Raw genomic sequence first — 57,671 nt, 5'->3', positions numbered from 1 at the left:
CACGGCTCCCCGGGCGGCTCGGGGGGCGGCCCCCGCACCGCCGACGACGTGCACCGCCAGATCAAGGGGTTCACCTCCACCGGGGCCGTCACCCCCGGCGAGGCGATCGACTTCCACATCACGGTCGACCCGCCCCAGCAGTTCTCGGTCGACGTCTACCGCATCGGCCACTACGGCGGCGACGGCGCCTCCAAGATCACCACGAGCCCCCGGCTGTCCGGCATCGTCCAGCCGCCCCCGCTCACCGCCGACCGGACGGTCTCCTGCCACCACTGGTGGCAGTCCTGGCGGCTCCAGGTGCCCTCGTACTGGTCCGTCGGCGCCTACGTGGCCGTCCTCACCACCGCCGACGGCTACCGCTCGCACATCCCCTTCACGGTGCGCGACGAGCACCCCGCCGACCTGCTGCTCCTGCTCCCCGACGTCACCTGGCAGGCCTACAACCTCTATCCCGAGGACGGCCGCACCGGCGCCAGCCTCTACCACGCGTGGGACGCGGAGGGCCGCCTCCTCGGCGAACGGGACGCCGCCATCACCGTCTCCTTCGACCGCCCCTACGCGGGCGCCGGCCTGCCGCTGCACGTCGGCCACGCCTACGACTTCATCCGCTGGGCCGAGCGCTACGGCTACGACCTCGCCTACGCCGACACCCGCGACCTCCACGCCGGCCGCGTCGACCCGACCCGCTACCGGGGCCTGGTCTTCCCCGGCCACGACGAGTACTGGTCGGTCCCGATGCGCCGCACCGTCGAGCGGGCCCGCGACCACGGCACCTCGCTCGTCTTCCTCTCCGCCAACACCATGTACTGGCAGGTCGAACTGGCCCCCTCCCCCTCCGGGGTCCCCGACCGCCTCCTCACCTGCCGAAAACGCCGCGGCCCCGGCCGCCCCACCCTGTGGCGCGAGATCGACCGCCCCGAGCAGCAGTTGCTCGGCATCCAGTACGCGGGGCGCGTTCCCGAGCCGGCCCCGCTGGTCGTGCGCAACGCCACGCACTGGCTGTGGGAGTCCACCGGCGCCGCCGAGAACGACGAGCTGGACGGCCTCGTCGCCGGCGAGGCCGACCGCTACTTCCCGCGCACCCAGCTGCCGCCGCACCAGGACCGGATCCTGCTCGCGCACTCCCCGTACCTCGACGGCGAGGGGGTCAGGCGCCACCAGGAGACCTCCCTCTACCGCGCCCCCAGCGGCGCCCTCGTCTTCGCCTCCGGCACCTTCGCCTGGTCGCCGGCCCTCGACCGCCCCGGGCACGTGGACGAACGCGTCCGGCGGGCCACCGCGAACCTCCTCGACCGGATCTGCAAGCGGGACTGAGCCCCGCCCCGCCCGGACACCCCCACGGGTCGGGCACGGCACCCGGTGGGGGAGAATGGGCGTGCGCTCGTACAGAACCACAGGGAGACCCCGTGCCCGGATTCGTCGAAAAGCCCGAGCCGGTCCAGGTGCCCGGCCTCGTCCACCTCCACACCGGCAAGGTCCGCGACCTCTACCGCGACGAGGACGGCCGGCTCGTCATGGTCGCCAGCGACCGCATCTCCGCCGCCGACTGGGTGCTGCCCACCGAGATCCCGGACAAGGGCCGCATCCTCACCCAGCTCTCCCTGTGGTGGTTCGACCAGCTCGCGGACCTGGTCCCCCACCACGTCCTGTCCACGGAACTGCCCGCCGGCGCCCCCGCCGACTGGGCCGGGCGCACGCTCGTGTGCAAGGCCCTCGACATGGTCCCGGTCGAGTGCGTCGCGCGCGGCTACCTGACCGGCTCCGGCCTCGCCGAGTACCGCAAGACCCGTACGGTCTGCGGCCTCGCCCTGCCGGAGGGGCTGGTCGACGGCTCCGAACTGCCCGCGCCGATCTTCACCCCGGCCGCGAAGGCGGAGGTCGGGGACCACGACGAGAACGTCTCCTACGAGGAGGTCGCGCGCACCACCGGCGCCGAGACGGCGGCGCTCCTGCGCCAGACCACCCTCGCCGTGTACTCCCGGGCCCGTGACATCGCCCGTGAGCGCGGCATCATCCTGGCGGACACCAAGTTCGAGTTCGGCTTCGACGCCGACGGCGCCCTGGTCGCCGCCGACGAGGTCCTCACCCCGGACTCCTCCCGCTTCTGGCCGGCCGACCTGTGGGAGCCGGGCCATGCGCAGCCCTCCTTCGACAAGCAGTACGTCCGCGACTGGCTGGCCTCCCCGGCCTCCGGCTGGGACTCGAAGGGCGAACTCCCGCCGCCCCCGCTGCCGCGGGACGTCGTCGAGCGGACCCGTGCCAAGTACGTGGAGGCCTACGAGCGCCTCACCGGCCAGAGCTGGAGCTGAACCGCCCCACCGCCGGCCGGGACCACCTCCCGGCCGGCGGCGGCGCCCCGCGAGGGGAACCGGTCGCGGAAACGAAGAAGCCCCCCGGTCCAGGACCGGGGGGCTTCTCTCGCTGAGCGGACAACGCGACTCGAACGCGCGACATCCACCTTGGCAAGGTGGTGCTCTACCAACTGAGCTATGTCCGCAGGTGCGCCGTAGCGCGAGAACCACTATACCCAACCTCGGGACCGTGCGAGACGCACTGCCGTGTGCCGGTTCTCGGCGCCCAGTTTCGTCGCCGCCGAGGACAGGTAGTTGCGCACCGTCCCCTGCGAGAGCGAGGCCCGTTCCGCGATCTCCGCGATGGGCGCCCCGTCCGCCGCGAGCTCCAGCACCTCGGCCTCCCGCGCGGTGAGCGGGGAGTCCCCCGCGCTGATGGCGTCGGCCGCCAACTCCGGGTCCACGTACCGCCCTCCGGCGTGCACGGTCCGGATCAGCTCGGCGAGCCGCTGCGCCGAGACCGTCTTCGGCGCGAAGGCCCGTACGCCGGCCGCGAGGGCCCGCTTCAGGTGGCCGGGGCGACCGTGACTGGTCACGATCATGGCCTTGCAGTCGGGGAGTTCGGCCCGCAGCGACGTGGCGACGCTCACACCGTCCGCCCCCGGCATCTGGAGGTCCAGCACCGCCACGTCGGGGCGGTGGGCCCGCGCCATGGCCAGGGCCTCGGGACCCGAGGCCGCCTCGGCGACGACGACCAGGTCGTCCTCCAGCGCCAGCAGCGCGGCCAGCGCCCCCCGGATCAGGTGTTCGTCGTCCGCCAGCAGTACTCGTACGGGGTTCACGCCCCCACCTCCATCGTGCGCACGCGCTGTCCCGTCACTTCGGCCCGCAGCCGGAACCGGCCGCCCCCGGCCGGCCCCGCCGTCAGGGTTCCCTCCACCGCCGCGAGGCGTTCCCGCAGCCCCGCGAGCCCGGACCCGGGGGGTCCGGCCGGGGTGTCGGGCACCCCGTCGTTCTCGACCAGCAGGGTCACGGAGCCCCTGGGTTCGCCGGCCGTCACCCGGATCAGGCAGCTCCGGGCGTCCCCGTGCCGCAGTACGTTCGTGGTGGCCTCGCGCACCACCCAGCCGAGCGCCGACTGCACCTCGGACGGCAGCGTCCGCACCGCGTCCGTACGGAACTCCACCCGGCAGTCCATCCCGGCGGCGCTCAGCACGCCGCGCGCGCCCTCCAACTCCACCGCGAGGTCGGCCTCCCGGTAGCCGCGGACCACGTCGCGCACCTCCCGCTGGGACTCCCGGGCGATCCGCTGCACCTCGATCATCTGGTCCACCGCCTCCGGGCGTTCGCGTCGGGCCAGTTGGACCGCCAGCTCGCTCTTGAGGGCGATCACCGCGAGGTTGCGGCCCATGACGTCGTGCAGGTCCCGCCCGAAGCGCAGCCGTTCCTCGGCGACGGCCAGCCGGGCCTGGAGCTCCCGGGCGTGGTCGAGTTCGTAGACCGTCCTCAGCAGCCACCCGGAGAACCCGCAGGTGAAGGCGAGGAAGGCGGTCGTGATCAGGATGGAGACGAAGTAGCCGATGATCTCGGTCACCGGCAGGCCCAGCACGGCCGCGGCCCCCGCGACGCCGATCGCCGCGGCCACGGGCACGACCCGCATGTGGCGCACGCGTTCCAGCGCGAGGACGAGGGCCCCGCAGCCGAAGGAGACCACCCCGGTCACCAGGGCGGGCGCCGCGGACTCGTCGAGCCGGTCGAGGCGGCGCAGCACCAGGAAGGTCGCGGCGGTCACGACGGTGACGAGGGTGACGACCACCGCGAGCCGCCCGGGCCGCGTACGGCGGCCGGAGACCCAGCCCAGTGCCTTCGAGGAGAGGACCCCGAAGAGCAGGCCGTGCACGAGGACCATCAGGAAGACGGCGCTCGCCACGGGCAGCGAGGTGTCGTTCTCGGGGGGCGCGAAGGCCATCAGCCCGAAGGAGCCGATCTCTATGAGCACGAAGAAGTGGAAGGACCAGCGCGTGTACAGCTCGACCTTCCCCGCGCTGCTGCGGTTCTTCCACCACCCGGTCAGCTTCGACACGGTTCCACGTCCCCCCGGTTGTTCCTCTTGCCCAAGCTCCGACGCGTCGAACGCGGCGGCCTAGCGGCGCGGTTCCCAGCGGAACCACTTCCGGACAGCAAACACGGTGACCATGATCCAGGCCAGTGTGGTGAGCGCGGCGACCGTGAGGTCCGCGCCGGCCGCGTCCCCGGACCAGCCGGCCCGTACGAAGGCCATCACACCGCTGAGCGGCAGCAGTTCGCAGGCCGAGGCGAGGGCGTCGGGCATCTTGTCGACCGGTACGAACATCCCCGAGCCCATGGCCGTGAGCAGGAACAGCGGCAGCGTGGTGAGCCCCGCACTCTCCACGTTGCGGGTGAAGGCGCTGGTCACGGCGGCCAGTCCGGCGAGCATCGGCACGGCGGCGACCACGGCCAGGGCCACCACGAGCGGGTTCGCGGGCATCGGGGCGCCCAGTACGGCCGCGCCGCCCACGGCGAGCACGAGGATCTGCGCGGCGGCGATGAACGCGGCCGGCAGCGCGGTTCCGGTGAGGATCTCCAGGTCGCGGGCCTCGCCGGTGCGCAGCCGCTTGAGGACCAGCTCCTCGCGGCGGGCGACGTAGGCGGAGACCAGGTTCATGTAGACGACGAGGATCAGGATCATGCCGATCCCGCCGGTCAGGGTGGCCTCGGCGAGCGCGGCGGCGCTGTCCCCGGGGACGGAGGAGCGCAGGACGACCACCATCGCCGCGGGCATCATCAGGGCGACGCCGAGGGTGGCGCGGTTGCGGACGAGGAGCGTCAGCTCGCTGCGGCCGAGGGCGGCCAGCCGGCCGGGGTTGAGGGTCGGTGCGTTCATCGGGTCCCCACCGTGGTGTCGTCGTGGGCGCGACGGCCCTGGGCGATGTCGAGGAAGGCCTCTTCGAGGGAGGCGGAGCGGGCGTCGAGGCCGGACAGTTCCACGCCGGCGTCGTGGGCCCAGCGCAGCAGGCGTCCGAGGTCGTCCTGGAGGCGTTCGGTACGGATCTCCACGCGCGGGCCGTCGGCGGCGGCGCGCAGCTCCAGCGGGAGCCGGCTCGCGGGCACCGCGGCGGGCAGGACGAAGCGGATCCGGGCCGGGTGGGTGGCGGTGACCTCGGCGGGGGTGCCCGTCAGGACGATCTCCCCCTCGTGCAGGATCGCCAGCCGGTCCGCGAGGGCCTCGGCCTCCTCCAGGTAGTGCGTGGTCAGCAGGACGGTGGTGCCCCGATCCCGCAGTTCCCGTACGAGGTCCCAGGTGTCGCGGCGGCCCTCGGGGTCCATGCCGGTGGTGGGCTCGTCCAGGAACAGCACCTCGGGCCGCCCGAGCAGGGCCAGGGCCAGGTCCAGGCGCCGCCGTTCGCCGCCGGACAGCTGCTTGACGCGTACGCCGGCCCGCGCGGCCAGCCCGACGAGCTCCAGCGCCTCGGCCGCCGGGCGGGCGCCGGTGGTGAGCCCGCCCCACATGCGGACGGTTTCGGCGACCGACAGGTCCGAGGGGAACCCGCCCTCCTGGAGCATGACCCCGGTGCGCGGCCGGACGCTGTCGCGTCGGGCGTGGGGGTCGAGGCCGAAGACGCGGACCCGCCCGCCGGTCGGCGCGGCCAGGCCCTCCAGCAGCTCGACCGTCGAGGTCTTGCCGGCGCCGTTGGTGCCGAGCAGGGCGAAGACCTCGCCGCGGCGCACGGAGAAGGAGACGCCGCGGACGGCTTCGAAGCCACCGCTGTAGGCGCGGCGCAGCCCTTCGGCCCGGATCACGGTGTCGGTCGCGACGTCGGTCGCGGTGTCGGTCGTGGTCGACGTCTCGGTCCCGGCGTCGGCGCCGGTCGTGGCGGGGGTCTCGGTGTCGGTCATGGCACAAGCCTCGCGGCGGCCGGAGGGCCGGAGCAGTGCGCGCTGTCATGACCCCCCATGACATTTGTCATCGCGTGTGACGTGCACCACAAAAGCCGCGCGTCGCGAAAAGGGAGGAAGGGAGGGGAGGAAGGGAGGGGGGAACGAGAGGAACGGAGGAAAGACGAAGGCCCCGATCGGATTCCGATCGGGGCCTTCGTTCTCTGAGCGGACGACGCGACTCGAACGCGCGACATCCACCTTGGCAAGGTGGTGCTCTACCAACTGAGCTACGTCCGCATGCTGCTCGGACACGAATGTCCTCGCGATGCGAGCATCACTCTACCTGATCCACAACCGTGATCGGTAAAGCGTGCAGAGCGGGTGACAGGGATTGCACACTGCGCCTCCCCCCTGGAAGGGGGGTGTTCTGCTACTGAACTACACCCGCACGACTCGTGGGCTTCGACCTTTCGGCTTGTCCCCTCGGCGTGATCCACACACTAGCCGATCCCTGGGGGTGGATGGCAAATCCGTCCCCGGTCCGCCCCCGGGCAGCCCCCGGCTCGCCCTCGGTCCGCTCTCAGTGGGCTTCGTCGTAGGCCTCGTAGACCCGCTTCGGGATGCGGCCGCGCGGGGGCACGTCCTGCTGGTTCGCCCGCGCCCAGGCCCGGACCACCGCCGGGTCCGGGGCCACCGCGGTGTGCTTGAAGGCCTTGCCCGAACGGGACTGCCGGCGGCCGGCGGCCACGAAGGGCGCGAGGCCCTTCCGCAGTTTCTTTGCGTTGGCCGCATTGAGGTCGATCTCGTACGACTTACCGTCGAGGGCGAACGTGACCGTTTCCGCCGCTTCTCCGCCATCGATGTCGTCGGAGATCGTGACTACTACGCGCTGCGCCACGGATATCGGTCCCTTCGTGCGCCGTCGCCGCCCGCTGACGTGCGGTGATGTCGCCTGTGTGGATGTTTCGGGGGAATCCGTCAAACCGTCGGAATCCCGGCTGATTCCTTTGTACCGCGATTCTCATTGAATTGCGAAGCCCAGTTAATTATCCCCGCGTGTCCCGCCGCAATCCCGGGCGCGCGGTTTTCCGGCGGATTTTGCGAAGCGTTGGTGAAGCCGAAACCGCCGCTCTCTCGGGGCCGTCCGATATCTACCCGCGTAGAAATTTTGGCCGGGTACGCTGAGGGAACCGCCTTCGCACCAACCACCTCATCGGGAGTGCCAGTGGCACGCGTCGTAGTCGACGTCATGCTCAAGCCGGAGATCCTCGACCCCCAGGGCCAGGCGGTGCAGCGTGCACTGCCGCGCCTGGGCTTCGAAGGGATCGCCGACGTCCGCCAGGGGAAGCGTTTCGAACTGGAGGTGGAGGGACCGGTCGACCAGGCCGCCCTCGACCGCATCCACAAGATGGCCGAAACGTTCCTCGCCAACACCGTCATCGAAGACTTCACCGTGAAGGTCGAGGCCTGACGGTGACCACACGCATCGGAGTCGTCACGTTCCCCGGAACGCTCGACGACCGTGACTCGCTGCGCGCCGTCCGCCTCGCGGGGGCCGAGCCGGTCTCGCTCTGGCACCGCGACAAGGACCTGCACCAGGTCGACGCGGTCGTCCTCGCGGGCGGCTTCTCCTACGGGGACTACCTGCGCGCCGGGGCCATCTCCCGCTTCTCGCCGGTGATGGAGACCATCATCGAGCAGGCCAGGGCCGGCATGCCCGTCCTCGGCATCTGCAACGGCTTCCAGGTCCTCACCGAGGCCCACCTGCTGCCGGGGGCGATGCTCCGCAACAACCACCTCCACTTCATCTGCCGCGACCAGAAGCTGCGGGTGGAGAACGCGGAGACCGCGTGGACCGGCGACTACACCGCCGGCCAGGAGATCTCCGTACCGCTCAAGAACATGGACGGCCGCTACGTCGCCGACGAGCGCACGCTCGACGAACTGGAGGCCGAGGGTCGCGTGGCCTTCCGGTACCTCGACGTCAACCCGAACGGTTCGCTGCGCGACATCGCCGGCATCACCAACGCCGCGGGCAACGTCGTCGGCCTCATGCCGCACCCCGAGCACGCGGTCGAGCCGCTGATCGGGACGGGCCGCACCGACGGCCTCCCGTTCTTCACGTCGGTCCTGAAGAAGCTGGTCTCCGCATGAGCCTCGACACGGTCAAGAACGCCACCGAAACCCCGGACGCCTCCCAGCCCTGGAAGGAACTCGGCCTCAAGGAGGACGAGTACGCCCGGATCCGCGAGATCCTCGGCCGCCGCCCGACCGGCGCCGAGCTCGCCATGTACTCGGTCATGTGGTCCGAGCACTGCTCCTACAAGAGCAGCAAGGTCCACCTGCGCCAGTTCGGCGAGAAGGTCCCGCAGAACGACGCCATGCTCGTCGGGATCGGCGAGAACGCCGGCGTCGTCGACGTCGGCCAGGGCTACGCGGTCACCTTCAAGGTGGAGTCGCACAACCACCCCAGCTACATCGAGCCCTACCAGGGCGCGGCCACCGGCATCGGCGGCATCGTCCGCGACATCCTCGCGATGGGCGCCCGCCCGGTCGCCGTCGTCGACCCGCTGCGCTTCGGCGCGGCCGACCACCCCGACACCAAGCGCGTCCTGCCGGGCGTCGTCGCGGGCATCGGCGGCTACGGCAACTGCCTGGGCCTGGCCAACATCGGCGGCGAGGTCGTCTTCGACGAGTGCTACCAGGGCAACCCCCTGGTCAACGCCGGCTGCATCGGCGTCATGAAGCACGAGGACATCCACCTCGCCAAGGCCTCCGGCCCCGGCAACAAGGTCATCCTCTACGGCGCCCGCACCGGCGGCGACGGCATCGGCGGCGTCTCGGTCCTCGCGTCCGAGACCTTCGACGACACCAAGCCCACCAAGCGCCCCGCCGTCCAGGTCGGCGACCCCTTCCAGGAGAAGCTCCTCATCGAGTGCACCCTGGAGATCTTCAAGGAGAAGCTGGTCGCGGGCATCCAGGACCTCGGCGGCGCCGGGCTCTCCTGCGCCACCTCCGAGCTGGCCTCCGCCGGCTCCGGCGGCATGCGCGTCGAGCTCGACACCGTGCCGCTGCGCGACGCGACGCTCTCGCCCGAGGAGATCCTCATGAGCGAGTCGCAGGAGCGCATGTGCGCGATCGTCGAGCCGCAGTACGTCGAGCGGTTCATGGAGATCTGCGAGAAGTGGGACGTCATCGCCACCGTCATCGGTGAGGTGACCGACGGCGAGCGCCTGGAGATCTTCTGGCACGGCGAGCAGATCGTGGACGTGCCCCCGGGCACCGTGGCCCACGAGGGCCCGGTCTACGAGCGTCCCTACGCCCGTCCCTCCTGGCAGGACGCCCTCCAGGCCGACGACGCCGGCGCGCTGGCCCGCCCGCAGAGCGCCGAGGAGCTGCGCGCGCAGGTCCTGGCCCTGGTCTCCTCCCCGAACCAGGCCTCCAAGTCCTGGGTCACCGACCAGTACGACCGCTTCGTGCAGGGCAACACCGTGCTGTCGCAGCCCGAGGACGCGGGCATGGTCCGCATCGACGAGGAGTCCAACCTCGGCGTGGCCATGGCCACCGACGGCAACGGCCGCTACGCCAAGCTCGACCCGTACGCGGGCGCCCAGCTGGCCCTGGCGGAGTCCTACCGCAACGTCGCCGCGACCGGCGCGAAGCCCCTGGCGATCTCCAACTGCCTGAACTTCGGCTCCCCCGAGGACCCGGACGTCATGTGGCAGTTCGCCGAGGCCACCCGCGGTCTCGCGGACGGCTGCCTGGAGCTGGGCACCCCGGTCACCGGCGGCAACGTCTCGCTGTACAACCAGACCGGCGACGTGGCGATCCACCCGACCCCGGTCGTGGCCGTGCTCGGCGTGATCGACGACGTCAACCGCCGCACGCCGATGGCGTTCGCGGAGGCCGGCCAGCTGCTGTACCTGCTCGGCGACACCGCCGAGGAGTTCGGCGGCTCCGCCTGGTCGCAGGTCGTCCACAACCACCTCGGCGGCCTGCCGCCCAAGGTGGACCTGGGCCGCGAGAAGCTCCTCGGCGAGATCCTGATCTCCGCCTCGCGCGACGGCATGATCGACGCCGCGCACGACCTGTCCGACGGCGGCCTGATCCAGGCGCTCACCGAGTCCTGCCTCAAGGGCGGCAACGGTGCGCGGGTCGTGGTCCCCGAGGGCCTGGACGCCTTCACCTTCCTGTTCTCCGAGTCCGCGGGCCGCGCCGTCGTGGCCGTCCCGCGCAGCGAGGAGCTCCGCTTCACCGACATGTGCGGCGCCCGCGGCCTGCCCGTGGCCCGCATCGGTGTGGTGGACGGCGAGGAGATCGAGGTCCAGGGCGAGTTCACCATCCCGCTGGCCGAGCTCCGCGAGGCCCACGAGGCGACGATCCCGGCCCTGCTGGTCTGATCGCCGACCGTACGGGGAGGCCGCACGGGGAGGTCGTACACCTTCCTCGTACGCCTTCCCGTACGCCCTCCTCGTACGCCCTTCCCGTACGCGCCCGAACCCCCGGCCCGGAGCCTTCCGGCCGGGGGTTCGGCCGTACCGCCGCCGGCGGCCCGAGCGCGAGTAGGGTCGGGGCATGCCGCCTGCCAAGAAGAAGCCGCGCAGCTACGACCCGGCGAAGATCCGCGCGGCCGTCACCGCGCAGTTCGGGCACGTCGCCGACGCGGTGCGCGACCTGACCCCCGAGCAGCTCGCGCGGCCCTCGGGCCTCGGGGAGTGGAGCGTCGCCGAACTCGCCGCGCACCTCGCGTGGATCGCCGATTCCCTGGCCCGCGGCCTGGACAGGCCCCCCGCCGCCGTGCCCGAGCTGGCCGCCGTCGAGTGGCCCTTCGCCACCGCCTCCCTCGCCGGGAGGATCAGCGAGGCGGCCCGCGAGACCCTGACGGGCGCCCCGCTGCCCGAGCTCTACGAGCGGGCCTCGGCCGCCCTGGCCGAGGGGTTGGCGACGAACCCGGGCAGCCGGGTGCTGGACCTGTGGATCGGCGACATGACCCTCGCCGACTTCCTGGTCACCCGGACCGTCGAACTGATCGTCCACACCGACGACCTGAACCGGGCCGTGCCCGGACTGGACGTCCCGCTCGACCGGCAGGCCCTGGCCGCCTGCACCCGACTCCTCGCCGACGCCCTCGCCGTCAAGGCACCCGGCGGTTCGGTCGAGGTCCGCGTCCCGCCCTTCGCGGTGGTCCAGTGCGTGGAGGGCCCCCGCCACACCCGCGGCACCCCGCCGAACGTGGTGGAGACCGATCCGCTGACCTGGATCCGCCTCGCCACGGGTCGGACCGACTGGGCCACCGCCCTCGACGGGGCCCTCGTACGGGCGAGCGGCGAACGGGCCGATCTGTCCGCACTGCTGCCGCTGATGGGCTGACGACGACCCGGGCGCGGGGAACCGTCCGGGCGTCCGCCCCGTCCCAGGGGCATGCGTACCCTCAGGCACCTGTCGACCGGATGGGCTTCGGCCCTCGTCCTCGCTCTCGCCCTCACCGGCTGCGGCCGGTCCGAGGACGGCGGGGGCGCCCCCCTTCCCGACCCCCAGGGCCACTGGTCCGTCGAGTCCCTGACCACCGGGGACCGCACCCTGCACGCGCCGCCCGCCGCCCGCGTCGACATCGGGGCGACCGAGGCCAAGGGCAACTACGGCTGCAACGGCTTCACGGCCGAGGTGGCCTTCACGGGCACCTCCGCCGTGACGGTCACGCCCGGCGCGAGCACCACCATGGCCTGTGAGAACACGGACTTCGAGACCGCGTTCGCCCGGCTGTTCAAGGGCCGGCTCACCATCGACCGCGGCCCCGACCGGCTCACCCTGAAGAGCGCCGACGGGAGCACGATCGCCCTGACCGCGCGCCCCCGGGACCCCGACGCCCCGCTCACCGCCACCCAGTGGGTCGTCGACTCCCTGGTCAGCGGCGGGACGGCCGCCTCCGTACCCGCCGAGGCGGCGGCGAAGGCCCGCTTCGCCCTCGCCGCCGACGGCGGGGCGAGCGGCAACCTCGGCTGCAACCGGTTCACCGCCCCGGTCACCCTCTCCGACCCCGCGGCCCCCGCCGGCTCCACCGTCACCTTCGGGCCGGTCACCTCGACCCGGATGGCCTGCGAGGGGCCGACGGGCGAGGTCGAACGCACGCTGACGAAGCTGTTCGCCGCCGGCCCGCTCACCGTGCGGATCCAGGGCGGGACCCTCGCGCTCACCGCCCGGGACGGTACGGGCCTCACGGCGAAGGCGACCTCGGCGGTCGAGTAGCGGCGACCCGCCCCGGCCGCGGACCCGTCAGCCCGGGTAGGGCAGCAGGCCGCGGTCGGTCTTCTCCCAGGACGCCCGCAGCTCGGCCAGTCGGGTCGGGTCCACCGCCGCCTTGTCGGCCTGCTCCCGCTGGTCCTTCGCCAGGTTGAACAGCTGGTCACGGCCCGACTTGCCGCGGTAGTACTTCCAGTCGCCCCGGCGCAGCGCCCGCTCCCCGCGCACCCGCCAGAACAGGTCCCGCTCGGCGGGCCGCTCGCCCCGCAGCAGGTACCCGGCCAGGCTCGTGCCGTCCAGCGGGTACGCGCGGTGCGGGCGGGTACCGGCCAGCTCCAGCAGCGTCGCCGTCCAGTCGGGGCTGAACACCGGCACCCGGCTGACCTGGCCGCCGTCGACCCGCGCCGGCCAGCGCAGGATGTTCGGGACGCGGATGCCGCCCTCTTGGAGGGAGGCCTTGTTGCCCGACAGCGGCCAGTTGTACGAGAACCGCTCGCCGCCGTTGTCGCTGGAGAACACCACGATCGTGTCGTCCTCCTGGCCGGAGCGCTTCAGGGCCTTCAGGACCTCGCCGACCGACCGGTCCAGGTCCTCGACCATCTGCTTGTACTTCTCCACCGAGCCGCCGTCCTGGTGCCACAGCGCCCGTCCGTCGCCCGCCTTGATCCGCCGGACGATCTCGGCGCTCTCCGCGGTGTCGCCCTCGGCGATCCACGGCCAGTGCGGGGTGGTGAAGTTGAGGTTCAGCAGCCACGGCTTGCCGCGGTGGTCCCGGGAGACGTACTCGCTCGCCCGCTCCGTGATGATCCGCGTGTAGTAGCGCAGGTCCTTGTACTCCGCGTCGCCCTCGTAGAGGTCGTACTCGCCGCCGAGGCCCAGCTTGGAGTAGTACTCCAGGGCCCCGCCGAAGTTCCCGAAGAACTCCTCCCAACCCGACCTGGTCGGGCTGTAGTCGGGCAGGTAGCCCGCGTGCCACTTGCCGATGAGCGCGGTGGAGTACCCGGCGTCCTTCAGCAGCGAGGCCAGCGTCGGGTGGGTCGGCTCCAGACCCACCGACTTGTCGGCTATCGGCTCCGCGAGACCGCCTTTGGTGCGGGCCGGGTAGCGCCCGGTGTAGAGGCTGAAGCGGGTCGGGGAGCAGGTCGCGGAGCCCGAGTAGGCGTCGGTGAAGCGGACCCCCTGGCGGGCCAGCCGGTCCAGGTTCGGGGTCTTGATGTGCGGGGACCCGTACGAGGAGAGGTCGGCCCAGCCGAGGTCGTCGCCGAGGATGAACAGGATGTTCGGACGGCGCGACGAGCGCCCCCGCGCGGCCCGGAACTCGCGCTCCTCGGGGGCCGCCGGGGAGGTGTTCTCCCGGGCGTCGGCGGCATGGGCCGGGGCCGCTCCCAGGCCCGCCGCGGCGACGGCCGCGGTGGCTCCCACGGCACCCCCGAAGGCGCGACGGGACAGCTTGCTCTCGTGTGAAGACACAGGTACTCCAAGGCACGGCTCGCCGCCCGCTCCGGGCGGGGCGCACGGAGGCGCGCGGCACGGCGGAGCGGGGCACGGCGGAGCGGAAATGTGAAAAGGGGAAGAAGAGTTGCGCTTAAGCGGGGCAGCGACGACAGATGGCGCTCGCGACACGGACCAGGTCCACGTGTCGGCGCTCGACGAGGGTGACGGCTCGGTCACCGAGGGGCTGCATGAGCCGGAAGCCTGTACGAACCCACAGGTCCCTGTCAACCGGTGCATTCCGGATGCCGAGACGGCCTTTCCGGTAACCCTCCGCACGGGTAGCCGGACTGTCCGCACTGTGACTTTTCCCGGCCGTCCCCAATTCGGACCAGTGGTCGATCTCGCCTACACTCGGTGGCGTGCCTCGTGGTGATGGACGACTCAACCACGACCTGCTCCCCGGCGAGAAGGGCCCCCAGGACGCTTGCGGCGTCTTCGGTGTCTGGGCTCCGGGTGAAGAGGTCGCCAAGCTCACCTACTTCGGACTGTATGCGCTACAGCACCGTGGACAAGAGTCCGCGGGCATCGCTGTGAGCAACGGTTCCCAGATCCTCGTCTTCAAGGACATGGGCCTCGTTTCCCAGGTCTTCGACGAAACCTCTCTCGGCTCGCTCCAAGGTCATATCGCGGTCGGTCACGCCCGCTACTCGACCACCGGAGCCTCCGTCTGGGAGAACGCTCAGCCCACCTTCCGGGCGACCGCCCACGGCTCGATCGCCCTGGGTCACAACGGCAACCTGGTGAACACCGCCGAGCTCGCCGAGATGGTCGCCGACCTCCCCCGTCAGGACGGCCGCGCCACCCAGGTGGCGGCCACCAACGACACCGACCTGGTCACCGCCCTCCTGGCCGGCCAGACGGACGACGACGGGAAGCCCCTGACCATCGAGGAGTCGGCCGCCAAGGTCCTCCCGCAGGTCAAGGGCGCCTTCTCCCTGGTCTTCATGGACGAGGGAACCCTCTACACCGCCCGTGACCCGCAGGGCATCCGCCCGCTGGTCCTCGGCCGCCTGGAGCGCGGCTGGGTGGTCGCGAGCGAGACCGCCGCCCTCGACATCTGCGGCGCCAGCTTCGTCCGCGAGGTCGAGCCGGGCGAGCTCATCGCGATCGACGAGAACGGCCTGCGCACCTCGCGATTCGCGGAAGCGAAGCCGAAGGGCTGCGTCTTCGAGTACGTGTACCTGGCCCGCCCGGACACGGACATCGCCGGACGCAACGTCTACCTCTCGCGCGTCGAGATGGGCCGGCGCCTCGCCAAGGAGGCCCCGGTCGACGCCGACCTGGTGATAGCGACGCCGGAATCGGGTACGCCCGCCGCCGTCGGCTACGCCGAGGCCAGCGGCATCCCGTACGGCTCCGGCCTGGTCAAGAACGCCTACGTCGGCCGGACCTTCATCCAGCCCTCGCAGACGATCCGCCAGCTCGGCATCCGTCTCAAGCTCAACCCCCTCAAGGAAGTCATCCGGGGCAAGCGCCTGGTGGTCGTCGACGACTCGATCGTCCGCGGCAACACCCAGCGCGCGCTCGTCAAGATGCTCCGCGAGGCCGGTGCGGCCGAGGTCCACATCCGGATCTCCTCCCCGCCGGTGAAGTGGCCGTGCTTCTTCGGCATCGACTTCGCCACCCGGGCCGAGCTGATCGCCAACGGCATGACGGTCGACGAGATCGCCACGTCGCTGGGGGCGGACTCGCTCTCGTACATCTCGCTCGACGCGATGATCGAGGCGACCACCATCCAGAAGCCGAACCTCTGCCGTGCCTGCTTCGACGGCGAGTACCCGATGGAACTGCCCGACCCGCAGCTCCTCGGCAAGCAGCTCCTGGAGACCGAGCTCGCGGGCGGTACCGACGCCGCCGACGCGCTCCGCCGCCCCTGATCGCCGCTCCACCTGCGCCGGGCCCCGTCTTCGAAGCTTTTCCCGGGGCCCTGCATCACCCGCAGTAACGACACGAAAGCTCTCCCTGTCATGACAGAGAAGACCACCGGTGCCAGCTACGCAGCCGCAGGCGTGGACATCGAAGCGGGCGACCGCGCCGTCGAGCTGATGAAGGAGTGGGTGAAGAAGACGCGGCGTCCCGAGGTCCTCGGCGGCCTCGGCGGTTTCGCCGGCCTCTTCGACGCCTCCGCCCTCAAGCGCTACGAGCGCCCCCTGCTGGCCTCGGCCACCGACGGGGTCGGCACCAAGGTGGACATCGCCCGCCAGATGGGCGTGTACGACACGATCGGCCACGACCTCGTCGCGATGGTCATGGACGACATCGTCGTCTGCGGTGCCGAGCCGCTCTTCATGACGGACTACATCTGCGTCGGCAAGGTCCACCCGGAGCGCGTCGCCGCCATCGTCAAGGGCATCGCCGAGGGCTGCGTCCTCGCCGGCTGCGCCCTGGTGGGCGGCGAGACGGCCGAACACCCGGGCCTGCTGGGCCCGGACGACTTCGACGTCGCGGGCGCGGGCACGGGCGTCGTCGAGCACGACGCCCTGCTGGGCGCCGATCGCATCCGTACGGGGGACGCCGTCATCGCGATGGCTTCCTCGGGCCTTCACTCGAACGGGTACTCGCTCGTCCGGCACGTCCTCTTCGACCGGGCCGGGATGTCCCTCGACAGCCACGTCGAGGAGCTCGGCCGGACCCTCGGCGAGGAGTTGCTGGAGCCCACCAAGATCTACTCCCTGGACTGCCTCGCCCTCACCCGGACGACCGAGGTCCACGCGTACTCGCACATCACCGGCGGTGGCCTGGCGGCGAACCTGGCCCGGGTCATCCCGGACCACCTGCACGCCACGGTCGACCGTTCCACGTGGACTCCCGGAGCCGTCTTCGACCTGGTCGGCAAGGCCGGCTCGGTGGAGCGCCTGGAACTGGAGAAGACCCTGAACATGGGTGTCGGCATGATGGCCGTCGTCCCGCAGGACTCGGTGGACGTGGCCCTGACCGCCCTCGCCGACCGGGGCGTCGACGCCTGGGTCGCCGGCGAGATCCTCGACCGGGGCGACCACGCCGAGGGCGCGACCCTGACCGGTTCCTACGCGGTCTGAGCAGCACTGAAACCCGGTCCGGGGTGAGGCCCCGGACCGGGTTTCGGCGTTATGTCAGCTGTGAAGAGTGTCAGCTGTGCGGACGGCGTGCAGAGACTGCGCGTCAAGCCCCGCGGCGGTGCGCCGACGGACCGGACTCTTCGTCCTCGTCGTCGTCGTCATCGTTGTAGAGATCCGCGTACTTGGCGTACGGGTCGTCGTCGTCGTCCAGATCGTCATCGACTTCGACCGGCGCGCTGATAGGCAGCGGCTCCGTCGGCGATGCGCCCAGCTCATTGGCCAGACGCGAGAGGTCAGTCCCGCCGCTGTTGTACTTCAGCTGGCGGGCGACCTTTGTCTGCTTGGCCTTGGCCCGGCCGCGCCCCATGGCTCGACCCCCTCGGTGACGGGGCTCGACGGCCCCAGAGTCTGACACGCGTTCATGGTTCGGAGCGGGCTCTCCGTGGAGAGACCGTCCGTAGGGGTTTAACGGTACCTGCTTCCGTGGCCATACGGTACGCCGCCCGCATGACGCGCCTCGTCACAGAACCAGCGGGACACCCCGTACTCGCTGGTCAGCTGCGATTTTAACGCTTTCCTGGCCCGCGACCCGCCGAAGCGCAGTGAGTTCCGTCTCGCCGCACCCCGGCGGGTCCCCGAAGGGCTAGGCCTTGCGCGCCGCGGCGCGGGCGGCGAGCGCGTCCGCCATCCGCTGCTCGGCGATCCGGTCGGCCGCGGCGGCCGGCGGGATGCCGTCGGCCTTCGCACGTGCGAATATGGCCAGCGTGGTGTCGAAGATCTTCGACGCCTTGACCTTGCAGCGGTCGAAGTCGAAGCCGTGCAGCTCGTCGGCGACCTGGATGACACCGCCCGCGTTCACCACGTAGTCGGGGGCGTAGAGGATCCCGCGGTCGGCGAGGTCCTTCTCCACACCCGGGTGGGCGAGCTGGTTGTTCGCCGCGCCGCAGACGACCTTCGCGGTCAGCACCGGCACGGAGTCGTCGTTCAGTGCGCCGCCGAGCGCGCAGGGGGCGTAGATGTCCAGGCCCTCCACGCGGATCAGGGCCTCGGTGTCGGCGACGGAGCTGATCTTCGCGTCGGGGTTGAGCTCGATGATCTCGCGGACGGACTCCTCGCGGACGTCCGTGATCACGACCTCGGCGCCGTCCTCCAGGAGGTGGCGCACCAGGTGCTTGCCGACCTTGCCGACGCCGGCGACGCCGACCTTGCGGCCGCGCAGCGTCGGGTCGCCCCACAGGTGCTGGGCGCTGGCGCGCATGCCCTGGAACACGCCGAAAGCGGTGAGGACCGAGGAGTCGCCGGCGCCGCCGTTCTCGGGCGAGCGGCCGGTGGCCCAGCGGGTCTCGCGGGCGACGACGTCCATGTCCGCCACGTAGGTGCCGACGTCGCAGGCGGTGACGTAGCGGCCGCCGAGGGACTCCACGAACCGGCCGTAGGCCAGCAGCAGTTCCTCGGACTTCAGCACGCCCGGGTCGCCGATGATCACGGCCTTGCCGCCGCCGAGGTCGAGGCCGGCGAGCGCGTTCTTGTACGACATGCCGCGCGCGAGGTTCAGCGCGTCGAGGACGGCCTCCTCGTCGGAGGCGTACGCGTGGAAGCGCGTGCCGCCGAGGGCCGGGCCCAGGGCGGTGGAGTGGATGGCGATGACGGCCTTCAGGCCGGTGGCTCGGTCCTGGCACAGCACGACTTGCTCGTGGCCGCCCTGTTCCGTGCGGAACAGGGTGTGCAGGACGCCGTCGGTCATTTCGGTCACGGTGGTGACTCCCATGGAAGAGATGCGGCGGAATGACGCCCGCCCTGCGGGTGGGGGGAGGGCGCGCTGGAAGCAGGGTAAGACCTGAGGGGCGCGCCGGTGACCCCTGTCCGGGGATCGGAACACTCCCGTGTCACGGGCCCCCGATCCGCGGCGTGTCGGGGCCCCGGGGAGGTGAACGGAGGCCCCGGGGTGGGGAGGAGGTGGGGGTGAACGCATCCCCCGAGCGGCGACCGGCTTCGGCGCGGCCCGCGCCGAATGTCCCGTACGCCTCCTACCTGCGCGTCTACGAGCCGCTCGCGGCCTTCGCCGAGCCGGAGCGCACCCACTGGGCGGACTACGCCCGGCGCGGGGCGAGCCCGACGGCCCAGGACGAACTGCGCCGTTCGCTCTCCGACTTGGTCCGGGTCCCCGTGGTGGGGGTCCCGGAGCGGGAGAGCGCCGACGCCTTCACGGCGCGGCTGAACGGGACCCTCGTGGTGTGTCCGTGGCGGACCCGGCTGCGCGGGTGGCTGGCGCTGCGGGAGCTGGTGGCGGAGTTCCCGCGCCCGGTGTTGGACGCGGCGCTGCCGCCGACGGTCCGGCGGCGGGCGCACGAGGAGTACGAGCGGTGGCGGGAGGGCCATCCCGACGCGCGGCCGTGGATCCGCACGGCGGTGTGGCAGGTGCCGTTGCGCTGGTTCGTGCTGGTGGCGGACGACGAGCGGGAGTACCTGCCGGGCGAACGGCTGCGCTACCGCACGCCGATGGTCCAGGCCCGGCGCCGGCTGGCGCGGGGCCTGCGCACGCTGCGGGCGGCGGAGGGGTACGGGGCGATGGCGGAGGGGCTGGTGGAGGTCGGCAGCTGGCTGGAGGAGTTCCATCCGCGCTCGATGGTCGAACTGGACTACGGGGGGCTGCCGCACGCGCTGCCGGCTGACGGTCTCGCGGCGGACCGCTCGGCACGTGACCTGGGACGCGCGCTGGAGGCCCTGCGCGCGGGCGACGCCGAGCGGGCCGCGGAAATCCATGCCGATCTGGCGCTCCGTTGGCGGGCGGTTCGGGAGAGACTGTTCGCGAACTAGGGCCGTGGTCCGGGACGCGGCCCGGGCGACGGCCCGGACGTGGTCCACACGACACCCGCGGGCACCCGTACGGATGTCCTTGCGGGCGGGGTGGGGACGGATGGAGACGGGTGACGACGCGGGCACGGAGCGTATCGCCCGTATCGGCCGTATCTTCGCAACAGCCATAAAGCGCAGATCAGAGGCCTGATCGCGACATTGGGGTCTTAGTTCCAGGACCTACGTCCCGATACGGGCCATTGGCCCAAGCGTGACGGACCGCACTATCTACACCCTTGCGCCCTTCCCCTACCCTCGTGCCAAAATAGGACAAGGAGTCCGGGGAGGGTTCCTTCCGTCCAACTAAGGGCGGAATGCTCGGTATTGCACTCTATGGGGGGTCTGACGACTCCTGATCGCTCTGTGACTGATCGTTACAGTGGGGTGACTGTCCGTTATGGGACGGTCCATCGGCTTCCGCCGCTGATGAACACCTCGGAGGGCAATTCCATCGGTTTGGCCGTCGAGGCTGGACGGATGGTGTAGTTGTAGTGCCGAGGACAAGCCGTTCGTCCTATAACCGACTCGGCCTGCGTATGTCCATTTCGGGCAACGTGGGCCAAGGTGCAGAATTTAGAGGAAAGAACCGAGATGGTTCGGTTCTCCCGAGGAGGCCGCTCATGACCGCTCGCACCCCTGATGCCGAGCCGCTGCTGACCCCGGCTGAGGTTGCCACGATGTTCCGCGTGGACCCGAAGACGGTCACCCGCTGGGCCAAGGCTGGCAAGCTCACGTCCATCCGCACCCTGGGTGGACACCGCCGTTACCGCGAGGCCGAGGTTCGCGCACTGCTCGCGGGAATTCCGCAGCAGCGCAGCGAGGCCTGAGGTCGCGTAGCACCACAGTTTTAAACGGGTTCGAAGCGGGTCCCCCAATCCGATGAAACCCAAAGGCTTCAAACGGCTGGTCCTGCCCCAACAGGCTCATTGCCGTTCGATCGCGCTGGACTCCGCCGGGTCCAGCGCGATCTTTTTTATGCCCGGACGGAGGTCCGGAGGCGTGCCGCGCGAGGGTCGCCGGGCAGGGTGCCATTGCACATATTAAATCGAGCGGGCGTATGAGTCCGATAAACGTGCGCATCTCAAAAACTCGTGTGGTGACTCCCGTCACAGCTGATAACTCTTGTACATCCGGCATTGCACCCCGTAAGGGGATGGCTCGGTGCAGAGCGACTCGTGCGAACGGGGGATTTTCCCGGTACGGGACCGCCCCGGGCCCCGGCCCCGTCGGCGGCCCGCTGGGGGCCGAACGGTCGGACGGGGCTCCTCTGGTGGGCGGCCGGCGCGACAGGCCCCCTGGGGCCCCTTCAGGGCCCTCGCCGCATCCGCTGGTGATCATGATCGGGTCGGGTCGCCGGCGACGCCGCCCGACGGAGCCCCGGGCCGGCCGGCGGTGCCCGGCGATGTCCGACAACGCGTCAGGGCCCGCATCCCTGGGGGATGCGGGCCCTGACGTTTCTGCGAACCTGACGGGACTTGAACCCGCGACCTCCACCTTGACAGGGTGGCGAGCTAACCAACTGCTCCACAGGTCCTTGATTCGCGGCCGCTCGGCGGCTGCGAATCAGACTGTACCCCAGCTCAGGGGGTGCAGTCGAACCGGATCACGGCGCCGCCGCGTCCACCGCCTTCACGATCCGCTTGTCGGAGATCGGGTACGCCGTCCCGAGCGCGTGCGCGAAGTAGCTGACCCGCAGTTCCTCGATCATCCAGCGGATCTCCGTCACCGTCTCCGGCACCGGCCGCCCCTGCGGCAACTGCTCCAGCAGCCACAGGTACTCGTCCCGCATCTCGTGGACCTTCTGCATGCGCGTCGTGTCCCGCTGGGCGCCCGTCGGCATCTGCTGGAGGCGCCGGTCGGCGGCCACCAGGTACCGCATCAGGTCCGGCAGCCGGCGCAGTCCGGTCAGCGTCACGAAGCCCGCCGGCATCAGCGCCGCCAGCTGCTGCTTCACGTCCGCGACGTTCGCCATCAGCGCCAGGCTGTTGGTCGCCTTCAGCCGCCGCTCGCAGGCCTGCCAGGCGGCCAGCACCTGCTGGACCTGGCCCACCGTCCGCACCGTCGTGTCCACCAGGTCGGCGCGTACCGCCTCGTAGAGCCGGCGGAAGCCCGCCTCATCCCAGGCCGGCCCGCCGTGGTCGGCGATCAGCCGGTCGGTCGCGGCCGTCGCGCAGTCGTCGAAGAGGGCCTGGATGGAACCGTGCGGGTTCCGCGACAGGGCCAGCTTCTGCTGGTTGGTGAGCTTGTCCGAGGCGAACTTCGCCGGGTTCACCGGGATGTTGAGGAGGATCAGCCTGCGCGTGCCCAGCCACATCGCCCGCTGCTGCTCGACCTCCGTGTCGAAGAGGCGTACGGAGACGCTCGTCCCCTCGTCCACCAGCGCCGGGTAGGCCTTCACGGGCTGGCCGGCGCGCCGGGTCTCGAAGACCTTCGTCAGCGAGCCGATGGTCCAGTCCGTCAGCCCCGTGCGCTCCAGCGACTCCCCGCCCGAGCGCTCGGCGGTGGCCGCGGCGGCCTTGGACAGGGCCTGGCGGGCCTTCGGCTTCAGCGACAGCCGCAGGCTCTCCAGGTCCTTGTCCTCGGCGAGCGTCCGGCGCCGCTCGTCGACGATCCGGAAGGTGATCTTCAGGTGTTCGGGGATCCGGGTGGTGTCGAAGTCCTCGGCCGTCACCGGGACCCCGACCATCCGGTGCAGCTCGCGGGCGAGCGTCACCGTCAGCGGCTCCTGGAGCGGGTGGGACGTCGCCAGGAAGCGGGTCGCGTAGTTCGGGGCGGGTACGTAGTGCCGGCGGATCGGCTTGGGCAGCGAACGGATCAGCTCCGTCACCACCTCCTCCCGCAGGCCCGGGATCTGCCAGTCGAAGCCCTCGTCGGTGACCTGGTTCAGCACCTGGAGCGGGACGTGCACGGTCACGCCGTCCGCGTCCGTGCCCGGCTCGAACTGGTAGGTCACCCGGAACTTCAGCTGCCCCTGGCGCCAGCTGTCCGGATAGTCGGCCTTGGTGACCCCGGCCGCCTTCTCGGTGAGCAGCATCTCGCGCTCGAAGTCGAGGAGTTCGGGCTCCTCGCGCTTCTTGTGCTTCCACCAGGAGTCGAAGTGCGCCCCCGACACCACGTGTTCCGGGATGCGCTGGTCGTAGAAGTCGAAGAGGGTCTCGTCGTCGACCACGATGTCCCGACGCCGGGCCCGGTTCTCCAGCTCCTCGACCTCGGTCAGGAGCCTGCGGTTGTCGGCGTAGAACTTGTGGTGCGTACGCCAGTCGCCCTCGACCAGGGCGTTGCGGATGAACAGCTCCCGCGACACCTCCGGGTCGATCCGCCCGTAGTTGATCTTCCGCTGGGCGACGATCGGCACCCCGTACAGGGTCACCTTCTCGTACGCCATCACGGCCGCCTGGTCCTTCTCCCAGTGCGGCTCGCTGTACGTGCGCTTGATCAGGTGCTGGGCGAGCGGCTCCACCCACTCGGGCTCCACCTTGGCGTTCACCCGCGCCCACAGCCGCGAGGTCTCCACCAGCTCGGCCGACATCAGGAACTTCGGCTGCTTCTTGAACAGCGAGGAACCCGGGAAGATCGCGAACTTCGCCGAGCGTGCACCGAGGTACTCGTTCTTGTCGGTGTCCTTCAGACCGATGTGCGACAGCAGACCGGCCAGCAGCGAGATGTGGATGTTCTGCTCGGCACCGTCGGCCTCGTTGACGTGGATGCCCATCGTCTTGGCGACCGTGCGCAGCTGGGAGTAGATGTCCTGCCACTCGCGGATCCGCAGGAAGTTCAGGTACTCCTGCTTGCACATCCGGCGGAAGGAGGAGGAACCCCGCTCCTTCTGCTGCTCGCGGACGTAGCGCCACATGTTCAGGAACGACAGGAAGTCGCTGGTCTCGTCCTTGAAGCGGGCGTGGTTCTGGTCGGCCTGCGTCTGCTTGTCCGAGGGCCGCTCGCGCGGGTCCTGGATGGACAGCGCCGCCGCGATGACCATGACCTCGCGCACGCAGTTGTTCTTGTCCGCCTCCACCACCATGCGGGCCAGCCGGGGGTCCACCGGCAGCTGCGACAGCTGCCGTCCCATCGGGGTGAGCCGCTTGCGGTGGTCCTTCTCGGCCGGGTCCAGCGCGCCCAGCTCCTGGAGCAGCTGCACGCCGTCGCGGATGTTGCGGTGGTCCGGCGGGTCGATGAAGGGGAACTTCTCGATCTCCCCCAGCCCCGCGGCGGTCATCTGGAGGATGACGGAGGCCAGGTTCGTCCGCAGGATCTCCGCGTCCGTGAACTCCGGACGGGCGTTGAAGTCGTCCTCGGAGTACAGCCGGATGCAGATGCCGTCGCTCGTACGACCGCAGCGGCCCTTGCGCTGGTTGGCGCTGGCCTGGCTGATCCGCTCGATCGGCAGCCGCTGCACCTTCGTGCGGTGGCTGTAGCGGGAGATGCGGGCCGTGCCCGGGTCGATCACGTACTTGATGCCCGGGACGGTCAGGGAGGTCTCGGCGACGTTCGTCGCCAGCACGATCCGCCGACCCGTGTGCTGCTGGAACACCCGGTGCTGCTCGGCGTGCGAGAGCCGCGCGTACAGGGGGAGCACCTCGGTGAAGCGCAGCTTCCTCTTCTCCAGCGCGTCCGCCGTGTCCCGGATCTCCCGCTCGCCGGAGAGGAAGACCAGGATGTCGCCGGCGCCCTCGCCCTGGAGCTCGTCGACCGCGTCGCAGATCGCCGTGATCTGGTCGCGGTCGCTCTCCTCGGAGTCCTCCTCCAGCAGGGGCCGGTAGCGCACCTCCACCGGATACGTCCGGCCGCTGACCTCGACGATCGGGGCGTCCCCGAAATGCCGGGAGAAGCGCTCCGGGTCGATCGTCGCGGAGGTGATGACCACCTTCAGGTCCGGGCGCTTGGGCAGCAGCGTCGCCAGGTAGCCCAGCAGGAAGTCGATGTTCAGCGACCGCTCGTGCGCCTCGTCGATGATGATCGTGTCGTAGGCGCGCAGCTCGCGGTCCGTCTGGATCTCGGCGAGCAGGATGCCGTCCGTCATCAGCTTCACGAAGGTCGCGTCCTGGTCCACCTGGTCGGTGAACCGGACCTTCCAGCCGACCGTCTGGCCGATCTCCGACTTCAGCTCCTCCGCGATCCGCTCCGCGACGGTGCGCGCCGCGATCCGGCGGGGCTGGGTGTGCCCGATCATGCCCCGGACACCGCGCCCCAGCTCCATGCAGATCTTGGGGATCTGCGTGGTCTTGCCGGAGCCGGTCTCGCCCGCGACGATCACGACCTGGTGGTCGCGTATCGCCTCGGCGATCTCGTCCTTCTTCTGGCTGACGGGCAGGTTCTCGGGATACGTGACCTCCGGCATCCGCGAGGCACGGCCGGCCAGTCGCGCGGCGGCCTTCTCGGCCTCCGCTGCGATCTCGTCGAGCACGGCCTGCTTGGCCTCGGGCTTGCGGATGCGGCGGGCGCCTTCGAGGCGGCGGCCGAGGCGGTGCGCGTCACGGAGGGAGATCTCACCGAGAAGCGTCTGCAGGGCGGCGAAGGAAGTAGACATACCTGATCGAGGATCTCACCTGGGTGCTGTGGGTGGCGAACGCATTTGTGTCCCTCCCCGTACCATTTCGGGACGAGTCCCCCCGATGCGCCAGTGAGAGGCAGCCCACCTTGTCCCGCCGCCGCTCCGTGTGCTGCCTCCTGGCGGCCGTCCTCGCGGTGCTGCTGGGCACGCTGCCCCCGACCGCCGCGGCCGCACCGGCCCCAGCGGCCGCGGCGTTCCCGGTGGTCGCACCGGCCTCGGTGGACGTGGCGTTCGCGGTGGCCACGCCGGCCACGGAGGCCGCGACGTTCCCGGTGGTCGCACCGGCCTCGGTGGCCCCGGTACTCCCGGTGGCTCTGGTGGCCGTCGAGGCCCGGGACGTCGCGGAGGTCGCGCGGGCCTCGGGGGTCGCGCGGGCCTCGGGGGTCGCGCGGGCCTCGGGGGTCGCGGAGGTCGCGCGGGCCCCGGAGACCCCTCGGGTCCCGGCCGCCGCGCCGGCCCCCGCCTCCGCCCCGGCCCCCGCGCCGGGCTTCGGCCTCGCGCCGGCCCTCGCGGGCGTCGGGCAGGGGCCCGCCTGTGCACCCGGCTCCCCCGCCCGCGACCACACCCCCGCCGTCCCGCCCCGCGCCGGCCACGACCACGCGCCGCTCCCGGCCGCCCGCCCCGCCCCCGAGGCGCAGCGCCCGCAGCCGACGGAGCCCGTACGCGTCCTCGTACGCGGACCCGTGCGTCCCGCGCCCGGCCCCCTGGAGCTGTCCGTGCTGCGGGTCTAGGAGTACGGCCCCGCACCGCCGTACCCCTCTTCCCTCCTCCACAGCACCGGAGCCCCCGCATGCCCTCCTCCGCCCGCAAGCCCCTGCTCGTCTCCGCCGGGGTCGCGCTCGCCGCCGTCACCCTCGGCCTCGTCTCCTGGCAGGCCACCGCCCCCGAAGAGCGGCGCACCGACACCTCCGCCGGCTCCTCGGCCGCCGCCGGGTCCGACAGCGGCCCCGCCGCCGAGCTGAAGGCCCTCGCCCGCCGCGAAGCGGGCGACAAGCTCGCCGTGGGCCGCCCCGACGCCCCCGTCGTCCTCATCGAGTACTCCGACTTCCGCTGCGGCTACTGCGCCAAGTTCGCCCGCGACACCGAACCCGAGCTGGTGAGGAAGTACGTCGAGGACGGCACCCTGCGCATCGAGTGGCGCAACTTCCCGATCTTCGGCGCCGAGTCCGAGGCCGCCGCCAAGGCCGCCTGGGCGGCCGGGCAGCAGGACAGGTTCGCCGCCTTCCACGAAGCCGCGTACGCCGAGGGCGCCAAGGAGAAGGGCTTCGGCGAGGAACGCCTCGTCGAACTCGCCCGCCAGGCCGGCGTCCCCGACCTGGAGCGGTTCAAGGCCGACCTCACCGGCGAGGCCGCCACCGCCGCCCTCAAGAAGGACCAGGACGAGGGCTACCGCATCGGCGTCCGCTCCACCCCCTCCTTCCTCGTGGACGGCCGCCCCGTCGCCGGCGCCCAGCCCCTGGAGACCTTCACCGCCGCCATCGAGCGCGCGAAGGCCGAGGCCGGCGCGAAGGGGGCGGCCCGCCCGTGACCGGCATCGGCTACCTCGCCGCCCTCATGGGCGGCCTCCTCGCCCTGCTCAGCCCGTGCAGCGCCCTGCTGCTGCCCGCCTTCTTCGCGTACTCGATCGACTCCCGCTCCCGCCTCCTGGCCCGTACCGGGATCTTCTACGCGGGCCTCGCCACCACCCTCGTGCCCCTGGGCGCGGCGGGCTCGTACGCGGGCCGCTTCTTCCACGGCAACCGCGAGGCCCTCGTCCTCGTCGGCGGCTGGCTGATCATCGCCCTCGGCCTCGCCCAGATCCTCGGCCTCGGCTTCGCCTCCCGCCGGCTGTCCGAGGCCTCCGGCCGGATCCGCCCGACCACCGCCCTGTCCGTGTACGCCCTCGGCGCCGTCTACGGCCTCGCCGGCTTCTGCGCGGGCCCGATCCTGGGCAGCGTCCTCACGGTCGCGGCGGTCAGCGGGAGCCCCGTCTACGGCGGCCTGCTGCTGGCGGCGTACGCGCTCGGCATGGCCGTACCGCTGTTCGTCCTGGCCCTGCTGTGGGAGCGCTTCGACCTGGGCCGCAGGCGCTGGCTGCGCGGCCGCCCGCTGCGCCTGGGCCGCCTCGAACTGCACACCACCTCGCTGCTGTCCGGGCTCTTCTTCATCACCCTGGGCGCGCTGTTCCTGGCGTACGACGGCGCGAGCGCCCTGCCGGGCCTGCTGGACGTGGACGACTCGTACGCCGTCGAGCGCTGGGTGGGCTCCTTCGCGGACGCCGTACCGGACTGGGCGCTGCTCGCCCTGATCGCCGCCGGAGCCCTGGTCTTCGGCCTGGGCCGGTGGCGGCGCGCGGTCCGCGCCGAGCGGGGGACCGAAGCGGGCGGGTGAACGCGGAAGGCCCCGTCCGATGGACGGGGCCTTCCTTCTGTGGCTGGGGCCGGGGTCGAACCGGCGACCTATCGCTTTTCAGGCGATCGCTCGTACCAACTGAGCTACCCAGCCACGAGACTGTTTCCAGCCTCAGCGATCCTGACGGGACTTGAACCCGCGACCTCCACCTTGACAGGGTGGCGAGCTAACCAACTGCTCCACAGGACCTGGTTTGTGCAAGAGCAAGTCTTGCACATGGTGTTGCGTACCCCCAACGGGATTCGAACCCGTGCTACCGCCTTGAAAGGGCGGCGTCCTGGGCCACTAGACGATGAGGGCTAAAGGCCCGCCGGGCACTTTTCAGCGCGTCGGGGACGTGAGAAGCATATGGGATCGGAGGAGGTATCGCCAAAACGGTTTCCCCCGGAGCGACAATGGCCGGGTGCTGGAGATGACGCGCGAGGAGTTCGAGGAGCTCGTCGCAGAGGCCCTGGACCGGATCCCGCCGGAGCTCACGCGGCTGATGGACAACGTCGCGGTGTTCGTCGAGGACGAACCCCCGGCCGACGACCCCGAGCTGCTCGGGCTGTACGAGGGGACTCCCCTCACCGAGCGCGGCGAGTGGTACGCCGGCGTCCTCCCGGACCGCATCACGATCTACCGGAACCCCACGTTGCGGATGTGCGAGGACCGGGAGAGCGTGGTCGCCGAGACGGAGGTGACGGTGGTGCACGAGATCGCCCATCACTTCGGCATCGACGACGAACGGCTGCACGCGCTGGGCTACGGGTGAGCCCCGGCCCGTCCGGCGGGCCCGCGGAGGGGCCGGTGGAGGGACCCGCCGACGGACCCGCCGAGGGTCCCCCGGAGGGATCCGCCGAGGGATCCGCCGAGGGACCCGTCGACCCCGACGTCGACCTGCGCGTGCCCGCGCAGCGCGCCGAGCCGCCGGTCCCGGTGCTCGCCGCCGTCGCGGCGGGCGGCGCGGTGGGCGCCGCGGCCCGCTACGGGGCAGGGCTGCTGTGGCCCGCGGAAGGCCCCGGGGCCTTCCCGTGGACGACCCTGTGGATCAACGTCGTCGGCTGCGCGCTCATCGGCGTGCTCATGGTGCTGGTCGCCGAGGGCGACCGGCGGGCCCACCCCCTGGTGCGCCCCTTCGCCGGGACCGGGGTGCTCGGCGGCTTCACCACCTTCTCCGCCTACGCGCTCGACTTCTCGCGGCTGCTCGACGACGGCGCGGCGGGCCGCGCCCTGGCCTACGCCGCGCTCACCGTCGTCGGCGCGCTGGGCGCCGTATGGGCGGCGGCGACGCTGACCCGCCGGGCGGTCGGGTCGGCGCCCTCGGCCGGTCCGGCGCCGGGAGCCGGAGGGGGCGGTCCGCGGTGAACTGGCTGCTGGTGCTCGCCGGGGCGGCGGTCGGGGCCCCGCTGCGCTACCTGACCGACCGGGCGGTGCAGGCCCGCGACGACTCCCTCTTCCCCTGGGGGACCTTCACGGTGAACGCCTTCGCCTGCCTGCTGCTGGGGGGCCTGGCCGGGGCCGGCCTGGCGGGCGGCGCGGGCGCCGGGGGCCCCTCTTCGGCGGGCCTGCTGATCGGCACCGGCCTGTGCGGGGCGCTGAGCACCTACTCGACGTTCTCCTACGAGACCCTGCGGTTGGCCGAGCGCGGTCGGGGTTTCCTCGCCGCGGCGAACGTGCTGGCGTCGGTGCTGGTCGGGCTGGGGGCCGTGCACCTCGGTGCGCGGGTGGCGCGGCAGCTGTTCGGGTAAGGGCGTGTCTCTTACGGGGTAAAGGGAGTTGGGCTCATTGACCCGCCCATCGCGGACCCCGCCGCCGTGTCCCCGGAGGTACCCCGTGCGCCCTTTGTCCGCTTCCCTCAGACTCGCCGTCTCCGCCCTCGCGGTCGCGGCCACCGCGGGCTGCATGAGCGTCGGCGAGGACGCCGCGAAGCCGGCGCCGGCGAGTTCGGCGGGCGGCAAGGGGGCCGCCGCGGGTGGCGGCGCGGCCGTCGGGCGCGGCTCGGGGATCCACGGCAACGGGCAGGGGCTCAAGGACGCGACGGGCAACCAGGAGGGCAAGGCCGGTGAGCCGGGCCGGGCCTCCGGTGCGACCGGGGCCTCTCCCAGCCCCGGCGCCCCGGTGGGCAGGCCCGGGCAGCCCTCGCCCTCGGCGGGCCCCGGCGGCGGGGCCGGCGGGCAGGGGCAGGTGCCGTCCGGCGGCGGCTCGGGTTCCGGTGGAGGTTCGGGGTCCGGCGGCTCGGGTTCCGGCTCGGGGTCCGGGTCGGGTTCCGGCGGGGGCGCGGGCTCGGGCTCGGGGTCCGGGTCGGGTTCCGGCGGGGGCGCGGGCTCGGGCTCCGGATCGGGTGGATCCGGAGGCTCGGCCACCACTCCGCCGGTGGTGGAGCCGACCCCGCCTGTGACGGAACCCACTCCGCCCGAGCCGACTCCGCCGGGCCCGGAACCGACCGCCGGGCAGGGGGCGACCGTCTAGTTCCGGGCGGGTTCGTGCCGGTTCCTCCCGCCGGTCCCGCCCTCGCGGGCGGAACGTTTGCGCAGCTCAGGGGGGTTTGGCCGAGTGGAACTTGCCAGACCCCCAGGAGGGTGCGTATGGTTATAGATCGTTTGATCCCATTGCCCGGCGCCGAATCCGAAGAGCGCCGTGTGGCGCGTACTCTCCCTAGCCGTGGCTGACCGCATTGAGGCGGTCGATTTGCGATTCACGGAGTTTGGGCGCGTGCCGAGACTCCGGAAGGTTTCGCATTTCGCATGTCCATTTCCAGTTCTGACCGTTCCGTCATGCCCGAGAACGACACCAACGACATCGTCGACGCCGAGACCCTCGCGGTCACCGAGGCCATGGAGGCCATCGAGGCGGACGAGATCATCGAGGCCCTCGAGGCCGATGTCTCCGGCGACGTGAACGACGAAGACGGCGACGCCGACGCCGAGCCCACGGTGACCTTCGCGGACCTCGGTCTGCCCGAGGGCGTCGTGCGCAAGCTCGCGCAGAACGGCGTCACCACCCCCTTCCCGATCCAGGCGGCGACCATCCCGGACGCCCTGGCCGGCAAGGACATCCTCGGCCGCGGCCGCACCGGCTCCGGCAAGACCCTCTCCTTCGGTCTGCCGACCCTGGCGCGCCTCGCCGGCGGTCACACCGACAAGAAGAAGCCCCGCGCGGTCATCCTCACCCCGACCCGCGAGCTCGCGATGCAGGTCGCGGACGCCCTCCAGCCCTACGGCGACGTGCTCGGCCTGAAGATGAAGGTCGTCTGCGGCGGTACGTCCATGGGCAACCAGATCTACGCCCTGGAGCGCGGCGTCGACATCCTCGTCGCCACCCCGGGCCGTCTGCGCGACATCATCAACCGCGGCGCCTGCTCCCTGGAGAACGTCGAGGTCGCCGTCCTCGACGAGGCCGACCAGATGGCCGACCTGGGCTTCCTGCCCGAGGTCACCGAGCTGCTCGACCAGGTCCCGGCCGGCGGTCAGCGCATGCTCTTCTCCGCGACCATGGAGAACGAGATCGGCACGCTGGTCAAGCGCTACCTGACCAACCCGGTCAGCCACGAGGTCGACAGCGCCCAGGGCAACGTCACGACCATGACGCACCACGTCCTCGTCGTGAAGCCGAAGGACAAGGCGCCCGTCACGGCCGCCATCGCCGCCCGCAAGGGCCGCACCATCATCTTCGTCCGCACCCAGCTGGGCGCCGACCGCATCGCCGAGCAGCTCGTCGAGGCCGGCGTGAAGGCCGACGCGCTGCACGGCGGCATGACCCAGGGCGCCCGTACCCGCGTCCTCGCGGACTTCAAGGACGGCTACGTCAACGCGCTCGTCGCCACCGACGTCGCCGCCCGCGGCATCCACGTCGACGGCATCGACCTGGTCCTGAACGTGGACCCGGCCGGCGACCACAAGGACTACCTGCACCGCTCGGGCCGTACCGCCCGCGCAGGCAAGTCGGGCGTCGTGGTCTCCCTGGCCCTGCCGCACCAGCGCCGCCAGATCTTCCGCCTGATGGAGGACGCGGGCGTCGACGCCTCGCGCCACATCGTCCAGGGCGCCGGCGCCTTCGACCCGGAGGTCGCCGAGATCACCGGTGCGCGTTCGCTCACCGAGGTCCAGGCCGACTCGGCGAACAACGCCGCCAAGCAGGCCGAGCGCGACGTCGCCGACCTCACCAAGCAGCTGGAGCGCGCGACCCGTCGCGCCGCCGAGCTGCGCGAGGAGGCCGACCGCCTCGTCGCCCGCTCCGCCCGTGAGCGCGGCGAGGACCCGGAGGCCGCCGTCGCCGAGGTCGTGGAGGCCGCCGAGGCCGAGCTCGCCGCCGCCGTCGCGGCCGAGCCCGTCGTCCAGGAGCGCACCTTCGAGCGCCGTGACGACCGCGGCAACTACGAGCGTCGCGACAACCGCCGTGACGACCGTGGCGGTGACCGTGGTGGCTTCCGCCGCGACGACCGTCCGTCGGGTGGTTTCCGCTCGGGTGGTGACCGTCGTGACGACCGCGGTGGTGACCGTGGTGGTTTCCGTCGTGACGACCGTCCGTCGGGTGGCTTCAACCGTGACGACCGCGGTGGTGACCGTGGTGGTTTCCGTCGTGACGACCGTCCGTCGGGTGGATTCCGTTCCGGTGGTGACCGTCGTGACGACCGTGGCGGTGACCGTGGTGGTTTCCGTCGTGACGACCGTCCGTCGGGTGGCTTCAACCGTGACGACCGCGGTGGCGACCGTGGTGGCTTCCGCCGCGACGACCGTCCGTCGGGTGGTTTCCGCTCGGGTGGTGACCGTCGTGACGACCGCGGTGGTGACCGTGGTGGTTTCCGTCGTGACGACCGTCCGTCGGGTGGCTTCAACCGTGACGACCGCGGTGGCGACCGTGGCGGCTTCCGCCGCGACGACCGTCCGTCGGGTGGCTTCCGCTCCGGTGGCGCCGGCGACCGCCCCTACGGCCGTCGTGACGACAACCGTCCGTCCGGCTCCGGTGGCTCCTTCGGCGGCCGTCGCGACGACAAGCCGCGCTGGAAGCGCAACGGCTGATCTCTGAGCGCCTTCTGACGCTCCCTCGGCCCCCACGGCACCTCGGTGCGGTGGGGGCCGAGCCCGTTTCCGGCCCGTTTGGCCCCGTGCCCACCCATTGGCGGGAAACCGCCTCAGCCACACCCGGCGATACCCGATCGGCCAGGAGCCCCTCTCCGGCTATGCTCTGGGGTGAGCACGTGGAGGGCCATTAGCTCAATTGGCAGAGCAGCGGACTTTTAATCCGTTGGTTGTCGGTTCGAGTCCGACATGGCCTACCACCCGCGGGCCGGGGGGACTTCCCCCTGACCTGCGAACGAGCGCCCCATCCGAGTTCCTCGGGTGGGGCGCTTCCTCGTGTGCGGCAGGGACCCCACGACGGCCCGTCGCGGCCGGGACCGGCCGCGGGGCGCCGGCGGCGCCGTGCGGGGCGCGGGGCGCGCGCCACGGGCTCCCGCGGGATCCCGGGGCCGTCCGTACGGCGGGCGCGGTCGGGGCCGCCGGCCGGGAAGTGGTGCGCGACGGAGGGGACGGCAGCCGGTCCGTCGGGGCGCCGCCGGCTTCGAACCGCTGCCGACCGCCGGCCTTCGTTTTCGCATTTCAGGGCTGTGACCTGCGGTGATGCCCCTCGCGGGGGTGTCCGGGGCGGTAATTGGCGCAGGGCGTCCCCCGGATGACGTAGAGTTGGGTTCACCGACGCGGGGTGGAGCAGCTCGGTAGCTCGCTGGGCTCATAACCCAGAGGTCGCAGGTTCAAATCCTGTCCCCGCTACTGAAGACGAAGGCCCGGTTCCTTGAATGGAACCGGGCCTTCGTCGTGTTCGCGGGCGTTCTCCGGGGTGTGCCGCGCGTCGCCCTCACCCGATCGGCCCGGTCGGGTCGCCGCGGGGGGTCGGTGCCGCCAGCCTGGAGGGGGCGAGGCGGGACCGGGCGGCAGGAGACGGCGTGGTGGGGCTGGGCCGGCAGGGAAGCGACGCGCGCGGCCTCGCGGGAGGCCGGGCCCGGAGGGTGGTCCGGATCCTGCCGATGACCCTCATCGTGCTCGGGTTGATCTTCGACCTGTCCACTCCGCCGAGCTTCACGGGCTCCCCCTTCTTCTCGGCGGCTCCGCTGATCGCGGCGCCGCTGTTCTCGCTGTGGGCGACGGCCCTGACGGGGCTCGCCGCCTCGGCGACCGTGGTCGGCCTGCACGTCCACAACGGCAGCAGCGGCAAGGCGGAGGCGCTGACCGAGCTGGTGACCGTCCTCACGGTGTCGGTACTGGCCCTGCTGATCAACCGGGTCGTGCGGCGCAGCGGCGAGCGGCTCGCCTCGGCGCGCGAGATCGCCGAGGCCGCCCAGCGGGCCGTGCTGCCGACGCCGGCGGAACGGATCTCCGGGTTGCACGTCTCCGCCCGCTACGAGGCAGCCCAGGCCGACGCCTTCATCGGCGGGGACTTCTACGCCGTCCAGGACACCCCGTACGGGGTTCGGCTCGCGGTGGGCGACGTACGGGGCAAGGGGCTGGGGGCGGTGGAGGCCGTCGCCGTGGTGCTGGGGGCCTTCCGGGAGGCTGCGGACACCGAGGAGACCCTGGAGGGCCTCGCGGGGCGCCTGGAGCGCGCCCTGGCCCGTGAGGGCGGCCGGCGGGACGGGTTGGACGCGGTGGAGGGGTTCACGACGTGCGTGCTCGGGGAGGTCCCTCCGGGGGCGGAGGCGTTGCGGTTGGTCAACCGGGGGCATCCGGAGCCGCTGTTGTTGCACGCGGACGGCGCGCTGGTGGTGTTGGCCCCGCGCGAGCCGGCGTTGCCGTTGGGGCTGGGGGAGCTGTCGGCGGGATCGGTGGACCGGGTCCGGCAGTGGCCCTTCCCGGCGGGCAGCACGCTGTTGTTGTTCACGGACGGGCTGACGGAGGCGCGGGACGCGGCCGGGGTCTTCTACGACCCGGCCGCCCGGCTGCGGGGGCGGGTCTTCCCGGGGCCGGACGCCCTGCTCGACGCGCTGAGCACCGACGTGCGCCGGCACACGGGCGGCGGGGCGACCGACGACATGGCGCTGCTGGCGGTGGGTCGTCCGGGGGAGGGGCAGCCGGCTCGCCGGCGGACCGTCCCGGTGGTGCGGCGGGACGAGACCTAGATCACCTCACGCTGCGTAGCGTACGGGGTGCGCTGAGCAAGGTACTTGACGGATCGTCATTAAGCCTGTGTGGCTGAAGTGAGCCATGATTCCGCTTCTTTTTGCGGGAGTTGTTCGGTCAATGTACTGAATGTCCAGGCCAAAGATGCGCGATGAGTGGCTGATTGACGTTAACGATCAGTCGCAACAGCTTGGAATCACTCCCCCGCGTCTATTACCGTTCGATAACGCAGCGCGGTCGTCCCAGCCGTCGCAAGAGACGGCACCGTGCGCGTTCCCCCCTTTGAGGAGTGTGCCCCCGTGGCCTCCAACTCGCCTGCCCCTGACGGCACAGACGTCCAGGAGACGCCCACCGGCGGAGCCTGGGGCGAGTGGAACCCCACCGAGGACTCCGCGCGGCCCCCGCGCGGCAAGCACCGCGTCCTCAAGCCCCGCGGGGGACTCGCCCGCAGCTCCACCGTGCTCGGTGTCGGCGTGATCGCCGCCGTCGGCGCCGGCGGCATCGCGACCGCTCAGGACCGCCCCCAGGTCGCCATATCCGTGCCCTCGCTCCCCGACCTGCTCGGCGACGGCGGTCAGGACAAGGACGCAGACGACGCCGGCACGGGCGCCGCGCGCACCGCGGAGGCCGCGCGGCAGGCCGAGGACCGGGAGCGGTCCCAGGCCGACGCCGGGGAGGCGCTGCGCAACCGCATCCTCCTCCAGGCCGAATCGCAGCAGGACACCCTCGACGCCCAGGCCCGCGCGGACGCCGAGCGGGCCGCGCGCGACGCCGCCGCCCAGGAGGCCCGCGGCCAGAAGGAGGCCGCCGACAAGGAGGCCGAGGAGATCCGCACGGCGGCCGAGAAGGCCGCCGCCGAGAAGGCCGAGGCCGACAAGGCGGCCGCGGAACAGGCCGCCGCCGCACAGGCCGAGGCGAAGCCGGCCGCCGGCTCCGGCGGGGGCTCCACGGGCGGTGGGAAGTCCACGGGCGCCTACGTCCTGCCGACCTCCGCGTACACGCTCACCTCGCACTACGGGGTCGCCGGCTCCATGTGGTCCTCCGGCTACCACACGGGCCTGGACTTCGCGGCCCCGACGGGCACCCCGGTCAAGGCCGTCGGCGCGGGCAAGGTCATCTCCGCCGGTTGGTCCGGCGCCTACGGCTACCGGATCGTGCTCCAGCTGAGCGACGGCACCGAGGTCTGGTACTGCCACCTCTCCTCGATGTCCGTGACCTCCGGTTCCGTCGGCGCGGGCGACACCATCGGCCGGGTCGGCGCGACCGGCAACGTCACCGGCGCGCACCTGCACCTGGAGGTCCGCAAGGGCGGCTCCACCGTCGACCCGCTGGCCTGGCTGAACTCCAAGGGCCTGAGCGTCTGAACCGCACGCACCGCGTTCGGGCCCGGGTCCGAGGCCCGGGTACGCCCCGGTCTTGACCCGCTTCCGCTCACGGGCCCGCGGTGAGGTCCGCGAACTCCGCCCGCCGGGGGGCCGGCAGGAGCGCCGCGGGCGCGCGTACGACGGCCGCGGCCGGACCCGGGACCCTCGCGGGTGTCGGTGTCGGTGCCGGTGCCGGGGGCGCGAGCGGAGGGTGGGGGCGCGGGGGCAGCAGCTCCTCCAGGACCGCCGCCCGGGCCAGCGCGGGCGAGGCCGTCGCCTGGCGCCGCCACAGCGACTCCAGCAACTCCCGCTCCCGCGCCACGAAGTCGGCCTCCTCGCCCGGACCCGCGTGGCGGGCGTGCCGGCGCAGCAGGGCCAGGGCGGCGGCGTCCGCCGCGTACCGGGACACCGCCCGGGCGGCGGGGCGGCCACCGGTGCGGCGGGCCAGGGCCCGCGCCAGCGAGCGGGCCGGCACCGAGGCCAGGGCCGGCACCTCCGCCGGCCGGAGCCAACCCGCGTGCGCGTACACCGCCAGCTCGGCGGCGACGGCGCGCAGTCGGTGGCGCCGGATGCGCACCGCGAGCCACAGCAGCAGCCCGAACGCCGGGACCATCACGCAGCCGTAGACCACGTAGAACCCGTGCTCCCCGAAGTGGGAGGAACCGTTCCACAGGGCGTGCGCGCCCATGGCCAGGGCCAGGCCCAGCAGCGGCAGGCCGACCCTGCGGACCCGGCCGACGGCGAGCGCGGCGGCGCCGAAGCCGAGCCCGGTCAGCACGGTGAACAGCGGGTGCGCGAACGGGGACATGACCGCCCGTACGAAGAACGTCGCCGCGGTCACGGAGTCCAGCACCCCGGTGCCGCTCGCCCGGTCCTCGTCGAAGGCGTTGCCCAGGTAGAGGATGTTCTCGGTGAAGGCGAAGCCGGTCGCGGTGAACCCGGCGATCACGAACCCGTCGGCGGGGCCGGTGAACTGCCGTCTTCGCAGGACGAAGACGATGAGCAGCGCCGCCGCCTTCGCGGTCTCCTCCACGACGGGGGCGATGGCCACCGAGCCGAGGTGGTCGGCGTTCGAGGGGTCGGCGGTGGCCGCCGCGATCCAGTCCGTGGCGAAGCTGTTGGCCAGTATCGCGATCAACGCGGCGGTGCACGCCCCCCACCCGAAGCAGAGCAGCAGCCGCCGCCACGGGCCGGGCGCGGCCCGGCCCAGCCACCGGAAGGCCGCCATCAGGGGCGGCACCGGCAACAGGGCCAGACCCAGGCCGACGAAGAAGCCGGGGGTACCGGTCTGCTCCCGGACGAGTTCGAGGATCGCGATCCCCGTCGCGGTGAGCAGGATGACCAGCACGCACGTCCGGGCCCTGCCCGACGGGCGTGCGAGCACACCACGGAGCGCTCGGAACACATGATGACCCTACCGAGCGGGTCGGACACCGGGAGTGACGTTCGCGGTTACCGCGTCGGCTCGGGGGAGGCCTCGTCCGTACGTGCGAACAGCAGGTCGTGGACGACGTGCCCCTTGTCCAGGCCCTGTCCCTCGAAGCGGGTCAGCGGACGGAAGTCGGGGCGCGGCGCGTAGCCGCCGTCGGCCTGGGTGTTCTCGAACCGCGGGTGCGCCGTGAGGACTTCGAGCATCTGCTCGGCGTACGGCTCCCAGTCGGTCGCGCAGTGCAGGATCGCGCCGGGCGCCAGTCGGGTCGCGGCCAGGTCGAGGAACTCGGGCTGGATCAGCCGCCGCTTGTGGTGGCGGGCCTTCGGCCACGGGTCCGGGAAGTACACGCGCAGACCGGCGAGGGAGTCCGGCGGGAGCATCTCGCGGAGCAGGATGATCGCGTCGCCGTTCGCCACGCGGACGTTGGTCAGGCCGGCGCGCTCCGCGAGGGCGAGCAGGTTGCCCTGACCGGGGGTGTGGACGTCGGCGGCGAGGACGCCGGTGCCCGGGTCGGCGGCGGCCATCTGGGCGGTGGCCTCGCCCATGCCGAAGCCGATCTCCAGGACCACGGGCAGGCCGTCGAACATCTCCTTGAGGTCGATGACCTCGTGGCCGTCGATGTCGAGGCCCCAGGTGCCCCAGAGCCGCTTCAGCGCCTCGCCCTGGCCGGTGGTCACCCGGCTGCGGCGCGGCTGGAAGCTGCGGATGCGGCGCTCGTGGTGCGAGCCGGCCGGGTCGGGCGCGGGGCCGTCGGGGAAACGGGGCTCGGTGCGCCACTTGGGGGGCACGTACGCGGTCGCCTCCGGCGCGCTGTCGGGGAGGCTGGGCTGGGGGTTCGGGGACTCAGACACAATGCGGAGATTCTACGACGCGGCCCTCCCCGGGCCCGCTGCCCCGGCGGGTCGGGGCGCGCCGGGCCTTGGCGGGGCGGACGGTGCGCGGCGGACCGGGCCGGTGGGGCCGGGCCGGGCCCCCGGCCGTCTCCGGTGGTTTCCGGCGGGGCCGGGTGGTTTCCGGTGGTCCTGGGCGGGGCCGGACGGTCTTCCGCGGGGCCGACGTCTCCGGCGGGGCCGGGCCGTCTCCCGTGGTTCCCCGCGGTCCCGGGCGGTTCCCGGCGGTGCGCGGCGACCGGGCCGGCCCCGCGCGTCCCTGGGCCGGGCGTGGTTCCGGAGCGTCAGGCGCGCAGGGCGGCCAGGGCGCGGCCGGCGATCTCGCGGCCGATCGGCAGGGACGCGGTCGCCGCGGGGGAGGGGGCGTTGAGCACGTGCACCGTGCGCGGCGCCTCGCGGATGAGGAAGTCGTCGACCAGGGTGCCGTCCCGCAGCACGGCCTGGGCGCGCACCCCTGCCTCGGCGGGCGTCAGGTCCGCCTCGGTGACGGCGGGCAGCAGTCGGCGTACCGCCTCGGTGAAGGCCCGCTTCGACAGGGAGCGCCGGATCTCCCCGGCCCCGTACCGCCAGTGCCGCGAGGCCATGCGCCAGGTGCCCGGCCAGGCCGCCTCGGTCGCGAGGTCGCGCGGCCGGACCGTGCTCCAGCCGTAGCCCTCCCGGGCCAGCGCGGGCACGGCGTTCGGTCCGACGTGGACGCCGCCGCCGATGCCGCGCGTCAGGTGCACCCCGAGGAAGGGGAACGCCGGGTCCGGCACCGGGTAGACGAGGCCCCGGACCAGGTCGGGGCGGGCCAGGTCGTGGTACTCGCCCCGGAAGGGGATGATCCGCATGCCCGGGTCGTCCCCGGCCAGGCGGGCGACGCGGTCGCACTGCAGGCCCGCGCAGTTCACCAGGACCCGGGCCCGCAGGACCTGCCCGGAGGTGGTGCGCACCGCGACGGCGGAGGGGCGGCGGGAGATCAGGTCGACCTCCGCGCCGTAGAGCACCTCGGCCCCCGAGGACTCCGCCAGCTGCGCGGCCACCCGTCCGTAGTCGACGATGCCGGTGGTGGCGACGTGGATCGCGGCCAGGCCGCGGATCTCCGGTTCGTACTCGGCGATCTGCGCCGGGCCCAGCTCGCGCACCGGGATGCCGTTCTCCCGGCCGCGCTGGACGAGCGAGTGCAGGCGCGGGAGCTCCGACCGCTCCGTGGCCACGATCAGCTTGCCCGTGACCTCGTGCGGGATGTCGTGCTCCGCGCAGAACTTCACCATCTCGGCGGCCCCGCTCACCGCGAAGCGCGCCTTCAGCGATCCCGGGCGGTAGTAGATCCCGCTGTGGATCACCCCGCTGTTGCGGCCCGTCTGGTGCCGGGCCGGGCCGGGCTCCTTCTCCAGCACCGTCACCCGGGTCCCCGGAGCCAGCCGTGACAGGGCATGCGCGGTCGACAGGCCGACGATCCCGCCCCCGATCACCAGCACGTCGCAGTCCACGCTGACACCTCCCACCCCTGCATAGTGCACCCCGCCACCGACAGCTCGGCTACGCGGGGGCCACCAGCAGCGGCCGCGCCCGCTCGCGCAGCTCCGCGACGCGCGGTTCGTCCCCGTACGGTTCGAGCCGGTGCAGCAGGTCCCGTACGTACTCGTTCGTGCGCGCCGAGGAGATCCGGCCCGCGACCTCCACGGCCCGGGTGCCGGCCGCGCAGGCCGCGTCGAGGTTGCCCGACTCCAGCTCGGCGACCGCGCTCACCACCAGCCGCAGCCCGTGCGAGCGCACGTACTCCTCGGTCGGGCGGGACAGGGCCTGCTCGGTGAACCGGCGGACCTGACGGGGCAGTTTGAGGTCCCGGTAGCATTCCGCCGCATCGGCCGCGAAACGGTCGTACGAGTAGAAACCCAGCCAGGTCGGATCCGCGTCGCCCTCCCGCGAGCGTTCCAGCCACCCTTCGGCCGCCCGCAGCGCGGCGCCGGCGGCGGCCGAATCGCCCGCCTTGGCGTGCGCGCGGGCCTCGACGAGCCGGAAGAAGCTCATGGTGCGGGCGGTGGCCAGGCCCCGGTTGCGTTCGACCGCGGCCTGCGCGAGGTCCACGCCCTCGTCGGGGAAGTCGCGGTAGGTGGCCTGGAGGGACATGGAGGCCAGGACGTAACCCCCCAGCGGTACGTCGGCGGCCGCGCGGGCCAGGCGCAGCGCCTGGATGTAGTAGCGCTGGGCCGCCTCCTGCTGGCCGGTGTCGAAGGCCATCCAGCCCGCGAGCCGGGTCAGCTCGGCGGTCGCGCCGAACAGCGCGCGCCCCACCTCGTCCGTGTAGGAGCCCAGCAGCAGCGGCGCCGCGTCCACCCGCAGGCACTCGGGCACCATCGACGAACGCCAGTCGCCGCCGCCGTACTTGGAGTCCCAGCGGCGCGCGTCCTCGGCCGCCTCGCGCAGCTTCGTCACGTCGCTGTGGCCCACGCGCTGCGGGGAGGCGTCCGTCCCGAGGCCGGTGAGCACGGCGGGCGTCGGGGCCGGGGAGGGCGCCGCGGGGGCGGACGCCGCGCCCGCCCGCTCCGATCGCGGCTGCCCCGTTTCGGGTACGGGCCGGCCGGGCACAAGGCCCTGCGCGGGGACGGCGGCCGACTGCCGGGGCGGGGCGGACGGCCGGGAGCCCGCGGCGCCTCCGGGCGCGGCGGCGGAGGACGACGGGACCTGCGGCGCGCCGTGCCGCGCACCCCGCGGCGACGGGTGGGCCTGGAGGTGCGCCTGCTGCGCGAGCGGCGACGGTGACGATGACGGAGCCTGGGAAGGCTGCCCCTGCGTCGGGGCCTGCGTCTGCGGCGGCGGTGTCTGCGCCGGGTCCGTGCCCCGCGGCTGGTGCTGCGCCGGCGTGGCGGGTTCCCGCGCCACCGAGCTGTCGGCGGGAGATATCAGCCACCGCGACGCGGGCGTCGCGTACGCCGACACCGAGAAGGAACCCGCGAGCGACTGCCAGATCCCGCCACCCCCGCGCCGCCCCGCCAGATCCAGCCGGTACAGGTCCGTCGCCGAACGCACCGCCGCCCCGACGTCGCGCGGGAAGGCCAGTCCGACCTCCGGCGCCGGGTCGGCGTCCGCCAAGCCGATCTCGTGCAGCGGCACCGGCCGCCCCAGCTTCGCCCCGATGGCCGCGGCGATCAGGTGCGGCGCCGCGCCCTGCGGCACCATCCCCTTCGACACCCACCGCGCGACCGAGGTCTTGTCGTAGCGCAGCGTCAGACCGCGCTGCGCGCCGAGGTCGTTGACCCGCCTGGCCAGGCCGGCGTTGCTGATGCCGGCGAGGGCGAGGACGGCGCCGAGCTTCTCGTTGGGCTCGCGGAGCTCCCTGGACATGCGCCACCCCTCGTCACACGCGGAACGCAGACGCCGCCGGGGCATAGGCGCCCGGCATTTCGTAAACCCAGCGTAGTTCCCCGCCTCCCAAGCGTTAAGGCCCCTACTTCCGTATGGCGGGATTGTTGTCCGTATGCACCGTCGGCCCGGAGTGGGCACCCGGGGCGCACGCCCCGAACCGTGCTCCCGCCGTGTGGCCGTGCGCCCGGCCGTGCGCTCTGGCCGGTCCCGGGGCCCGGCGATTCGATGTGCGGTGCGTGGGTCGGCCCACCGAGTGGATCCGGTGGGCCGGGGGATGCCGCTGCCTCAATCCCCGCGGGTGGCGGAACGGTCCGGGGGGTGGATCCCGCCTCCCGGACCGCGCGCCGCCCACCGCCCGGCACGGGCGGCCGGTACGGCCGAAGAATGGCCGAAACCAGACTGTGGGACGGGGGGAACGGAACATCAAACACCGCGTGGCCGAGGCGTGTTCGTTTACATGCACGCCCCCGAAGCCACTCTCGCACGCCCGTCTCGTGGCAGCATGGGACCCGAGCCACTCGGGGCCCCGCCGGCCGCGCCCTCCGCGCTGACCGTCTCGTCCGTGCCGTCCGTTGCCCCGGTCATGTGCCCACGGGCTGGGGGAGGCGGCGGTGCGCTGGTTGGTCGGCTGGAGCAGTATCGCCGCGCACTTCGGCACGGCCGGACGAGTCTCCGGCCAGGGGGACCGGTCCGTCTTCGGTCACGACCCCGGCCCCCACCACCCCCGCGCCGACCCGCCCCGCGGAGGCCTCGCGGACGCCGCCCACGCCGACGACCCGGCCGCGGCGGACGCAGACCGCACGGTCCACCCCGTCGGCGCCCAACTCCTGTGGGGCGACCCCGACCCCCTGTGGGCCGTCGGCGACTGGCGCCCCGACGAGATCCGCACCGTCACCGCCGACCCCGCGGACCCCTTCACCCGCCTCGCCGTCCTCGGCTGCTGCGGCGCCACCGACGCCGAACTGCGCCGCGCCCTCTACGCCGCGCGCGGCGGCGCCCTGCGCCACCTCACCGAGTGGTCCGGCAGCTACACGGCCGTCGTCCAGGCCGGCCGCCGCATCACCGTCCTCGGCGACCTCGCCGGCGCCAGACCCGTCTTCTACACCCCCTGGGCCGGCGGCACCGCCTACGCCACCGCCGCCCTCCCCCTCGCCGACCTCATCGAGGCGCAGCTCGACATCGGCCACCTCGCCGCCCTGCTGGCCTGCCCCGACAGCCCCGAGGCCCTGGGCGACGGCACCCCGTACGCGGGCGTCCGGCGCATCCCGCCCGGACACACCCTGATCCTGCGCGAGGGCTCCCGGGAGATCACCGGCTACGAGCCCGTCGCCTCCCTCGCGGTGGCCGCCCCCGAGGCCGACCCCGAGCGCGCGGTGGAGGGCGTACGCGAAGCGTTGGTCGACGCGGTGCGCGCCCGGCTCACGGCTCCCCGGCATGCTCCCGAGACACTTGTTCCAGACCCCGGCCCCGTCCCCGGCATGGGCCCCGCCGACCGGCGCGCCGCCCGCGGCGCCCCCGCCCCGGGCGTGGGGGCCGACCTCTCCGGCGGCAGCGCCTCCGCGACCCTGGCCCTGCTCGCCGCCGGACTCCCCGGCGCCCCCGGCACCCTGCCCGGCACCGGCTCGCGCCTCCTCGCCGTCACCTTCAACGACCTCGCCACCCCGCAGGGCCGCGAAGGCGAACTCGAACGCGCCCACGCCATCGCGGGCGACCCCCGCCTCCACCACGTCGTCGTGGCCGCCGCCGCCGAAGCCCTCCCGTACGCCGACCTCGACGGCCCCCTGACCGACGAACCCGGCCCCTCCCTCGTCTCCGCCGCCCGCGAACGGCGCCGACTGGCGGCCGGTTCCGCCGACCACTTCACCGGCCACGGAGCCCGCCAGGTCCTCGACGCCCACCCCGCCCGCATGGCCGACCTCCTGCTCGACCGCCGCCGCCGGCACCTGCTGCGCCCCGTCGCGGCCCTCGCCCGCTCCGCGCCCGAAGGCCCCCTGCTCGTCCCCTTCTCCGTCTACTCCGCCGCCCGCCGCCTCGCCCGTACGCCGTACCGCGCCGGCATCGAGGCCGCCGCCGCCCGGCTGCGCGAAGGCGGCCTCGGCGCCGGTCCCTCGGGGCCGGTCGACGCCTCCCTCGCCGCCCTGACCTGGGCCCGACCCGGGCCGGCCGCACGCTGGCTCACCGGCGAAGCGCTCGCGGAAGTATCGATCCGTCTCGGAGCCGCCGCCGGCCGCCCGCCGCTGTCCCTGCGCCCCGGCGAGGCCCGCGCCCGCGCGGTGCTGGCCCGCCACGCCGCCGACCACCGGGTCTTCGAGCAGGCCGTCGAGGTCCGCAGCCAGCGCCTGCACGCCCCCTTCCTGGACAACCAGGTCGTCCGGGCCGCGCGCGCCCTGCCCGAGTCCCTGCGGGTGCAACCCGGTGCCCGCGCCGCGATCCTGCGCGGCGTCCTCGCCTCCGCCGGCGTACGCGAACTGCCGCCCGGCTGGGGCGTCACCGCCCACACCCCGAACGAGACCGCCACCCGGCTCGGGCTGCGCGCCGCCCTGCCCGAACTCCTCGACCTGTTCCGGGCCCCGCTCCTCGCCGACGCGGGCCTCATCGACACCCGGGCCGTCCGGCAGGCCCTGGCCGACGCCGCCGACGGCACCCCCGTACCGCTGGACGGACTCGCGGAACTCGTCTCGATGGAACTGTGGCTGCGCCGCCTCCTGTCCCGCCGCGGCACCTGCTGGACGGGCACCACCACCCCCCGCCGGCGCGCCGTGCCCCACCCGCAGTCCCCCCTGCCCCGCCTGACGAGCCGCTGAGGCCCGGGCGGCGGGGGCGGGGGCGGGGGCCCCGCGAGGGTCAGTCGCCGCCACCCCCGCAGGAGGACGACCCGCACGAGGACCCGCCCCCGCACCCGTAGCCGCCGCCTCCTCCGTCGCCGCCCGACCAACGCCCGCGCGACCCGCCGGAGCCGCCGCCCCGGCGCCGGCGCCGGGAGTCCCGCCACACCGAGATCCCCACCAGCAGCAGGACGAATCCCACGACCATCAGGACGTCCACGTTCCCGCACCCCCCGTCGTTCGGCGCCCGCCGCCCCCGTCGGGTGGATCCGGCCGCCCCATTCTGATCCCCCCGGGAAACCGCCGCGATGCCCGCCCCCCACGGCCCCCGCCGGCGACAAAGCCCCGCGCACCCCCCTCCCGGGCAAGGCAGAATTGCCCGGTGCGGTACCTCATCCTCGGCGTCACCGAGGCCCATGACGAGACCGGCGCCCCCCTACCCCTCGGCGGCGCCCGCCTGCGCGCGCTCCTCACCGCCCTCGCCCTGCGCGCCGGGGGTCCGGCCGCCGCGCCCGTCGCCGCACTGGTCGACGAGGTCTGGGGCGACGCCCCGCCCAAGGACGCCCCCGCCGCCCTCCAGGCCCTCGTCTCCCGCCTGCGCCGCGCCCTCGGCTCCCGCGACCGGATCCTCGCCGACCCCACCGGCGGCTACCGCCTCGCCGCCGCCCGCGAGGACGTCGACCTCCACCGCTTCAACCGCCTCGCCGCCCACGGCGGCCGGGAGCTGTCCACCGACCCCGCCACCGCCGCCGCGACCCTGCGCGAGGCCCTCGCCCTGTGGCGCGGCCCCGCCCTCGCCGACCTCCGCGAACCGGCCCGCACCGCCTACGCCTCCGCCCCCGAGGCCCGCCGCGCCACCGCCCTGCGCGACCGCGTCGAGGCGGACCTGCGCAGCCTCGGCCGCCCCGGCGCCCCCACCGCGGCCGGACTGCTCCCGGAGATCGAGGCGCTGATCCACGAGCACCCGTACGACGAGGCCCTGCGCGCCCAGCAGCTGCGCGCGCTCCGCGCGGCCGGCCGCCCCGCCGACGCCCTGGCCGCCTACGAGCGCACCCGCGCCGTCCTCGCCGACGCCCTGGGCACCGACCCCGGCCCGCAGCTGCGCGCCCTGCACGCCGAACTCCTCCGGCCGGGGCCCCCGCCGGGCGACGCCGACCGGGCCGACCCGACCGCCAAACCGGCCGACCCGAACGCAGACCCGACCGGCCCGAACGCCGACCCGACCGGCCCCGACACCCCGCCGCTCCCCCTCCCCCTCCCGCCCCCGCACCCGCGCGGCAACCTCCGCCCCCGCCTCACCTCCTTCGTCGGCCGCGAACCCGAGCTCGCCACCCTCGCCGGCGACCTCGCGCGCTTCCGCCTCGTCACCCTCACCGGCCCCGGCGGTTCCGGGAAGACCCGCCTCGCCGAGCACGCCGCCGCCGACCAACCGGAATCCGGCTGGCTCGTCGAGCTGGCCCGCCTCGACCACCCCGCCGCCGTCCCCGGCGCCGTCCTCAGCGCGCTCGGCCTGCGCGAGAACAGCCTCGTCGCCCGGGAGAAGACCCCGCCCGAGGATCCGCTCACCCTCCTCGTCGACCACTGCGCGCACCGCCGCCTCCTCCTCGTCCTGGACAACTGCGAGCACGTCATCGGCGCCGCCGCCGAGCTCGCCGAACGCCTCCTCACCCACTGCCCCGACGTACGGATCCTGGCCACCAGCCGGGAGCCCCTGGGCGTGCCGGGGGAGTTCCTGCGCCCCGTCGAGCCCCTGCCGCCGGCCCCCGCGCACCGGCTCTTCGCCGACCGGGCCGCCGCCGCCCGCCCCGGCTTCACCGTCGCCGAGGATCCGGCCGCCGTCGCGGAGATCTGCGCCCGCCTGGACGGGCTGCCGCTGGCGATCGAGCTGGCCGCCGCCCGGCTGCGGCTGCTCACCCCGCGCCAGATCGCCGACCGCCTCGACGACCGCTTCCGCCTGCTGACCGGCGGCGCCCGCACCCTGCTGCCGCGCCAGCAGACCCTGCGCGCCGTCGTGGACTGGTCCTGGGACCTCCTCGACGCCGCCGAGCGCACCGCCCTCACCCGCCTGTCGGTGTTCGCCGGCGGCTGCGACCTGACCGCCGCCGAAGCCGTCTGCGCCGACCCGTCCTACGAGGTGGCCGACGTCCTCGGCTCCCTCGTCGACAAGTCCCTCGTCGTCGCCGAACCGGGCCCCGACGGCATGCGCTACCGCATGCTGGAGACCATCCACGAGTACGCCTCCGAACGGCACGCCGCGCACGCCGGCGTCGATCCCGACGACGCCCGCGCCGTCACCCGCCGCCACCGGGCGCACTACCTCGCCCTCGCCGAGGAGGCCGAGCCCAAGCTCCGCTGCGCCGAACAACTCCCCTGGATCCGCCGCGTCGAGACCGAACTCGACAACCTCCGCTCCGCCCTCCACACCGCGACCGAGCTCTCCGGCCCGGACGCCGACCCCGACACCGAAACCGCCCAACGCCTCGTCTTCGCCCTCGGTTGGTTCTGGTGGCTGCGCAACTACCGCGGCGAGGGCGCCGAGTGGACCGCCCGCGTGCTCGCCGCCTGTCCGCCGGAGCCCCCCGAGGGCACGGACGCGTACTGGCGCTCCATGCGCCTGCAGGTCCTGCACATGTTCCTGCTCGCCGAGACCGGCCCCGCGGACAACTTCCGCAAGCCCGAGCACATCGCCCTCGCCACCCGCATCAGGGAGACCTTCCGCCACGGCTCCCCGGAGACCACCCGCTTCCCCGGCATGCTCTGGCCCGCGACCTGCTTCCTCACCGGGGACAACGCCGACTTCCACGCCAGCCTCGACCTCTCCGTGGAGAACTGCCGCCGGCACGCCGGCGACTGGGAGCTCGGTGTCACCCTCATGCTCCGCACGCACGTCGCCATCGACCTCACCGGCGGCCTGCCCACCCTCGACGACGACCTCGCCGAACTGCACCTGATCGCCGAGCGGACCGGAGACCGCTGGACGCGCGCCCAGGTGGCCAGCGCCGCCGGCGAGGCCGCCCTCGCGCACGGCCGCTACCCCGAGGCCCGCGCCGAGTACGAGGAATGCCTGCGCCTGGCCCACGAGGTCGGGGCCCACACCGAGGCGCCCTTCGCCATCGCCCGGATCGCCGAGACCGCCTACTGCGAGGGCGACTACGCCGAGGCCGCGCGGCTCGTCGAGGAGGCCGACGCCGAGGCGCGGCTCTACGGCGGCGTGTACGACGCCCGGGGCTTCATCTGCCTCCTCGGCGCGCTGCTCGCCCTGCGCCGCGGCGACGTCGAGGCGGCCCGTGAAGGGTGCGCGGAGGCCCGCAAGGAGGCCTCGCGGGTCAACACGCCCCCGCAGTTCGCCGCCGGCACGGACATCGTGGAGGCCCTCGTCGCCGCCCACGACCACGGCCCGCGGGCCGGGCTGGCGGTCATCGCGCCCTCCCTCGCCAGGGCCGTCGCCGCCCGCTGCGCCGAACGCGTCCTGGCCGAGGCCGCCGAGATCGCCGCACTGCTGCTGGCGGACGCCGGCCTCGCGGCCGAGAGCGTACGGGTCCTCGCGGCCGCCGGGGTCTGGCGCGGCCCCGACCCCCGCTCGGCACCGGAGCGGGACCTGGTCGAGGACCTCCCGGCGCGCACCCTCGCCGTCCTCGGCCCGGCCGCGCACGAGCGGGCCCGGGTCGCGGGCGAGGCGCTGAGCCCGGCGGAGGTCGCCGCCGAACTCGCGGAACTCACCGGACGCGACGCACCCGACGGGCGCACCGGGCTCACCGGCAGTTGATCACCGCGTCGGCCCAGCTCGCCAGCGTCGGCAGGTGCCCCTGCCCGGCCTGCTCCACCACGAGCCGTACGGTCCGGTGCCCGGCCAGCGGCACGGAGACGGCCGCCGGCGCGTCCCCGAGGCCGAGCGCCTCGGAGCGCCACAGCCGCGTGCCGTCCCCGTAGACGGAGAAGCGGACCCGGCCGTCGGTCAGCAGGGACAGCCCGTCCACCCCGGCGCGCGCCGAGAAGTCCGTGCACTGCCGGTTGAGGGTGATCTCCACGGAGGAACGGGAGTGGACGGTGATCCCCTGCGAGAAGTGCCGCCCCCCGACCTCCAACCCCCACCGCTGCCACACCCAGCTGCTGCGCCAGGTCTCCACCTCGGGGCCGGTGTGCGGTCCCAGCGGCGCGTGCCGCAGCGAAGCGAGCCGGAACCCCTCCGAGGGCCGGGGCGGCGGCGGTGGTGTCGGCGTGGGCGACGGCTTCGCCCGGGTCGGGGAGGGGGAGGGCTTCGGGCTCTGCCGGGACGCGCTCGGCGCCGGCGGTGCCGGCCGCGCGGGGGCCGGGCTCGACGCCGTGGCGGAGGGCGTCGCGCTCGGCCTCGCCGGTACGGGTCCCGGCGCGGCCGGCTGCGGCCCGTCGGCCGGGGGCGTCCCGGGCGGGGTGGACGCGGGCGTCTTCGGGGCCACGGGCACGGCGGGCGCCACCACGCCCGGGGCGGGCCGGTCGACGGCCTGCGGCTCGGGCTCGTCCCCGGCCAGGGCGAACACCACCCCGGCGGCCGCCGCGACCGCTATGCCGGCGGCGATGGCGGCCTTGGCCGGCAACCCCAGCCCCTCCGACACCACGGCCCCGCCCGCACCGCCGGCCCCGCCCCCGCCCGCCCCACCGGCCCCGGCGGCCCCACCGGCCCCCGCGCCGGCAGCCGAACCACCGGCCCCGGCCGCCCCCGCGGCTCCGGCCGCACCACCCGCGGCGCCGCCTCCCGACGCGGCGGCCGCGGCCCCCGCACCCCCGGCGGCGGCGACCCCACCGGCCACCACCCCGGCCGCCTTGGCGGCGTACCCGGCGGCGAACCACCCGATGACCGCGACCGGCAGCAGGGCGGGGATCCCGGCGTTGACGTCCTTCAGCTCCCCGGCGGCCAGCCGGCACTGCGCGCACTCCTCCAGGTGCCGCCGCAACCCGCGCTCCGCCCGCATCCGCAGGCCGCCCCGCGCGTACGCGCCGAGCCGGTCCGCGTACCGCGCGCAGTCGCCGCCGGCGCTCAGCGCGGAGCTCACGTGCGCCTGGAGGTAAGCCTGCTTGAGGCCCTCGCGGGCCCGACTGGCCAGTACCGCCGTCGCGTTGGCGCTCAGCCCGAACAGCGGGGCGATCGCGCTCGGCGAGGACTCCTCGACGGTGGTGTGCCACAGCACCGCCTGCCACCGTTCGGGCAGGCTCCGGAAGGCCTGCATGGCGAGCGAACGCTCCGCCTCGTGCATCGCCCGTACGTCGGCGCCCAGTTCCAGCGTGTCGCCCTGCGCCAGCGCGCCCGCCGCCCCCTCGGAACCGCCGGCGGCCTGCTCCGCGAACACCGCGAAGTCCTCGACCAGGTGCTCGCGCCGGGCGGTCTTCGCCCACGCGGCGGCCACCCGCCGCACGGTGGTCAACAGATAGGCGCGCACCGAGTGGTCCGGCCCGGCGCCGCCGCGCACCGCCTGGAGGGTCCGGGCGAACACCTCGGCGGTCAGGTCGTCGGCGGTGTGGCCGTCGCGGCAGCAGGTGCGCGCGTACCGGCGTACGGCATCGGCGTGCCGGCGGAACAGTTCCTCGTACGCGCCGTCGTCGCCCGCGCGCATCCGCGCGACCAAGTCGGCGTCGGACGGCGGCAGATCGGCGCCCGAAGCTCCCGAGGCCCCCGACGCCCCCGAGGCGGCGTGCCGGCCCCCGGGTTCGCGCTGGGCCGGTACCTGCCGGGCGGGCGGGCCGCCCGCCTCGACGTCGCCGGCCGCGCCCCCGGGAGCCCCGTCCCGTCCGTCAACGCTCATCGCGGCAGCCCTCGCACGACACACTCGAACCGGTACACCGATCCAGCGTGTCACACGGCGCGGGTGCCCCGGCCCCGTCCCCGCACCATCCACCCGTCCGTGCGGGCTCCCTCGCCCCGCCCCCCGCGCCGACCTGCGCCTCACCCGTACGTGCGACCGACCGCGCCCGCGCCCGGGTTGACGCCCGAACCGTTCCGGCCGACGCCCGAACCGTCCCCGGAAAGGCGAAAAACGCCCCGCGCGGAACCCCCCGCGCGAAGCGTTTCCCACCTCGACCGCGGGCACCTCACCCGCGGACCACCGTCAGGCCGTACGCGAACGCAGGCCCTCCAGCAGGATGTCCAGCAGTCGGGCCGAGGCCGCGGCCTGCTGCTGCGGGTCCGGCAGCGCCGGCGCGGCGGTGGCGATCACGAGCAGCACGTCGGCCACCGTGACGTCGGTCCGCAGCTCCCCGGCCTCCCGGGCACGGTCCACGAGCCGGCCGACGACCTCCAGCAGCGCACCCGCGCCGGCGTCCTCCGACGGCTCGTCCTCCAGGGAGGTGCGCGAGCCCACGACCCGAAGCTCCGGCCCCGAGGTCGACCCGTTCGCCACGGCCTGACGCTGGTGCGGAACCCGCGCGGCCGCCTCCTCCGCGGCCGCGTCCTCCGCCGCCGCGCCGACGCGCAGCACCTGGGGCGGCAGCAGCCGCCCGGCACCCGAGGCCACGGAGGTGCGCAGGAAGCGCGACAGCGCCTGCCACGGCTCCTCCTCCTGACCCAGAGCGGACTGGGCCTGTTCGGTGAGCCGAGCGGTCTCCTCCTCGGCTATCCGACGGACCAGGACGTCCTTGCTCGGGAACCGCCGGTAGACGGTTCCGACACCGACCCGCGCGCGCCGCGCCACGTCCTCCATCGGAGCCCCGTAGCCGAGCTCGCCGAAGACCTCGCGGGCCGCCCGCAGGACGTGCTCCAGGTTGCGCTGCGCGTCGACGCGCAGGGGCGTGGAGCGACCCACACCGTGGGTGGTGGCGCCCGTCATCATGCGCCCGCCGCTCTCCGCGGACGCGGACAGAGCGGTGGCAGAGCCATGGAAATCGGAAATGTGCATATGTATCCCCCGGTAATCATTTTGTCTCCCCCCGGAGACTCCCCGCCTTCACGTCGAGGGGGGCCACGGTCATGAGGCCCTGGTCCTACTCCTCGACGAGATACGAACATAGTTGAGCCAGAGTCAATTCAGAAGAGGCAGCCCCGGACGGAGCGCCGCCCGATCGGAGCATTCACCCCCACTTTTCCGGCGGAAGCCCCCGGAATCGCCCCCTCCGCACGCTCTGACCTGCACAGTTCCAGCCAAACATGACCCCCCTGACGACCCCGTCACGCAGGCCCCACCGGTCACACAATTTGTCGGGGCTGTGGACAAACTCCCGGCCAGGGGGCGTCATGGGATGGTGAAGGCTGCTAACTCGCGGGGCGACGCCCCCGGTACCCCGCCCCGCACGCGCATCCTCGTCGTCGGCGGCGGATACGTCGGCATGTACACGGCCCTCGGCCTCCAGCGAAAGCTGAGATCCGGCGAGGTCGAGATCACGGTGGTCACCCCCGAGCCGTACATGACCTACCAGCCCTTCCTCCCCGAAGCCGCCGCCGGCTCCATCTCGCCGCGCCACGTCGTGGTCCCCCTGCGCCGCGTCCTCGACCGCTGCCGCATCGTCATCGGCGAGGCCCGCCGCATCGACCACGCCAAACGGACCGCCACCGTCACCACCCTCGCCACCGCCGAGGAGGGCACGGGGGACATCGAGATCGCCTACGACGAACTCGTCCTCGCCCCCGGCTCCGTCTCCCGCACCCTGCCCGTCCCCGGCCTCGCCGACTACGGCATCGGCTTCAAGACCGTCGAAGAGGCCATCGGCCTGCGCAACCACGTCATCGAGCAGATGGACATCGCCTCCTCCACCCGCGACCCCGCCATCCGCGACGCCGCCCTCACCTTCGTCTTCGTCGGCGGCGGCTACGCCGGCGTCGAGGCACTCGGCGAGCTGGAGGACATGGCCCGCTACGCCGCCCGCTACTACCACAACGTCAAGCCCGAGGACATGAAATGGGTGCTGGTCGAGGCCAGCGACCGCATCCTCCCCGAGGTCGGCCCCGAGATGGGCACCTACACCGTCCGCGAACTGCGCCGCCGCAACATCGACGTCCGCCTCGAAACCCGCCTCGAATCCTGCGAGAACCGCGTCGCCGTCCTCAGCGACGGCACCCGCTTCCCCACCCGCACCGTCGTCTGGACCGCCGGCGTCAAACCCCACCCCGTCGTCGCCGCCTCCGACCTCCCCCGCAACGAACACGGCCGCCTCGTCTGCACCTCCTTCCTCACCGTCGAGGGCGTCGAACACGCCTGGGCCGCCGGAGACGCCGCCGCCGTCCCCGACATCACCGCCCCCGAAGCCGGCCGGATGTGCGCCCCCAACGCCCAGCACGCCGTACGCCAGGCCAAACAACTCGCCGACAACCTCACCGCCGCCCTCCACGACGAGGTCCTCACCGAGTACGCCCACAAGTACGCCGGCTCCGTCGCCTCCCTCGGCCTCCACAAGGGCGTCGCCCACATCTACGGACGCAAGATCAAGGGCTACCCGGCCTGGTTCATGCACCGCGCCTACCACCTCAGCCGCGTCCCCACCTTCAACCGCAAAATGCGCGTCCTCGCCGAATGGACCCTCTCGGGGCTGTTCAAACGCGAGATCGTCTCCCTAGGCTCCCTCGAACACCCCAGGGCAGAATTCGAACTCGCCGCCGGCGCCGGCCCCCGACCCCCCTCGCCCGGCCCCGCCCCCCACCCCCCACAGGACGGACAGAGCTGACGTCGACCGTGCGCTCGGCCCCACCGGACGTGTGACCATAGGTGGGCCCACCCCTGCACACAGTGACATTCCGAGTGACCTTCACCGAGCGACACCGACCGGCGACCGACCCGGGGGCACCGCCCGGCAGCAGCCGGCGCGGACACAGCGACCCCCTGCGACACCACGAGGCTTGAACGCAGTGAACTTCACGCGCTGGAGCGCCCGGTTCCCCGGAACGCAGCGCCGCGCCGCCGCCCGGAACGAACACGCCGCCGCCCAGGCCAAACGCGGCGAAGGCTCCGTCCCCGCGGCCCGCGGCTCGGCAGGACACTCCCCCACGCCCCCCGACGGCAGCCCCGCCGACGCCACCGTCTCCGGCACCGGCACCGCGCCCCTGCCCTCCGTACCCGCCCTCGACGAGCTGTCCGTACGCGAGGTCCTCGGCCTGCTCCCGGCCCTCGTCGCCCTCGTCCACGGCCCCGAACACCGCGTCGCCTACGTCAACGACGCCTACACCGCCGGCTTCGGCCCCCGCACCACCGGCGCCCCCGCCCACGAGGCCCTCCCCGAACTCGGCGAACTGGGCCTCCTCGAACTCCTCGACCAGGTCCAGCGCAGCGGCAAGCCCCGCACCGCCAAGAACCGCACCGCCCCCGGCGGCGGGAACTCGTACACCGTCACCTGCACCCCCGTCGAGTTCCCCAAGGCCGGCACCGACGGCACGACCGACCCCCACCACACCGGGATCCTCGTCCACCTCGCCGACGTCACCGACCACGCCGAGGCCGTCGACCGCCTGCGCGCCAGCGAACGCCGCCAGCGCGAGGCCGCCGTCACCCTCCAGCGCTCCCTGCTGCCCCAGGAACTGGAACAACCCGACGACCTGCGCATCGCCGCCACCTACCAACCCGGCGGCACCGAAGCGGCCGTCGGCGGCGACTGGTACGACGTCATCACCCTCGGCGCCGGCCGCACCGCCCTCGTCATCGGCGACGTCATGGGCCGCGGCGTCCGCGCCGCCGCCGTCATGGGCCAGCTCCGCACCGCCGTCCGCGCCTACGCCCGCCTCGACCTGCCCCCGCACGAGGTGCTCCAGCTCCTCGACGGCCTCGCCGCCGAGATCGACGCCAGCCAGATCGCCACCTGCGTCTACGCCGTCCACGACCCCAACGAGGGCCTCCTGGCCTACGCCTCCGCCGGCCACCTCCCCATCCTGGTCCGCGACCAGGACGGCACCGTACGCCGCGCCGCCGACCCCACCGGCCCCCCGCTCGGCACCGGCGGCTGGCTCCACACCTCGGGCACCATCGCCCTGGGCCCCGGCTCCACCGCCGTCCTCTACACCGACGGCCTCGTCGAACGCCGCGGCGAGGACATCGACGAAGGCGTCGCCACCCTCGAACGCGCCCTCGCCGGCGCCCAGGGCACCCCCGCCGTCGTCTGCGACCGCCTCATGCGCGCCCTCGGCGTCGACGCCGACCACGACGACGACGTCGCCGTCATGGTCCTCCAGCAACCCGCCCGCACCGGAGCCGACGCCGAGCTCTTCCACAACGCCGCCCTGGAACTCCTCGGCGGCGTCGAGGCCGCCCCCCGCGCCCGCGCCTTCGCCCAAGGCGTCCTCGCCTCCTGGCGCTTCCCGGTCGAGCTGTGCGACCTCGGCGTCCTCGCCGCCAGCGAACTCGTCGCGAACTCCCTCCAGCACGGCACCCCACCCATGCGCCTGCGCCTGCGCCGCACCGACCGCCGCCTGATCATCGAGGTCACCGACGGCGACGACCACCTCCCGCGCCACCGCCGCGCCGAACCCGCCGACGAGACCGGCCGCGGCATCTCGATCATCGCCACCGTCTCCTCCTCCTGGGGCTCCCGCCGCACCCCGGGCGGCGGCAAGGCCGTCTGGTGCGAGTTCGCCCTCCCGGACAAGTAGCCGCACACGACGAAGGGCCCGATCCACCGGACCGGGCCCTTCCCTCTTCCCTGCGCCTCTTCTCCCCTTACACCGCCGCGTGCTCCGCGGGGGCGGACGCCTTCACGACCACCACCGGCTCCGCCGCGACCCGCACCGACGACGGGTTGTCCTGCGCCGGGCTCAGCTGCCGGCCGAGCCGCAGCGCCAGCCCCGCGATCCCCAGCGACACCAGCACGAACACCCCGATGTACAGCATCGGCACACCCGCGCCCAGCGGCACACCGAGCGGACCCAGCGCCAGCGCCATCTGCTTCACCAGGGCGAAGGCCGAGTTGTACTGCCCGACCGAACCCTCCGGCGCCAGATCCGCCACCAGCGGCGCCAGCGTCGGCGACAGCATCGCCTCACCGATGCCGAACAGCGCGTACGTCGTGATGAACGCGGCGGCCGCCATCATCGCGCTGCCGTGCCCCAGCCCGGAGAACCCGGCGATCACCCACGCGACCGTCCAGATCAGCCCGACCAGCGCGATCACCCGCGACCTGCGCCGCTTCTCCACCAGCTTCAGCACCACGAACTGCGCGATGACGATCGCACCCGTGTTGGCCGCCAGCGCGAACCCCAGCGTGGACGGGGAGATCCCCGCCGCCTCGGTCCCGAAGGCCGCCAGACCCGACTCGAACTGTCCGTAGCAGGCGAAGAAGAGCACGAAGCCCAGCACGCACAGCTGCACCATCGCCTTGTGCCGCAGCAGCCGCCTCCAGCCGCCGCCCTCGGGCATCGCGTCCTTGGCCACCCCGTCACTGATGCCCGTGACCTGCGGCATCCGCACGGTCGCGATGACCGCGGCCAGCACCAGGAACATCACGGCCTCGATGCCGAACAGCAGCGTGAAGCTGCCGGGCCGGCTCTCGTCGACGATCTGACCGCCGACGAGACCACCGATGCCCAGACCCAGGTTCTGCATGAAGAACTGCAGCGCGAACGCCCGCGTCCGGGTGCTCGGCGTCGAACACCACACGATCATCGTGGCCAGCGCCGGCTGCATCACGGCCTGCCCGGCGCCCAGCGCCAGGGCGGACAGCAGGATCGGCACGATCCCCGTGGACAGCCCGAGCGCCAACGCGCCCACCGAAGCCGCGACGGCCGCACCCATGACCACGGGCACCGGACCACGTCGGTCGATGACCCGACCGGTGAAGGGCAGCGCGACGAGAGCACCCAGGGCGAACGCCACGAACGCACTCGTGGCCGCCATGGAGCCCAGACCCCGCACCTGCGCCACGTAGATGTAGAGGAACGGAACCGTGAAACCGATGCCGAACGCGGTCAGCGCGTTGCCGGCCTGGATCCGCCGCATCGCAGCGCCCATCACCTTGGTCACTTCTCACCTGCCTTTGAGACCTGAAGCCTGAAGACTTCATACCTAAACTTCAAGCCTTAACACTACACATCGAAGGAGTTAGACGCCAACGAGCTCGTGCCATACTTCGGGGCATGGGTGACACCCCCGACGGCGCCGTGCCCGTCCCCGAGCCGAGCCTCGACGAGCAGATCGCCGTCTACCAGCGCGAATTCCAGGACCTCGACCCCCAGGTCGAGAAGGTGGTCTCGGCCCTCAGCCGACTGAACCGCCGCATGAACGTCGCGTACGGACGCCAGACGGCGGCCCTGGGCATCAGCAACGCGGAGTGGGAGGTCCTCAAGGCCCTCGTCATCTCCGGGGCGCCCTACCGGATGGGCCCGAGCGAGCTGGCTAAGCAGCTCGGCCTCACGCCGGCCGCGATGACCCACCGGATCGACCGCATGACGGCGGAGGGCCTGGTCACCCGGGAACGGGACGAGTCCAACCGCGTCCGCGTGATCGTGGAGCTGACGGACGAGGGCCGGAGCAAGTGGCTGGACGCGATGCGCGCGGCCACGGTGTTCGAGGAGGACCTCCTCCAGGACCTCTCCACCGCCGAGCGCGGCGTCCTGGGGGACATGCTCACCCGCCTCCTGGACCGCGTGGAGGACCTCCAGTCCCGGGGCTGACCACGGTTGACCTCGGAGGTTGACACGGACTTCACCAGTCCGTAAGGTTCTTCGAGTTGTCCCAGAGCCGAAAGGTTCTGACGTCAACGAATCCGCCGCCTCGTAGCGGCAACCTACTCAGCACGATCTCCCACTGGGAACGCATTCGGCATGTCCGAATTCATTTCCGAAGGCCCGATTATCGGTTGCCGGGGAAATCCGCTAGAGTTCAGGAGTCGGAAGGGCCCAACAGCCCGGAAGACAAACCCCGCTGACTGGGAGTCAGGCCCGAAAGAGTCTGATAGAGTCGGAAACGCAAGAACACAGAATGAAAGCCCGGAGGAAAGCCCGAGAGGGTGAGTACAAAGGAAGCGTCCGTTCCTTGAGAACTCAACAGCGTGCCAAAAATCAACGCCAGAAGTTGA

The 57,671-nt window shown here is 73.1% G+C and carries 44 protein-coding genes and 9 tRNA genes (1 of these 53 running past the window's edge); 28 read left to right on the top strand and 25 right to left on the bottom strand.

The genetic code is table 11. The annotated features are described in order from the left end of the window. Both AB0D01_RS26645 and AB0D01_RS26640 read left to right on the top strand, forming a co-directional pair. Nucleotides 1-1,314 carry the 3' portion of a N,N-dimethylformamidase beta subunit family domain-containing protein gene (locus AB0D01_RS26645; protein ID WP_363059480.1) on the top strand. 180 nt of this gene lie to the left of the window's left edge, so only the last 1,314 of its 1,494 coding nucleotides appear in the window; its start codon lies beyond the left edge, outside the window; it ends in the stop codon at nucleotides 1,312-1,314. A gap of 92 nt (nucleotides 1,315-1,406) precedes the next feature. Beyond that, nucleotides 1,407-2,309 carry a phosphoribosylaminoimidazolesuccinocarboxamide synthase gene (locus AB0D01_RS26640; protein WP_363059478.1) on the top strand — a complete coding sequence of 301 codons (903 nt, stop codon included), beginning with the start codon at nucleotides 1,407-1,409 and terminating at the stop codon, nucleotides 2,307-2,309. A 115-nt stretch (nucleotides 2,310-2,424) separates the two neighbouring features. Here the strand turns inward: AB0D01_RS26640 and AB0D01_RS26635 are convergent. The 8 genes from AB0D01_RS26635 to AB0D01_RS26600 form a co-directional block, all read right to left on the bottom strand. Next, nucleotides 2,425-2,497: transfer RNA gene (locus AB0D01_RS26635), tRNA-Gly, on the bottom strand. A 24-nt stretch (nucleotides 2,498-2,521) separates the two neighbouring features. After that, entirely contained in the window at nucleotides 2,522-3,133 is a 612-nt protein-coding gene (locus tag AB0D01_RS26630) for a response regulator transcription factor (protein WP_363059476.1), read from the bottom strand. Beyond that, nucleotides 3,130-4,374, bottom strand: a complete 1,245-nt coding sequence (locus AB0D01_RS26625; RefSeq protein WP_363059474.1) for a histidine kinase — start codon at nucleotides 4,372-4,374, stop codon at nucleotides 3,130-3,132. The genes AB0D01_RS26630 and AB0D01_RS26625 overlap by 4 nt, the downstream gene beginning before the upstream one ends. Before the next feature lie 60 nt (nucleotides 4,375-4,434). Further along, nucleotides 4,435-5,196, bottom strand: coding sequence for an ABC transporter permease (locus tag AB0D01_RS26620; protein ID WP_363059472.1), 762 nt, complete (start codon nucleotides 5,194-5,196; stop codon nucleotides 4,435-4,437). After that, complete coding sequence (locus AB0D01_RS26615) at nucleotides 5,193-6,209, bottom strand: ABC transporter ATP-binding protein (protein WP_363059470.1); 1,017 nt, start codon at nucleotides 6,207-6,209, stop codon at nucleotides 5,193-5,195. The genes AB0D01_RS26620 and AB0D01_RS26615 overlap by 4 nt, the downstream gene beginning before the upstream one ends. A gap of 206 nt (nucleotides 6,210-6,415) precedes the next feature. Continuing rightward, nucleotides 6,416-6,488 (bottom strand) — tRNA-Gly (locus AB0D01_RS26610). 79 nt (nucleotides 6,489-6,567) lie between these two features. Then, nucleotides 6,568-6,639 (bottom strand) — tRNA-Gly (locus AB0D01_RS26605). 132 nt (nucleotides 6,640-6,771) lie between these two features. Next, nucleotides 6,772-7,089 carry an Lsr2 family protein gene (locus AB0D01_RS26600; RefSeq protein WP_363059468.1) on the bottom strand — a complete coding sequence of 106 codons (318 nt, stop codon included), beginning with the start codon at nucleotides 7,087-7,089 and terminating at the stop codon, nucleotides 6,772-6,774. Between the two features lie 321 nt (nucleotides 7,090-7,410). Between AB0D01_RS26600 and purS the strand changes: the two genes are divergently transcribed. The 5 genes from purS (at nucleotide 7,411) to AB0D01_RS26575 (ending at nucleotide 12,437) form a co-directional block, all read left to right on the top strand. Further along, complete coding sequence (purS, locus tag AB0D01_RS26595) at nucleotides 7,411-7,662, top strand: phosphoribosylformylglycinamidine synthase subunit PurS (protein ID WP_008740952.1); 252 nt, start codon at nucleotides 7,411-7,413, stop codon at nucleotides 7,660-7,662. 2 nt (nucleotides 7,663-7,664) lie between these two features. Continuing rightward, nucleotides 7,665-8,345: a phosphoribosylformylglycinamidine synthase subunit PurQ gene (gene purQ / locus AB0D01_RS26590; protein WP_363059466.1), complete on the top strand. Its 681-nt coding sequence runs from the start codon at nucleotides 7,665-7,667 to the stop codon at nucleotides 8,343-8,345. Continuing rightward, on the top strand, nucleotides 8,342-10,591 hold the full coding sequence (gene purL / locus AB0D01_RS26585; RefSeq protein WP_363059464.1) for a phosphoribosylformylglycinamidine synthase subunit PurL: 2,250 nt from the start codon (nucleotides 8,342-8,344) through the stop codon (nucleotides 10,589-10,591). The genes purQ and purL overlap by 4 nt, the downstream gene beginning before the upstream one ends. 175 nt (nucleotides 10,592-10,766) lie before the next feature. Beyond that, nucleotides 10,767-11,561 (top strand): sterol carrier family protein, encoded by a 795-nt coding sequence (locus AB0D01_RS26580; protein WP_363059462.1) that lies wholly within the window; start codon nucleotides 10,767-10,769, stop codon nucleotides 11,559-11,561. A 51-nt stretch (nucleotides 11,562-11,612) separates the two neighbouring features. Continuing rightward, on the top strand, nucleotides 11,613-12,437 hold the full coding sequence (locus AB0D01_RS26575; RefSeq protein WP_363059460.1) for an META domain-containing protein: 825 nt from the start codon (nucleotides 11,613-11,615) through the stop codon (nucleotides 12,435-12,437). 27 nt (nucleotides 12,438-12,464) lie between these two features. On the opposite strand, the gene AB0D01_RS26570 is transcribed toward AB0D01_RS26575, so the two are convergent. Together AB0D01_RS26570 and AB0D01_RS26565 are read right to left on the bottom strand one after the other, a co-directional pair. After that, a complete protein-coding gene (locus AB0D01_RS26570; RefSeq protein ID WP_363059458.1) occupies nucleotides 12,465-13,901 on the bottom strand; it encodes a sulfatase-like hydrolase/transferase in 1,437 nt (478 codons plus the stop codon). 115 nt (nucleotides 13,902-14,016) lie between these two features. Continuing rightward, a complete protein-coding gene (locus AB0D01_RS26565) occupies nucleotides 14,017-14,115 on the bottom strand; it encodes a putative leader peptide (protein WP_363059456.1) in 99 nt (32 codons plus the stop codon). Nucleotides 14,116-14,284: 169 nt separating this feature from the next. Here AB0D01_RS26565 and purF point away from each other — a divergent pair, with 169 nt between their 5' ends. Continuing rightward, complete coding sequence (gene purF / locus AB0D01_RS26560) at nucleotides 14,285-15,802, top strand: amidophosphoribosyltransferase (RefSeq protein WP_363059454.1); 1,518 nt, start codon at nucleotides 14,285-14,287, stop codon at nucleotides 15,800-15,802. Nucleotides 15,803-15,892: 90 nt separating this feature from the next. Further along, nucleotides 15,893-16,963 (top strand): phosphoribosylformylglycinamidine cyclo-ligase, encoded by a 1,071-nt coding sequence (gene purM, locus AB0D01_RS26555; protein ID WP_363059452.1) that lies wholly within the window; start codon nucleotides 15,893-15,895, stop codon nucleotides 16,961-16,963. A 103-nt stretch (nucleotides 16,964-17,066) separates the two neighbouring features. Here the strand turns inward: purM and AB0D01_RS26550 are convergent, their stop codons facing one another. Both AB0D01_RS26550 and AB0D01_RS26545 read right to left on the bottom strand, forming a co-directional pair. After that, nucleotides 17,067-17,330: a DUF3073 domain-containing protein gene (locus AB0D01_RS26550; RefSeq protein ID WP_363059450.1), complete on the bottom strand. Its 264-nt coding sequence runs from the start codon at nucleotides 17,328-17,330 to the stop codon at nucleotides 17,067-17,069. Between the two features lie 276 nt (nucleotides 17,331-17,606). Then, nucleotides 17,607-18,716 (bottom strand): Glu/Leu/Phe/Val dehydrogenase dimerization domain-containing protein, encoded by a 1,110-nt coding sequence (locus AB0D01_RS26545; RefSeq protein WP_363059448.1) that lies wholly within the window; start codon nucleotides 18,714-18,716, stop codon nucleotides 17,607-17,609. Between the two features lie 209 nt (nucleotides 18,717-18,925). Here AB0D01_RS26545 and AB0D01_RS26540 point away from each other — a divergent pair, with 209 nt between their 5' ends. Both AB0D01_RS26540 and bldC read left to right on the top strand, forming a co-directional pair. Continuing rightward, nucleotides 18,926-19,780, top strand: coding sequence for a hypothetical protein (locus AB0D01_RS26540; RefSeq protein ID WP_363059446.1), 855 nt, complete (start codon nucleotides 18,926-18,928; stop codon nucleotides 19,778-19,780). A gap of 659 nt (nucleotides 19,781-20,439) precedes the next feature. Beyond that, nucleotides 20,440-20,646 carry a developmental transcriptional regulator BldC gene (gene bldC, locus AB0D01_RS26535; RefSeq protein ID WP_003949541.1) on the top strand — a complete coding sequence of 69 codons (207 nt, stop codon included), beginning with the start codon at nucleotides 20,440-20,442 and terminating at the stop codon, nucleotides 20,644-20,646. Between the two features lie 633 nt (nucleotides 20,647-21,279). Here the strand turns inward: bldC and AB0D01_RS26530 are convergent. Beyond that, a tRNA-Asp gene (locus tag AB0D01_RS26530) sits at nucleotides 21,280-21,353 on the bottom strand. A gap of 69 nt (nucleotides 21,354-21,422) precedes the next feature. Continuing rightward, nucleotides 21,423-25,346 carry an ATP-dependent RNA helicase HrpA gene (gene hrpA, locus AB0D01_RS26525; protein ID WP_363059444.1) on the bottom strand — a complete coding sequence of 1,308 codons (3,924 nt, stop codon included), beginning with the start codon at nucleotides 25,344-25,346 and terminating at the stop codon, nucleotides 21,423-21,425. Nucleotides 25,347-25,456: 110 nt separating this feature from the next. Here hrpA and AB0D01_RS26520 point away from each other — a divergent pair, with 110 nt between their 5' ends. Genes AB0D01_RS26520 through AB0D01_RS26510 form a run of 3 tightly spaced genes read left to right on the top strand, consistent with a single transcriptional unit; the run spans nucleotide 25,457 to nucleotide 27,740 of the window. Next, the gene (locus tag AB0D01_RS26520; RefSeq protein WP_363059443.1) at nucleotides 25,457-26,101 is read left to right on the top strand and encodes a hypothetical protein; all 645 of its coding nucleotides are present in this window, start codon (nucleotides 25,457-25,459) and stop codon (nucleotides 26,099-26,101) included. Nucleotides 26,102-26,160: 59 nt separating this feature from the next. After that, nucleotides 26,161-26,898 carry a thioredoxin domain-containing protein gene (locus tag AB0D01_RS26515; RefSeq protein ID WP_363059442.1) on the top strand — a complete coding sequence of 246 codons (738 nt, stop codon included), beginning with the start codon at nucleotides 26,161-26,163 and terminating at the stop codon, nucleotides 26,896-26,898. Beyond that, nucleotides 26,895-27,740, top strand: coding sequence for a cytochrome c biogenesis CcdA family protein (locus AB0D01_RS26510; RefSeq protein WP_363059441.1), 846 nt, complete (start codon nucleotides 26,895-26,897; stop codon nucleotides 27,738-27,740). Before AB0D01_RS26515 ends, AB0D01_RS26510 begins: the two co-directional genes overlap by 4 nt. A 40-nt stretch (nucleotides 27,741-27,780) precedes the next feature. On the opposite strand, the gene AB0D01_RS26505 is transcribed toward AB0D01_RS26510, so the two are convergent. The 3 genes from AB0D01_RS26505 to AB0D01_RS26495 all read right to left on the bottom strand — a co-directional run bounded on the left by AB0D01_RS26505 (nucleotide 27,781) and on the right by AB0D01_RS26495 (nucleotide 28,061). Continuing rightward, nucleotides 27,781-27,854: transfer RNA gene (locus AB0D01_RS26505), tRNA-Phe, on the bottom strand. A 22-nt stretch (nucleotides 27,855-27,876) separates the two neighbouring features. Then, nucleotides 27,877-27,950, bottom strand: a tRNA-Asp gene (locus tag AB0D01_RS26500). Between the two features lie 38 nt (nucleotides 27,951-27,988). Next, nucleotides 27,989-28,061, bottom strand: a tRNA-Glu gene (locus AB0D01_RS26495). Between the two features lie 103 nt (nucleotides 28,062-28,164). Between AB0D01_RS26495 and AB0D01_RS26490 the strand changes: the two genes are divergently transcribed. The 9 genes from AB0D01_RS26490 to AB0D01_RS26450 all read left to right on the top strand — a co-directional run bounded on the left by AB0D01_RS26490 (nucleotide 28,165) and on the right by AB0D01_RS26450 (nucleotide 36,219). Continuing rightward, nucleotides 28,165-28,515 carry a metallopeptidase family protein gene (locus AB0D01_RS26490; RefSeq protein ID WP_030225620.1) on the top strand — a complete coding sequence of 117 codons (351 nt, stop codon included), beginning with the start codon at nucleotides 28,165-28,167 and terminating at the stop codon, nucleotides 28,513-28,515. A gap of 125 nt (nucleotides 28,516-28,640) precedes the next feature. Beyond that, complete coding sequence (locus AB0D01_RS26485; protein ID WP_363059603.1) at nucleotides 28,641-29,108, top strand: CrcB family protein; 468 nt, start codon at nucleotides 28,641-28,643, stop codon at nucleotides 29,106-29,108. Next, on the top strand, nucleotides 29,105-29,491 hold the full coding sequence (locus AB0D01_RS26480; RefSeq protein ID WP_363059439.1) for a CrcB family protein: 387 nt from the start codon (nucleotides 29,105-29,107) through the stop codon (nucleotides 29,489-29,491). The genes AB0D01_RS26485 and AB0D01_RS26480 overlap by 4 nt, the downstream gene beginning before the upstream one ends. Nucleotides 29,492-29,585: 94 nt before the next feature. Continuing rightward, nucleotides 29,586-30,212: a hypothetical protein gene (locus tag AB0D01_RS26475; RefSeq protein WP_363059437.1), complete on the top strand. Its 627-nt coding sequence runs from the start codon at nucleotides 29,586-29,588 to the stop codon at nucleotides 30,210-30,212. Between the two features lie 305 nt (nucleotides 30,213-30,517). After that, entirely contained in the window at nucleotides 30,518-32,761 is a 2,244-nt protein-coding gene (locus tag AB0D01_RS26470) for a DEAD/DEAH box helicase (protein WP_363059435.1), read from the top strand. A gap of 184 nt (nucleotides 32,762-32,945) precedes the next feature. Then, nucleotides 32,946-33,021: transfer RNA gene (locus AB0D01_RS26465), tRNA-Lys, on the top strand. Nucleotides 33,022-33,437: 416 nt separating this feature from the next. Beyond that, nucleotides 33,438-33,511 (top strand) — tRNA-Met (locus tag AB0D01_RS26460). 182 nt (nucleotides 33,512-33,693) lie between these two features. Further along, on the top strand, nucleotides 33,694-34,854 hold the full coding sequence (locus tag AB0D01_RS26455) for a PP2C family protein-serine/threonine phosphatase (protein WP_363059601.1): 1,161 nt from the start codon (nucleotides 33,694-33,696) through the stop codon (nucleotides 34,852-34,854). A 300-nt stretch (nucleotides 34,855-35,154) separates the two neighbouring features. Next, complete coding sequence (locus AB0D01_RS26450) at nucleotides 35,155-36,219, top strand: M23 family metallopeptidase (RefSeq protein ID WP_363059433.1); 1,065 nt, start codon at nucleotides 35,155-35,157, stop codon at nucleotides 36,217-36,219. A gap of 67 nt (nucleotides 36,220-36,286) precedes the next feature. Here AB0D01_RS26450 and AB0D01_RS26445 read toward each other — a convergent pair whose 3' ends face one another. The 4 genes from AB0D01_RS26445 to AB0D01_RS26430 form a co-directional block, all read right to left on the bottom strand. Continuing rightward, complete coding sequence (locus AB0D01_RS26445; protein ID WP_363059431.1) at nucleotides 36,287-37,624, bottom strand: PrsW family intramembrane metalloprotease; 1,338 nt, start codon at nucleotides 37,622-37,624, stop codon at nucleotides 36,287-36,289. 47 nt (nucleotides 37,625-37,671) lie between these two features. Then, nucleotides 37,672-38,502, bottom strand: coding sequence for a tRNA (guanosine(46)-N7)-methyltransferase TrmB (gene trmB, locus AB0D01_RS26440; RefSeq protein ID WP_363059429.1), 831 nt, complete (start codon nucleotides 38,500-38,502; stop codon nucleotides 37,672-37,674). A gap of 323 nt (nucleotides 38,503-38,825) precedes the next feature. After that, nucleotides 38,826-40,028, bottom strand: a complete 1,203-nt coding sequence (gene lhgO, locus AB0D01_RS26435) for an L-2-hydroxyglutarate oxidase (RefSeq protein ID WP_363059427.1) — start codon at nucleotides 40,026-40,028, stop codon at nucleotides 38,826-38,828. A gap of 34 nt (nucleotides 40,029-40,062) precedes the next feature. Continuing rightward, entirely contained in the window at nucleotides 40,063-41,868 is a 1,806-nt protein-coding gene (locus tag AB0D01_RS26430; RefSeq protein WP_363059425.1) for a sporulation protein, read from the bottom strand. 632 nt (nucleotides 41,869-42,500) lie between these two features. Here AB0D01_RS26430 and AB0D01_RS26425 point away from each other — a divergent pair. Further along, on the top strand, nucleotides 42,501-44,693 hold the full coding sequence (locus AB0D01_RS26425; protein WP_363059423.1) for an asparagine synthase-related protein: 2,193 nt from the start codon (nucleotides 42,501-42,503) through the stop codon (nucleotides 44,691-44,693). Between the two features lie 403 nt (nucleotides 44,694-45,096). Next, nucleotides 45,097-48,480, top strand: a complete 3,384-nt coding sequence (locus tag AB0D01_RS26420) for a BTAD domain-containing putative transcriptional regulator (protein WP_363059421.1) — start codon at nucleotides 45,097-45,099, stop codon at nucleotides 48,478-48,480. On the opposite strand, the gene AB0D01_RS26415 is transcribed toward AB0D01_RS26420, so the two are convergent. Beyond that, entirely contained in the window at nucleotides 48,467-50,491 is a 2,025-nt protein-coding gene (locus AB0D01_RS26415; RefSeq protein WP_363059419.1) for a sigma-70 family RNA polymerase sigma factor, read from the bottom strand. The genes AB0D01_RS26420 and AB0D01_RS26415 overlap by 14 nt on opposite strands. Nucleotides 50,492-50,794: 303 nt before the next feature. Next, nucleotides 50,795-51,580, bottom strand: a complete 786-nt coding sequence (locus AB0D01_RS26410; protein WP_363059417.1) for a helix-turn-helix domain-containing protein — start codon at nucleotides 51,578-51,580, stop codon at nucleotides 50,795-50,797. Between the two features lie 340 nt (nucleotides 51,581-51,920). Here AB0D01_RS26410 and AB0D01_RS26405 point away from each other — a divergent pair, with 340 nt between their 5' ends. Both AB0D01_RS26405 and AB0D01_RS26400 read left to right on the top strand, forming a co-directional pair. Beyond that, nucleotides 51,921-53,339 (top strand): NAD(P)/FAD-dependent oxidoreductase, encoded by a 1,419-nt coding sequence (locus AB0D01_RS26405; RefSeq protein WP_363059415.1) that lies wholly within the window; start codon nucleotides 51,921-51,923, stop codon nucleotides 53,337-53,339. Between the two features lie 181 nt (nucleotides 53,340-53,520). Then, entirely contained in the window at nucleotides 53,521-55,251 is a 1,731-nt protein-coding gene (locus AB0D01_RS26400; RefSeq protein WP_363059599.1) for an ATP-binding SpoIIE family protein phosphatase, read from the top strand. A gap of 67 nt (nucleotides 55,252-55,318) precedes the next feature. Here the strand turns inward: AB0D01_RS26400 and AB0D01_RS26395 are convergent, their stop codons facing one another. Beyond that, nucleotides 55,319-56,605 carry an MFS transporter gene (locus AB0D01_RS26395; RefSeq protein WP_363059597.1) on the bottom strand — a complete coding sequence of 429 codons (1,287 nt, stop codon included), beginning with the start codon at nucleotides 56,603-56,605 and terminating at the stop codon, nucleotides 55,319-55,321. A gap of 125 nt (nucleotides 56,606-56,730) precedes the next feature. Between AB0D01_RS26395 and AB0D01_RS26390 the strand changes: the two genes are divergently transcribed. Next, nucleotides 56,731-57,267 carry a MarR family transcriptional regulator gene (locus AB0D01_RS26390; RefSeq protein ID WP_363059413.1) on the top strand — a complete coding sequence of 179 codons (537 nt, stop codon included), beginning with the start codon at nucleotides 56,731-56,733 and terminating at the stop codon, nucleotides 57,265-57,267. A gap of 208 nt (nucleotides 57,268-57,475) precedes the next feature. On the opposite strand, the gene AB0D01_RS26385 is transcribed toward AB0D01_RS26390, so the two are convergent. Then, on the bottom strand, nucleotides 57,476-57,671 hold a 196-nt coding region (locus AB0D01_RS26385; RefSeq protein WP_363059411.1), incomplete at its 5' end, for a hypothetical protein.

Source organism: Streptomyces sp. NPDC048606 (assembly GCF_040650855.1).
In the GTDB taxonomy this organism is placed as follows: Bacteria; Actinomycetota; Actinomycetes; order Streptomycetales; family Streptomycetaceae; genus Streptomyces.
Note: the sequence above shows the minus strand (reverse complement) of the source record. Positions and strands in the feature narration are given on the sequence as shown.

What these genes read in the sequence shown, in the direction of transcription:
- AB0D01_RS26515 (WP_363059442.1), top strand. Translation starts at nt 26,161, where the DNA reads ATGCCCTCCTCCGCCCGCAAGCCCCTGCTCGTCTCCGCCGGGGTCGCG.
- AB0D01_RS26390 (WP_363059413.1), top strand. Translation starts at nt 56,731, where the DNA reads ATGGGTGACACCCCCGACGGCGCCGTGCCCGTCCCCGAGCCGAGCCTC.
- AB0D01_RS26580 (WP_363059462.1), top strand. Translation starts at nt 10,767, where the DNA reads ATGCCGCCTGCCAAGAAGAAGCCGCGCAGCTACGACCCGGCGAAGATC.
- AB0D01_RS26615 (WP_363059470.1), bottom strand. Translation starts at nt 6,209, where the DNA reads ATGACCGACACCGAGACCCCCGCCACGACCGGCGCCGACGCCGGGACC.
- AB0D01_RS26470 (WP_363059435.1), top strand. Translation starts at nt 30,518, where the DNA reads ATGCCCGAGAACGACACCAACGACATCGTCGACGCCGAGACCCTCGCG.
- purM (WP_363059452.1), top strand. Translation starts at nt 15,893, where the DNA reads ATGACAGAGAAGACCACCGGTGCCAGCTACGCAGCCGCAGGCGTGGAC.
- AB0D01_RS26565 (WP_363059456.1), bottom strand. Translation starts at nt 14,115, where the DNA reads ATGCAGCCCCTCGGTGACCGAGCCGTCACCCTCGTCGAGCGCCGACAC.
- AB0D01_RS26415 (WP_363059419.1), bottom strand. Translation starts at nt 50,491, where the DNA reads ATGAGCGTTGACGGACGGGACGGGGCTCCCGGGGGCGCGGCCGGCGAC.
- bldC (WP_003949541.1), top strand. Translation starts at nt 20,440, where the DNA reads ATGACCGCTCGCACCCCTGATGCCGAGCCGCTGCTGACCCCGGCTGAG.
- AB0D01_RS26395 (WP_363059597.1), bottom strand. Translation starts at nt 56,605, where the DNA reads ATGGGCGCTGCGATGCGGCGGATCCAGGCCGGCAACGCGCTGACCGCG.
- AB0D01_RS26550 (WP_363059450.1), bottom strand. Translation starts at nt 17,330, where the DNA reads ATGGGGCGCGGCCGGGCCAAGGCCAAGCAGACAAAGGTCGCCCGCCAG.
- AB0D01_RS26405 (WP_363059415.1), top strand. Translation starts at nt 51,921, where the DNA reads ATGGTGAAGGCTGCTAACTCGCGGGGCGACGCCCCCGGTACCCCGCCC.
- purL (WP_363059464.1), top strand. Translation starts at nt 8,342, where the DNA reads ATGAGCCTCGACACGGTCAAGAACGCCACCGAAACCCCGGACGCCTCC.
- AB0D01_RS26430 (WP_363059425.1), bottom strand. Translation starts at nt 41,868, where the DNA reads ATGTCCAGGGAGCTCCGCGAGCCCAACGAGAAGCTCGGCGCCGTCCTC.
- AB0D01_RS26575 (WP_363059460.1), top strand. Translation starts at nt 11,613, where the DNA reads ATGCGTACCCTCAGGCACCTGTCGACCGGATGGGCTTCGGCCCTCGTC.
- hrpA (WP_363059444.1), bottom strand. Translation starts at nt 25,346, where the DNA reads ATGTCTACTTCCTTCGCCGCCCTGCAGACGCTTCTCGGTGAGATCTCC.
- AB0D01_RS26410 (WP_363059417.1), bottom strand. Translation starts at nt 51,580, where the DNA reads ATGCACATTTCCGATTTCCATGGCTCTGCCACCGCTCTGTCCGCGTCC.
- AB0D01_RS26620 (WP_363059472.1), bottom strand. Translation starts at nt 5,196, where the DNA reads ATGAACGCACCGACCCTCAACCCCGGCCGGCTGGCCGCCCTCGGCCGC.